This window comes from Lentzea jiangxiensis, from assembly GCF_900104175.1.
Lineage (GTDB): Bacteria > Actinomycetota > Actinomycetes > Mycobacteriales > Pseudonocardiaceae > Lentzea > Lentzea jiangxiensis.
Window position 1 is genome coordinate 278933 of sequence record NZ_FNIX01000001.1, and the last position, 57671, is coordinate 336603.

Genomic DNA, 57671 nt, shown 5'->3' on the forward strand with positions numbered 1-57671 from the left:
TACGCGCTGTACAGCCGGCTGGTGTTCCGGCCGGCGGCAGAGCCCGCAAAGGAACCCGTTCATGACTGACACCGCGATCCGCGAGCCGGAGGTCGTCGCCGGCGGGGCGTCCCGACCCGCTCCCCGGTGGAAGACCGCGCTGACGGGCGACTTCGCCAAGGTCTTCCTGCTGGTCTTCGCCTGGCAGGTCTTCATGACCGTGCTCGGGCGCGTGCTCGAACCACTGCTGCCGATCTTCGAGGGCACGCCGCCCTCGTCCCGCTCGGTCGACACGCTGCTGTCGCACACGCACCGCTGGGACGCGGAGAACTTCACCGGCATCGCCGAGGGCACCGCGTACCAGAACGTCCCGACCTCGCAGGCGTTCTACCCGGTCTTCCCGCTGTTCGTGTGGCTCGTGAAGATGGTGTTCCTCGGCAAGATCGGCACGCTGGTCGCGGGCATCATCGTCAACACGGTCGCCACGTGGCTGGGTGCCGTGGCCCTGCTCAAGATCGCCAGGAACTTCCTGACGGGCGAGCGCGCGCCGTGGCTCGTCGTGATGGCGATGCTGACGTGGCCGTCGGCGTACTTCCTGCACGCGTTCTACAGCGAGGCCGTGTTCATCGCGCTCGGCCTGTGGGCGTACCTCTTCGCGCTGCGCAGGCAGTGGGTCTTCATGGGCCTGTGCCTGATGCCGCTGACCGGCGTGCGCATCACCGCGGTGCTGTTCGTCGGCCTGTGCTTCCTCGAGTTCTGGCGCAGCAAGGACTGGAAGCTCCGCGGTCTGCTGTCGTGGCACCTGCTGTGGTTCCCCGCGAGCGCCGTCGGCTTCCTGGGCTTCGCGCTGTACCTGAAGGTCCTGGTCGGCGACCCGCTCGGCATGACGTCGGCGTACGAGAAGGCCCCGGCCTGGTCGTACCACCAGTTCACGCCGAACATCCCCGGGACGCTCTGGAACGAGCTCCTGATGAGCATCAACACCCTGACGAAGCCGGCCGACCTGAACACGTGGAACCTCACGAACCACGTGGTGCCGCTGGCCGGCATCGTCCTGCTGATCGCCGGATCGGCCTACCTGCTGGCGCAGCGCCGGGGTGACCTGGTGCCCGTGGGCCTCTTCGGCGTCGCGTCGCTGATCATGCTCACGCTGAACGGCAACCTGGTGTCGGTGCACCGCTACCTGCTGCCGTGCTTCGGCATCTACCTGGCGCTGGTGCTGCTCGGCCAGCGCGTCGCCGCGCTCAAGCCCGCGGTGTACGTGGTCATCTACGCGGGCCTGGTCACCCAGACCCTGATGTACATGATGTTCGTGTCCGGCAACTGGTCCGGCTGAGCCCTACAGCTCGTTGAGGCCCGGCCTCCCGTCCTCCACCACGAAAGACGCCTTGGTGGAGACCGGGGAGCCGGGCCTCGTCACGTGGTCGAGGCCGCGGAAGTCCGTGCGCAGCTCATCGGGCGTGAACCTCGTGAGCGTGTAGCCCCGCCGGTTGTTGAAGTACTTCACGTGGGGGTTCTCGCGCAGCCACAGCGGTGTCTCGGCGTACTCCTCCGACCCGTCGCCACCGGCTGTGATCGACGTGGTGACCAGTTCCGTCGCGAGGGTCCTCGACGACGGGTCGCTCCAGCGCTCCTTGACCTCCGCGCCCCACGCCGCGTGCACGTCGCCGGTCAGCACGACCGGGTTCCGCACGTTCGCGAACTCCGCCACCACCCGGTCCCGGTCGGCGACGTAGCCGTCCCACGCGTCGAGCAGGAACTTGTCGACCTCGCCGGGGATGTAGTCGTACTGCGAGAAGAACACCTGCTGTCCGAGCACGTCCCAGCGCGCCCGCGAGCCCCGCAGGCCCTCGAACAGCCACTCCTCCTGCGCGGCCCCGAGCATCGTGCGCTCCGGCTCCAGCCGTTCGGGGCAGAGCTGCAGCCCGTCACCGCAGGCCTGGTCGGTGCGGTACTGGCGGGTGTCGAGCATGTGGAACGTGGTCAGCGCGCCCCACCGGACCCGCCGGTACAGCCTTGATGACCTGCGCAGAGGCATGTTCTCGTAGTAGGCCTGGATCGCCGCGGCCCGGCGGGCGGGGAAGTCCGGCTGCGGCTTGTCGGGCAGCAGTCCTGCCCAGTTGTTGTCGATCTCGTGGTCGTCCCAGATGACCGTCCACGGCGCCACGGCGTGCGCGGCCTGCAGGTCGGGGTCGGTCTTGTACTGGGCCTGCCGCCGCCGGTAGCCGGCGAGCGTCACGGTGGTCGGACCCTCGACGTGCCGGACGTTGCCGCTCGGGGCGACGTGGATGCCGCTCTCGTACTCGTAGGTGTAGTCGCCGAGGTGCAGGACGAGGTCGGGTTCGTCCTCGGCCATGCGCTTGTAGGCCGTGAAGTAGCCGTGCTCGTACTGCGCGCACGACGCGAAGGCCATCGTCAGCGGTACCCGCAGGGCGTTCGGAGAGGGCGTTGTGCGCGTACGGCCCGTCCGCGAGAGATGGTTGAGGGCTCTGAAGCGGTAGAAGTACTCGCGACCGGGCTCCAGCCCGGTGAGCTCCACGTGGACGCTGTGCGCCTCCTCCGGTCGAGCCGTGGTGGAGCCGTGTCGCACGATCCGGGTGAATCGTTCGTCGTGGGCGACCTGCCACTCGACGTCGACCGGACGTGCCGGCATGCCTCCCAGGCCGTCGTCGGCGAGGGGCTGAGGGGCCAGTCGTGTCCACAGGACCACCCCGTCGGGTGTCGGGTCGCCCGAGGCCACACCGAGTGTGAAAGGGTCGCCGGGACGCGCCGAGTCGGCGGCCGAGAAAGCTGTGACTCCTGCCACGCCTGCGAGCAGCAGCGTTCGGCGCGTCAACGGGGACATGCCTTGAACACGCTCCCGGATGGTGATCGGTTCGGGGGGCGCGTTGAAGCCTTGGCACTCTCATGGGTAGAGTGCCAATTGCACGGCACCAGCACCGCCCCGACCCCCGCGACGGCGGGGTGGCAGGAGCCGTTAATTCGAACCTGCCAACGACCCGTGGAGGTCATCCCGGTGAGCGTGAACATCAAGCCGCTCGAGGACAAGATCGTCGTTCAGGCCTCCGAGGCCGAGACGACCACTGCCTCCGGCCTCGTGATCCCGGACACCGCGAAGGAGAAGCCCCAGGAGGGCAAGGTCCTCGCGGTGGGCCCCGGTCGCATCGACGACAAGGGCAACCGCGTCCCGCTGGACGTCGCCGTCGGCGACGTCGTCATCTACTCGAAGTACGGCGGCACCGAGGTCAAGTACAACGGCGAGGAGTACCTGATCCTCTCCGCCCGCGACGTGCTGGCCGTCGTCAACTAAGACGCTCGGCTGTCATGCCTGACGCCCCGGCGCCCCATCCGGGGCTTCCGGGGCGTTTCGCTACTTGGAGAGAGGCTTTAGGCAATGCCCAAGCAGATCAGCTTCGACGAGGACGCTCGTCGGGCGCTCGAGCGCGGCGTGAACAAGCTCGCGGACACGGTCAAGGTCACCCTTGGCCCGCGCGGGCGCCACGTCGTGCTCGACAAGAAGTTCGGTGGCCCCACGGTCACCAACGACGGTGTGACGATCGCGCGTGAGATCGAGCTGGACGACCCGTTCGAGAACCTCGGCGCGCAGCTCGCCAAGTCCGTCGCCACCAAGACCAACGACGTCGCGGGTGACGGCACCACCACCGCCACCGTGCTGGCGCAGGCGCTGGTCAAGGAAGGCCTGCGCAACATCGCCGCGGGCGCGAACCCGACCGCGCTCGGCCGTGGCATCCAGGCCGCCTCGGACGCCGTCGTGGACGCGCTCAAGGGCAAGGCCACCCCGGTCAAGGGCCGCGACAACGTCGCGCAGGTCGGCACGGTCTCGTCGCGTGACGAGTCCATCGGCGCCCTGCTCGGCGAGGCCATCGAGCGCGTCGGCGAGGACGGTGTCATCACCGTCGAGGAGTCGTCCACGCTCGCGACCGAGCTCGTGATCACCGAGGGCGTGCAGTTCGACAAGGGTTACGTGTCGACGCACTTCTCGACCGACCTCGAGGCGCAGGAGGCCGTCTACGAAGACGTCCGCATCCTGCTGCACCGCGAGAAGATCTCGGCCCTGGCCGACGTCCTCCCGATCCTCGAGAAGGTCGCGGAGTCCGGCAAGCCGCTGCTGATCATCGCCGAGGACGTCGAGGGCGAGGCCCTGTCCACGCTGGTGGTCAACGCCGTCCGCAAGACCCTGAAGGTCGTCGCCGTGAAGGCGCCGTTCTTCGGCGACCGCCGCAAGGCGTTCCTGGACGACCTCGCGGTCGTCACCGGTGGCGAGGTGATCTCCTCGGAGATCGGCCTCAAGCTGTCCGAGACCACGCTCGACCAGCTGGGCACCGCCCGCCGCGTCGTCGTGACCAAGGACGACACCACGATCGTCGACGGCGGCGGCACCAAGGCCGACATCGCCGGCCGCGCGGAGCAGCTGCGCCGCGAGATCGAGGCCACGGACTCCGACTGGGACCGCGAGAAGCTCCAGGAGCGCCTCGCGAAGCTCTCCGGCGGCATCGCCGTGATCAAGGTCGGCGCCGCCACCGAGACCGAGCTCAAGGAGCGCAAGCACCGCATCGAGGACGCGGTCGCCGCTACGAAGGCCGCGGTCGAGGAGGGCATCGTCCCCGGCGGTGGCTCCGCTCTCGTGCACGGCTCCAAGGTGCTCGACGGCGGCCTCGGCCTGACCGGTGACGAGGCCACGGGTGTCGCGCTCGTCGCGAAGGCCCTGTCCGCGCCGCTGTTCTGGATCGCCGCGAACGCGGGCCTCGAGGGCGCCGTCGTGGTGAACAAGGTCCGCGAGGGCGAGTGGGGCTTCGGCCTCAACGCCGCCACGCTGGAGTTCGGTGACCTGCTCGAGCAGGGCATCATCGACCCGGTGAAGGTCACGCGGTCCGCCGTGGCGAACGCCGCCTCCATCGCGCGCATGGTGCTCACGACCGAGAGCGCCATCGTCGAGAAGAAGGCGGAAGAGCCCACCTCCGCCGCGGCCGGTCACGGCCACGGCCACGGGCACGGCCACTGAGTTCTCGCGAAGCTCTGCCGCGTGCAGCTTCTGAGGACGAACGAAACGGGCGGCACCTCCGGGTGCCGCCCGTTTGTTTTTAAACGACCGCCAATTGGCGCTTTCTCGCCTTGATGATGTGGTCGCGCTCCGATTCCGAGAGCCCGCCCCAGATTCCGTACGGTTCCTGCACCGCCAGCGCGTGTTGGCGGCACGTCTCCAGAACGGGGCAGGCGAGGCAGACAGCCTTGGCGCGAGCTTCCCGCCGGGCTCTCGCCGGACCCCGTTCGCCGTCGGGGTGGAAGAAGAACGCACTGTCCATGCCCCGGCACGAACCGCGCATCTGCCAGTCCCAGAGATCTGCGTTGGGACCGGGGAGCCTTCGGGTGTCCGCCATGAGACCGCCTCCGTGACGACTGCTCCATTCGGCTTAATGATGATCCACCGTAGAACCGCTTCAAAACTTGTTCAAGAGGCAGAAGGCCCTTATCAACTGATGGGTGACAGCACGCGTGTTCGACCACGCACCGCCCGGAGTTGCCACCCGGATGAGGTGAACGGACGATGGCTCCCGTGACGACACCGCCGGAGCGCGCATCTGCCGGTGGTCAGACGAGCGAGCCCCTGCTGTCGGTGGCCGCCGTGGCCAGGCGGCTCGGCGTGGCTCCCGCCACCCTCCGCACGTGGGACCGCCGCTACGGGCTCGGCCCGAGCGGTCACACCGTCGGCCGCCATCGGAAATACGGGCCGCGCGACGTCGCCCGGCTCGAATTGATGCAGCGCGCACTTCTTCGTGGCGCGTCTTCCGCCGAGGCCGCGCGTTTCGCTCTCGACTCGAAATCGTCAATGACGCACGGCGAGGTTTTTATCGCTGGATCGGGTGGTGGCGGACGCGTCCTGAAAATGCCCGGAGCGTCTCCGATGGCGCGTGGACTGGGCAGGGCGGCGGTCGCCATGGATTCCATCGCCGTGCAGGGGATGCTCGCCGACTCGCTGGCGTCCGACGGCGTCATCGCGACCTGGAACGAGGTCGTCCGCCCGGTTCTGACGGCCGTCGCGGCGCGGTGGCAGCTCTCCGGCGCCGGCGTGGAGGTGGAGCACCTCCTGAACGAGTGCGTGCTCGCGGCGTTCGTGCGCGCGACGCCTCTCGTCACTCCCGGGCGCAACCATCGGCCCGTGCTGCTGGCGTGCATGCCGGAGGAGAGGCACAACCTCCCCCTCTACCCCTTGGCGGCTGAACTGGCGCAGCGCGGAATCGTGGTCAGGCAGCTGGGGGCGGCGCTGCCGCTGGACGCGCTGTCCGGCGCCGTGCGCCGCACCGCTCCCTCCGCGGTGGTGCTGTGGGCGCAGCTGCCCCGGTACGCCGATCCGGGGGTGGTCTCCGCGTTGCCGCGCACCCGGCAGCAGGTGCGCGTGTTCGTCGGCGGACCAGGCTGGCGTCGAGGGGTGGTCACGCCGCCGGCAGAACGGGTCGAGGACCTCGCCGCCGCCGCGGCCGCCGTCGAGGCCGCCGTCACCTGACAGACTCACTCCCCGTGGAAGAGGAGCTGCGCCGGGCCGCGTTCGGTGACTCGCCCGATCTCGCCGTCTGGTCCGCGCTCCGCGCCGGGAGCTCCCGGGCGAGGTGGCTCGCGGCCGTGGTGCTCGGCGGTCAGGGCCACTACGCGGCCGCCGCCACCGTGCTGGCCGCGCTCCGTCACGACCCCGACCCCGTGATCGCGTCCCTTTCCCTCTCGACTCGCGCGTCGCACCTGCGTCAGCTGGGGGCGCACCACCTCGCCCGGCCGCTCGACGGCGCGGCGCTCGCGCGGGTGCGGGGGGCGGACGCCGGGGACCCGGACGGGATCGACGCCGCGGGGGCCCGGACGGACGCGCTGCTCGGTCTCGCGGCCGATTCGCTCGGTGCTCAACGCCTCGGGGAGGCCCGCAGGTTGCTCGCACGAGTCGAGACGCGGTCGTGGCGGGCCGAGGTCCGGCGGGGCTGGGTGACCGCCGAGCTCGAGCTGGCGTCCGGGCGGGCGCAGGCCGCGGTGGCACCCGCCGAGGAGGCCTACGGCGTGGCGACTGGGCGAAAGGCGCTCCGCCACGAGCTCAAGTCGGCACTCGTCCTGGGCACCTCGCTGGTCGTGCGGGGGACACCCGACGGCCTGGTGCGAGGGCGTAGACTAGTCGAGTGTGAGCTAAATCACAGCTCCTTGAAAGGCCTTCCGCCGTTGATCTGGCCGAGCGCTCTCGTCCTGGTGGGTCATGCCCCCACGGTCGGTGCAGACGCCCTCGGCCGGGCGACGGACGCTCTGAGCTGCGTGTTGCGCAGAGCTGATGCCGTCAGCCGACAGGCGGCCCTCGACTCCCCCTGGATGCCGATCGGGCTGCTCCGTTCCGGGGAACCCCCGAACGCAGACCCTCAGGCGAACTTCTTGACGGATTAAGCACCGGATCGTGTCAAGGTCTGGCCTCCAGCGTCCGATAGGGGAGATGGAACGTCACTCGGCTGCAGGAAAGGAGTCCCCGTGACCACGGTCCTTATTTGCGACGACCGGCGCAGTGTGCGGGAGGGTCTCACCCGCGTGATGTCGGCTGTCCCCGGGGTTAGCCGCATCGACTGCGTAGCGCACGGTGACGAGTTGTTGGCTCGCTTTTCAAGGCAGCCGGTCGACGTCGTCCTGGTGGGAACCCAGCGCGCCGTCCCGACCGGGGTGGAAGCAACCCGTCGGCTCGTCTCCGCGAACCCGCAGGCAAACGTCATCGTCTTCGGAGCACCCGACGACGCCGGGAGCATCGCCGCGGCGATCGCCGGCGGTGCCCGCGGTTATCTGAGGTGGGACGCGTCGCGCCCCGAGCTTGTGGCAGCCCTCGCGCACACGCTCGCCAGCACCTCGGTCCCGGCGCCCCGTCAGCCCTCCGACCCCGGCGTGCAGCTCACGGAACGTGAGCTCCAGGTGCTGCGGGGCATGAGCCAGGGCAAGAGCAACGGCCAGATCGGCCGCGAGCTCTACCTGTCGGAGGACACGGTGAAGACGCACGCACGTCGTCTCTTCCGCAAGCTCGGTGTCCGTGACCGCGCCCAGGCGGTCGCGCACGGCTTCCGGCGAGGCCTCGTCCAGTAAGTCGCTCTTGCCGCACCGGCCCCGCGTCCTCATATGCCGCATGTGGGGGAGCGGGGCCGGTGGCGTGAGAGGGCTCACCCGTTCAACCGCGCGGTCCTCCGGTCGCGCAAATGCCCCCAGCCCGGTGACGATGTCGCCGGGCTGTGAGCTGTTCGGTGTGTCGGCTGGTCACCCGGGGTGTCCATAGCCCCCTGATGAACAGAGGGCCCGAAGACCGGTACGGTGAAACCGCCGCACCGAGTCGCTGTGAGTGACTCGTGATGCTTTCTGTCGGTGCGCCAACGAGTAACACCAGGGCTGTTGTCTGCGATGACCAACTTGGGGGACGGACTGGACGCCGAAGTGGGCGCGGCCGTCGACGGCGACCGCCAGGCGATCGAACGCCTGCTGGCCTCCATACGTCCCCTCGTGGTGCGGTACTGCCGCGCCAGAGTTGGCAGGCAGGAGCGGAGCTTCGCTTCGGCGGACGATGTGGCCCAGGAGGTGTGTCTCGCGGTGCTCACGGCATTGCCCAGCTACCGCGACCAGGGTCGGCCCTTCCTCGCGTTCGTCTACGGGATCGCGGCGCACAAGGTTGCCGACGCACATCGGTCTGCCGCCAGGAACCGCTCCGAGCCCGTTCCCGAAGTTCCCGACGCGCCGGAGACCGGAGCTGGTCCGGAGCAGCGGGCGATGCAGGGCGAACTCTCCGGCCGGATGGCCGTGCTGCTACGGGTCCTGCCGGAGAAGCAGCGGGAGATCCTGTTGTTGAGGGTGGTGGTCGGACTCTCCGCCGAGGAAACTGCCGAGGCGGTCGGTTCGACGCCGGGTGCGGTCCGGGTGGCGCAACACCGTGCGCTCGCTCGGCTGCGCAAGTCGCTGGCAGCGGAGGAGGTGGTCTGAGTGGCCGACGAACACGGGAAGGACGACGAAGAAGTGCGCGGACAGGACGATAGAGCCCCGCACGAACCCGTCGCAGATGATCTTTCGGCTGTACAGGCTGATGACAAGCTGCTGGACGCACTGGGGTCCGCGACACCAGGTGCGGCCGGCTCGTGGGGCGACGACGACCTGAACGCGTTGCTGCTCGCGTGGCGCAACGAGGTGGAGACCGAGCCGTTCGGCGAGCTCGTCGACACCGACACCGCCGTCGCGACGATCCAGGCCGCCCGCCCGCAGCCGGTCTCGAGGCACCGCTTCCTGATCCCGCTGGCGAGCGCCGCCGCGGTCCTGGCCATCGCCTTCACCGGCATGAGCCTCGTGGCCCGCGACGCACAGCCGGGCGACGCGCTCTGGGGCCTCACGCGAGTCCTGTACTCCGAACACGCGAAGTCGATCGAAGCCGCCGCCATCATCAGCGGCGACCTCGACGCGGCCCGTCTGGCACTGCGCGAGGGCAAGGTCAACGAGGCCCGCGAGAAGCTGAACAAGGTCGAGGCCAGCCTGGGCTCCGTGTCGACCGTGGACGGCAAGGCGCAGCTCGAGGAGAAGCACAAGGAGCTCGAAAAGGAGCTCGACACCAACACCTCGACCACGCCACCGACCACCACGAGCACCCCGGTGACGCAACCGACCCAGCCCACGCAGCCGTCGACGCGGTCCTCAACGCCGTCGAGCGAGCCACCGGTCACCACGCAGCCGACGCCTTCGACCTCGTCGGAGACCCCGCCGCCGCCGGTGTCCAACGTGGAGGACCCGCCACCGCCTCCGCCGCCTCCTGCCGATCCCGCTCCCGGGTCGAGCGAGACGGCTGGAACCGCGGGGACCGCCGTGGAGACCGCCGGGCAGTCGACAGGGACCAACTGAGGCGTTGCTCGCCATGTGGGACGTGATGTGAACGGCCCCTGATCTTTCGAGGTCAGGGGCCGTTCACATGCCCTGGGTGTCACACGTCAGGTGGAATGTGAACTGCTCGGCTGGTGCCTGTTTGTGGCCGGGATGGTCACCCCATGCGAGTGACGTCACCTTTTGTATCGCGGTGGGCCCGGGTGCTGTATCTCTGTGGGTTACGAGAGTGCTCAGATCGCTCTGAGAAGCCGAGCGTGAAAGGCTTGACTGATTCGGGCCTGGCTCGCGTCTGGCATCCGCATTCAAGCCCTGGTTGACATCGTTGTTGCGTCATCAACACTGGTCACGGGCTTCGCCATCGCGGTTGGTGCAAGGGTGTCTCGCCTTCGGCTTTGCCCTGGTTGTGAATGCGAAGTGCGGCTCGTCTTCGGCTTCGCGTCGGAATTGTCAGACCCGCTGAGTACATTCGGTCGCGGGGGACTCGAAATCAGAGGGGACCCTTGCGCGAGCCTGCTCAACCTGGCCGTTCCGCTCGTCGCCTGCTGTGTCCAGCTCCGCACCTGTTTGATGTCGCGGCGGGGGTGGCTTTGCGTCTGTCCGGATTCCTGCCCCCGCCTTGCCGGTCCTGCGTGAATTCGCCCGGTCTGACCAACCGCCTGCCAGCCTCGTCGGCTGAACCCTGCGTGGACCGTCGAGCCGCCTGCTGCCTGCCTCGACTGGCTTGTAGCAATGTTGACATTCCTGCAAGCGGCGACCGTGTGCGTCCCGGCACTGAGCTGAGCCTGCTACCTCAGCCCGCGCGAAAGGCCCACCCCGAACACCCCGGGCTGCGCCTTTCGCGCGGCCCAGGGATCCTGCCGGCCGCGCTGCAAGCGGCCGTCTCCGTTCAACGGCGAGTCTGCCCACCGCAGCCCGCCCCAGCCGGTGCACCGCGCCTGAGTGGGGGAGTCAGCGAGCCGACTCCGTGGCCGTCACGCCGTCCGCGTACCCCCGGCAGTACTCCCAGCTGACGTAGGCGCCGGGATCCGGGTCGAACGCGGGCTCGTGCGGGCGCATGTGGCCGTCGGCGAGGAGCTGTTCGAGTGAGGCTCGCAACAGCTCCCAGTCGTGGTAGTGCGGTTCCTGGCACTCGCCGCAGTCCACGACGATGCCCCGGACGCCGCGGTGTTCCAGCAGCGCCTGGTAGACGGCGAGGTCGCTCAGGTCGCTGACCAGCTCTGTTCGCTCGTCCTCGTCCATCGGCGGGTGGTCGTGGTCGGGTTCGCCCAGGGACAGCGCGGGGTCCTCTGGGTCGCCCGCGAAGGGGTCCGGTGGCAACGCGTCGTGCGGCACGACCCCGCACGGTACCCCCCGTGGTGTTGTGGGCGTCCAGATACCATGGGGCGCACCGCCTCCGCCTGCGGAAACTGGACACGCAGGTCCCCAAAAGGGCAGGCAGAGCGCAGACCGCACCACGGAAGGCATGTCACCCGCTATGACCAGCGAGCTCAACGCTGACGGAGTCCCGGCCAAGTTCGCGATGCTGGGACTGACCTTCGACGACGTGCTCCTGCTGCCTGCCGAGTCGGACGTCGTGCCCAGCGGCGTCGACACGAGCACCAGGATCTCGCGCAACATCACCCTCAAGATCCCGCTGGCCAGCGCCGCGATGGACACGGTCACCGAGGGCCGGATGGCGATCTCGATGGCGCGCCAGGGCGGCATCGGCGTGCTGCACCGCAACCTGAGCATCGAGGACCAGGCCCGCCAGGCCGAGACCGTCAAGCGGTCCGAGGCCGGCATGGTCACCGACCCGGTCACGTGCTCGCCGGACGCCACGCTCGCCGAGGTCGACGCGCTGTGTGCGCGGTACCGCATCTCCGGTGTGCCGGTGACCGACGCGAACAACAAGCTCGTCGGCATCATCACGAACCGCGACATGCGCTTCGAGCTCGACCACAGCAAGCGCGTGAGCGAGGTCATGACCAACGGGCCGCTGGTCACCGCCCAGGTGGGCGTGTCGGCCGAAGCCGCGCTCGGGCTGCTGCGCCGCCACAAGGTCGAGAAGCTGCCGATCGTCGACGGTGACGGCAAGCTCAAGGGCCTGATCACGGTCAAGGACTTCGTGAAGACCGAGCAGTACCCGAACGCCACCAAGGACCCGGACGGCCGCCTGCTGTGCGCCGCCGCCGTCGGTGTGGGCGAGGACTCGTTCGTGCGCGCGATGACGCTCGCCGAGGCGGGCGTCGACGTGCTGATGGTCGACACGGCCCACGGCCACTCGCGCGGTGTGCTGGAGATGGTCGCCCGCATCAAGAAGGAGCTCGGCGACTCGACGGACGTCGTCGGCGGCAACGTCGCCACGCGCGCCGGTGCCCAGGCGCTGATCGACGCGGGCGCGGACGGCGTCAAGGTCGGTGTCGGCCCCGGCTCCATCTGCACCACGCGCGTCGTCGCCGGTGTGGGTGTGCCGCAGATCACCGCGATCTACGAGGCCTCACTCGCCTGCCGTGCGGCCGGTGTGCCGGTGATCGGTGACGGCGGCATCCAGTACTCCGGCGACATCGCCAAGGCCATCGCGGCCGGCGCGTCCGCCGTGATGCTCGGTTCGCTGCTCGCGGGCACCCAGGAGGCGCCCGGCGACCTGATCCTGGTCAACGGCAAGCAGTTCAAGACCTACCGGGGCATGGGCTCGCTGGCCGCGATGCAGTCGCGCGGCGAGAACAAGTCGTTCTCGAAGGACCGCTACTTCCAGGACGACGTGCTCAACGAGGACAAGCTCGTCCCCGAGGGCATCGAGGGCCGCACGCCGTTCCGCGGCCCGTTGTCGCAGGTCGTGCACCAGCTCAACGGCGGCCTTCGCGCGGCGATGGGCTACACGGGCTCCCGCACGATCGCCGAGCTGCAGAACCAGCAGCTCGTGCGCATCACGGCGGCGGGTCTGAAGGAGAGCCACCCGCACGACATCACGATGACCGTCGAGGCTCCGAACTACACCACCCGTTAGGGTGTTCTGGCTGCTTGAAGCCTTGTTCTAATGCTTTGGAGAGGAACAACAGGTGCGCGATCTGGTCGAGATCGGCATGGGCCGGACCGCGAGGCGGGCCTACGAGCTGGACGACATCGAGATCATCCCGTCGCGTCGGACGAGGTCGTCGAAGGACGTCTCCACGACGTGGCAGATCGATGCCTACCGCTTCGACATCCCGCTGATCACCCATCCCACCGACGCCATCGTGTCGCCGGGCACGGCGGTCGCGGTCGGCGAGCTCGGCGGCCTCGGCGTGCTGAACGCCGAGGGTCTCTGGGCGCGGCACGGTGACGTGGACGAGGCGTTGTTCCGCCTCGTGCAGGCCACCGAGGACAACGACGACCCGGCCGCCGCGGTGAAGGTGCTGCAGGAGCTGCACGCCGCCCCGCTGCGGATGGACCTGATCGCCGCCGCGGTCAAGCAGATCCGCGAGTCGGGCGTCACCGTCGCGGTCCGCGTCAGCCCGCAGCGCGCCGCCGAGCTCACGCCGGACCTGCTGGCAGCGGGCGTGGAGATCCTGGTCGTGCAGGGCACGATCATCTCGGCCGAGCACGTGAGCCGCGGTGGCGAGCCGCTGAACCTGAAGTCGTTCATCGCGGACCTCGACATCCCGGTGATCGCCGGCGGCGTCGGCGACTACCGCACCGCGATGCACCTGATGCGCACCGGCGCGGCGGGCGTGATCGTCGGCTACGGCTACACGCCCGGCGTCACGACCACCGACTCGGTCCTCGGCATCGGCGTGCCGATGGCCACCGCGATCGCCGACGCCGCGGCCGCGCGCCGCGACTACCTCGACGAGACCGGTGGCCGCTACGTGCACGTCATCGCGGACGGCGGCGTCACGACCTCGGGCGACGTGGCGAAGTCCATCGCCTGCGGTGCCGACGCCGTGATGCTCGGCGAGCCCCTCGCGGCCGCGACCGAGGCACCGGGCCAGGGCCTGTACTGGACGGCCTCGTCCGCGCACCCGTCGGTGCCGCGCAGCCTCGTCGCCGAGGCGGTGGACCAGGAGCTCGATCTGCGCCAGCTGCTGTTCGGCCCGTCCGCCGACCCGCGCGGCGTGACGAACCTGTTCGGCGCGCTCAAGCGGGCCATGGCCAAGACCGGTTACTCCGACCTCAAGGAGTTCCAGAAGGTCGGCCTGACGATCCGCGGCTGAACCTGATCACCGCGAAGGGCGCGTACCGGCTGGTACGCGCCCTTCTGCTCGCCGCACGACGCGTGGCCGGCCGCCACGACCGCGCCGACGTCCTCTGCGCCGACGTCCTCTGCGGCTGATCGCCCCAGGCCATGAACCTCGCTGACGTGGGCGTGTGCCTCGGCCTGCCGATCGCCGCTTGGACCCAAACCTGATCTCGCAACCGAACCACCACCCCGTGCGTCCATTGTTCGTGGAATTGGATGCCTTGTTCGGCGACGGCAAGAACAGCGACGTGGACACGATCGAACCGGACGCCGAGATCCAGGAGCTCGACGTCGAGGAAGCGCCCGAGGAGGACGAGGGCGTCGGGGGCATCGGCTGGAAGGCCCTCGCGTTGTTCCTCTGCGGTGGACTGGTGATCACCGCCCTGTGCGTGGCCTTCATGGTCTGGGTGATCGAAGGCCTGGTGCTCTGAGACGAACTCACGGCCTTCATGACCGCGCGGCGACCGTCTGAACCGATCGGGGACTAGGCGTTACCGGAAGTAACGCCTACTCTCCGGTTCATGGGTGAACTCGCCGGTAACTTCGATGTCGTCATCGTCGGCTCCGGGTTCGGCGGAAGCGTGGCCGCGCTCCGCCTGACCGAGAAGGGCTACCGCGTCGCCGTCCTGGAGGCGGGGCGCCGGTTCGCCGACGACGAGTTCGCGAAGACCAGCTGGGACCTGCGCCGCTACCTGTGGGCGCCGCGGCTGAGGTGCTTCGGCATCCAGCGCATCCACACCCTGCGCAACGTCATGGTGCTCGCCGGCGCCGGCGTCGGCGGTGGCAGCCTCGTGTACGCGAACACGCTGTACCGGCCGCTCAAGCCGTTCTACGAGGACCGGCAGTGGGCGCACATCACCGACTGGCAGGGCGAGCTGGACCCGTTCTACGACCAGGCGAGCCGGATGCTGGGGGTCGTCACGAACCCCACGACGACCCCGAGCGACGTCGTCATGCAGAAGGTCGCGAAGGACATGGGGGTCGAGGACAGCTACCACCCGACGCCCGTCGGCGTGTTCTTCGGCGAGCCCGGCAAGAAGGCCGCGGACCCGTACTTCGGGGGCGCCGGGCCGGAGCGGACCGGCTGCACCGAATGCGGCAGTTGCATGTCGGGCTGCCGGGTCGGGGCCAAGAACACGCTGGTCAAGAACTACCTCTACCTCGCGGAGAAGCTCGGCGCGCAGGTCTTCCCGCTGACCACGGTCACGAAGCTCCGCGAGGGCGGCGGCAGGTGGACCATCGACACCAGGACGACGGGCGGACGCGCCACCAGGACGTTCACCGCCGACCAGGTCGTCCTCGCCGCCGGCACGTGGGGCACCCAGCAGCTGCTGCACAAGGCCAAGGCGACGACGCTGCCCAGGATCTCGGCCAGGCTGGGTGAGCTGACCCGCACCAACTCCGAGTCGATCATCGGGGCCGCGCGCTACGCGGTCGACCCGGACAACGACTTCACGCAGGGCGTCGCGATCACGAGCTCCATCCACCCCGACGAGATCACGCACATCGAGCCCGTCCGGTACGGCAGGGGCAGCAACGCCATGGGCATGCTGCAGACCCTCGCCACGGACGGTGCGCTGAGCACACCGCGGTGGGTGCAGTTCCTCAAGCAGGCCGCCCGGCACCCGCTGCGGCTGCTGCGGCTGCTCAGCGTGCACCGGTGGAGCGAGCGGACCGTGATCCTGCTGGTCATGCAGAGCCTCGACAACTCCATCACCACGTTCCTCAAGCGCGGCAAGCTCACCAGCAGGCAGGGCCACGGCGAGCCGAACCCGGCGTTCATCCCGGCGGGGCACGAGGCGAACCTGCTGGCCGCCAAGCACATCGACGGCATGGCGGGCGGCACGTGGGGCGAGCTGTTCAACATCCCGCTGACGGCGCACTTCATCGGTGGCTGCGCCATCGCGTCCGACGAGCAGCAGGGCGTGATCGACCCGTACCACCGGGTCTTCAGCTACCCGAGTCTGTCCGTTGTGGACGGATCGGCGATCAGCGCGAACCTCGGCGTGAACCCGAGTCTCACGATCACCGCGCAGGCCGAGCGGGCGTTCTCGCTGTGGCCGAACAAGGGCGAGGAGGACCGGCGGCCCGCCCAGGACCAGCCCTACCGCAGGATCAACCCGACGAAGCCCAGGAACCCGGCAGTGCCCGACCAGGCTCCGGCCGCCCTGCGGTTGCCGATCGTGAAGGCCTCCTGAGCTGGATCATGTGGCTACGGTGGAGGCATGGCCAAGAAGCCGTTCGCCTCCAGCGCCGACCTCGCCCCCAAGGACGAGGTGTTCGTCGAGCTCGCCGAGGGCGTCTACACCCTGACCGCCGAGGGCGACCCCAACGTCGCGGCCATCGAGGCCGAGGACTTCCTGATCTGCTTCGAGGCGCGGGCGACCCCCGCGGCGGCACGCAGGTGGCTCGCCCAGCTGCGCGAGCACACCCGCAAGCCGGTGCGGTACCTCGTGCTGAGCCACTACCACGCCGTGCGCACGCTCGGGGCCAGCGCGTTCGAGGCGCAGGAGATCGTCGCGCACGAGATGACGCGGGTGCTGATCGCCGAACGCGGGCAGCAGGACTGGGAGAGCGAGTTCGGCCGCATGCCGCGGCTGTTCGAGCAGCCGGGGGAGATCCCCGGCCTGACGTGGCCGACGCTCACGTTCTCCGACCGCATGACGATCCCGCTGGGGGACGAGCGCGGCGACCTGGTGCTGCAGTTCCTCGGGCGCGGGCACACCGCGGGTGACATCGTGGCGTGGCTGCCGCAGCAGCGGATCCTGTTCGCGGGCGACCTGGTCGAGTCGCAGGCCGCGCTCTACACCGGTGACGCGTTCCACGACGAGTGGGCCACGTCCACTTTGGACGAGATCGAGGACCTGGGCGCCGAGGTCCTGGTCGGCGGGCGGGGCAAGGTCGCCCGCGACCGCATCGAGGTCGAGGCCGCGATCAACCAGAGCAGGCACTTCCTGAACGAGCTGCGCCGCACGGTCGGCGGGGTGCACGCCGAGGGCGGCACGCTCAAGCAGGCCTTCGAGCTCGCGCACAGCACCCTGGTGGGCCGCTACGGGCGCTGGCCGATCTTCGAGCACTGCCTGCCGTTCGACGTGAAGCGCTACTGGGACGAGTGCGACGGCAAGGACTGGCCGGAGATCTGGACCGCCGAACGCGACCGCGCGGTGTGGGACGCCCTGCAATGACGGTCCTGGTGGTCGGTGCCGGGCCGGTGGGGCTCGCGTCCGCGCTGTTCCTCGCGCGGGCGGGCGTGCCGAGCACCGTGCTGGAGGCCGCCGCGGAACGCGCGAGGACCGGCAGCCGCTCGATCTGCGTGCAGCGCGACGTCCTGGAGGTCCTCGAACGGGTCGGCGTCGGGCAGGCCGTCGCCGACGCGGGCGTCACCTGGTACACCGGCCGCACCTTCCACCGCGACCGCGAGGTGCTGACCCTGACCTTCCCGGAGGCCGAGGGCTTCCCGCCGTTCGTGAACACCCCGCAGACCGTCGTGGAACGGCTGCTGGAGGAACGGGTCCGCGCCGAGCCGCTGATCGAGCTGCGCTACGGCCACGCCCTGGAAGGCCTCAGCCAGGACGACGAGGGAGTGTCCACATCGGACGGAATAAGGGCGACGCACTGCATCGCCGCCGACGGCGCGCACTCGACGGTCCGGCAGCTGCTGGACATCCCGTTCGAGGGCTTCTCGTTCGACGACAGGTTCATCATCGCCGACGTCCGCGTCGACCTCGGCTTCGAGACGCCCGAACGCCGCTTCTACTTCGACCCGCCCTGGAACCCGGGCCGCCAGGTCCTGCTGCACCCGCAACCGGGTGGCGTGTGGCGCATCGACTGGCAGGTCGCCGGAGACGTCCAGCTCACCGACGACCGCGTCCGCGCGATCGTGGGCGACAAGCCCTACGAGGTCGTCTGGCAGTCCACCTACCGCTTCCACCAGCGGCGCGCGAGGACGCTGCGCCGCGGCAGGGTCCTGCTCGCGGGCGACGCGGCGCACGTGATGAGCCCGTTCGGTGCGCGAGGCCTGAACTCCGGCATCTGCGACGCCGACAACGCGGCGTGGAAGATCGCCGCCGACCGCGCCGGTGAGGCGGGCCCGCACCTCCTCGAGTCCTACGACGTCGAACGGGGCGCCGCCGCCGACGAGAACCTGCGCATCACCGGCGAGACCATGCGCTTCCTGGTTCCCGGCACGCCGGAGGAACGGGCGCACCGCGAGCACGCCCTCGAAACGGGCGAGGGCATCGACTCCGGCACGCTCTTCACCCCGTTCTCCTACGAGAACTCCCCGCTCACCACGGACGGCGGCGAGCTCGTCCCGGGCTCCCGCACCGCGGGCCCCGGCTTCACGACGAGGGACGGCCTGCTGATCAGGCCGGACGGGCACGTCGCCGCCCACCGCTGCGACGAACAGGTGAAAAGACGCGCCCTCGGCTGGTGAGGGGCAACCCGGGAGCGCGGCCGGACGTGGTCACGCCATGGGGGTAACCAGACGAACTCTGTTGCAGGGGACCGCATTTGCTGCCGCGTGCTGGGGAACGGGCACCGCGACGGCCACGGCGGCCGACACGAACTGGGCGAAGCTGCGCAGGAGGCTGGGTGACCGGCTCGTGCTGCCGCAGGACCCGCGCTACGACGAGCTGCGCGTGCCGTGGAACACGCTCTACGCCGACCGCAGGCCGGCCGCGATCGCCCGGTGCGTCCGGGCCGAGGACGTGCAGGCGTGCCTGGAGTTCGCCGCGCACGAACGCATCCCGGTGGCCGCGCGCAGCGGCAAGCACAGCTACGCGGCCTACTCGCTGCCCGAGAACGGCCTGGTCGTCGACCTGGCCGCGCTGTCGCGGGTGGCGGTGGCCGGCAGCCGTGCGCGGGTCGGCGCCGGAGCCCAGCTGCTGCCCGTCTACGAGGCGATCGGCGCCGCGGGCCAGGCGTTGCCCGCGGGCACGTGCCGGTCGGTCGGCATCGGCGGGCTCACGCTCGGCGGCGGGATCAGCGTGCTCGGCCGCAAGTACGGGCTCACGAGCGACCACCTGGTCAGCGCGCGGGTAGTCACACCGGACGGCTGCCTGCGCACCGCGTCCGAGCACTCCGAACCCGACCTCTACTGGGCGTTGCGCGGCGGAGGCGGCGGCAACTTCGGCATCGTCACGGAGTTCACCTTCCGCACCGACCCCGCGCCCGGCCTGACGGTGTTCCGGCTCGCCTACCCGGCAGGCGCGGCGGCGGACGCGTTCGACGCCTGGCAGGAGTGGATGGACGGGGCGCCGGACGAGCTCTGGTCGGGCTGCACGGTCGAGGCGAACCCGGACGCCGTCACGGGTGTCGGCGGTGTGTACGTGGGCCCGAAGAAGAACCTGGCGCCGTTGTTGGACAAGATGCCGCCCGCGACGCGCACCGTCGAGGAGATGAGCTACCTGGAGGCGATGCGCTACTACGCGGGCGGTCCTGGGCCCGGCTTCCGGTTCGCGGCGTCCTCGCGCATGCTGCGCCACCACCTGTCCGGTCAGCACGTCGCGGACCTCGTGCAGGAGCAGACCGACGGCGCGGTCCTCTTCGACTCCTTCGGCGGCGCGCTGGGCCGCGTCGCACCGGACGCCACGGCGTTCCCGCACCGCGACGCGAAGGCCAGCGCCCAGATCTTCTTCGGCGCCGAGGGCAGGACGGAGGCGGCGGCTCGAAAGGCGGTCGCGGAGGTGCGGGACGGGCTCGGCGCGGGCACCACCGGGTACGTGAACTACATCGACCCGGAGATGCCCGACTGGCCGACCGCCTACTACGGCCGCAACCTCGCGCGGCTCAGGCGAGTCGCGCGACGCTACGACCCGGACCGCGTGCTGGCGTTCCCGCAGGGGCTCTGATCAGAGCTGGATGCCCGTCAGCACGGTGACGCGCTCCTCGGTGAAGTCCTCCATCGCCGACCGGACGCCCTCACGCCCGGTGCCCGAGCCCTTCACACCGCCGTAGGGCATCTGGTCGGCGCGGTAGGACGGCACGTCACCGATGATCACGCCGCCGACCTCCAGCTCGGCCGCGGCCTCGAACGCCACCTGCACGTCACGGGTGAACACCCCGGCCTGCAGCCCGTACTTCGAGTCGTTGGCCTGCGCGAACGCGTCCTCGACGCCGTCCGCGACCGACACCACGAGCACCGGCCCGAAGATCTCCTCGGTCCACACCTTGGCGGTCTTCGGCACGTCGGTGAGCACCGTCGGCTCGACCGTGGCCCCGGTCCGCTTGCCGCCGAGGAGCACCTTCGCGCCGACGTCGGTGGCCATGTTGACCCACTCCTCGACGCGGCGGGCGTTGTCCTCGTCGATCAGCGGCCCGACCTCGACCTCGGGGTCGTGCGGGTCGCCGGTCTTCAACGCGCCCACGGCCTGCACGAGCTTCGGCACGAACTCGTCGGCCCGGGAGCGGTCCACGATCACCCGCTGCACGGCGATGCACGACTGCCCGGCCTGGTAGTTGCCGAACGTCGCGATGCGCCGCGCCGCGTGGTCCAGGTCCGTCCAGTCGGGACAGATGATCGCGGCCGCGTTGGAGCCCAGCTCCATCACGACGTGCTTGCGCGGCGCGGCGTCCATCAACGACCAGCCGACCTTCGTGGACCCGGTGAAGGAGATGACCGGCAGCCGTTCGTCCCTCACCAGCGCGTCCATGTCCTTGCCGCGCACGGGGAGGACCGAGAACGCGCCCTCGGGCAGGCCGGTCCCGGCCAGGACCTCGCCGAGCAGCAACGCCGACAGCGGCGTGGCGGAGGCGGGCTTCACGATCACCGGAGCGCCCACCGCGAGCGCCGGCGCGACCTTGTGCGCCACCAGGTTCAGCGGGAAGTTGAACGGCGCCACCGCGAGCACCGGCCCGCGCGGCACGTGCCGGACGATCGCCATCCGCCCCACGCCCCCGGCGTCGGTGTCGAGCCGCTGCAGCCCACCGGTGAACCGGCGCGCCTCCTCGGCGGCGAAGCGGAAGGTGTTGACGGCGCGCTGCACCTCGATCTCGGCCCACTTGAGCGGTTTGCCGTTCTCGGCGGTGATCGTCTCGGCGATCTCCTCGGCGCGTTCGGCCAGCGTCCGCGAGACCTGCAGCAGCGCCTCCGCCCGCACGTGGGCGGGGGTCCGCCGGAACTCCCCGGCGACGGCCGCGGCCGCCGCCACCGCACGTTCCACCTGGTCTCTGCCCGGTACGGCGACCGAGGCGACCTCGGTGCCGTCGAAGGGGTGGAGGACCTCCAGGGCCTGCTCGCCCTGCTCGGGGCGGCCGGCGACCCAGCACGGCCGTGGTTGTGGTGTGAACGCGTCCATGTGGTCACGTTAGGCCCTATTGGCCTGCACGTACCTGATGAGACCCAAGTAGTGGTCGACATGCCCTTCCCGGCGCTGGAGCACGAACGCGGGGTGCTCCCGGATCGTCCGGACCATGTCGTCGAGCCGGACCAGGACGTGTTCCGGCTCGTACTCGATGCCGTAGGTCTCGCAGAACAGCCGCGTACGCCGTTCGCGGTCGTGGGGCAGCCCCAGCACGAACTGGACCACCGCCCAGCTCACGTCCCACCAGCGCGGCCCCGGATGCGCCGAGTCGAAGTCGAAGACGCCGACCGGCAGGCCGTCCCGGTAGACGGTGTTGTACGGCGCGAAGTCACCGTGCAGCACCACCTCGACCGGCTCCCGCGCGGGGTGCTGCCACCCGTCGAGCACGTCCACCAGCCCGGCCGTCGCGTCGTGCAGCCGCCGCAGCATCCGCGCCGACTCGACCAGCGAGGCGTCGTCGGACGGGAACACGTGGCCAACGTCACCGGGCAGGTAGCTGAGCAGCTCGTGCTCGCCGTCGAGCCCGAGCGGGACCGGCGCGATCCCCAAGGGTGCCAAGCGCCGTAACAGCTCGTGCACCCGAGGAGCCCACGGGCCCGCCGGTCTGCGCACCGCGTCACCCACCCTGAACACCTGGTTCAGCCCGCCACCGGTCAGCAGCTCCTCGTCCACGCATGACATCCTTGGCGGTGTGTCCGACACCAGCAACCGCCCTGTTCTCGTCGTCGACTTCGGCGCCCAGTACGCGCAGCTGATCGCCCGCCGCGTGCGCGAGGCCCAGGTCTACTCCGAGGTGGTCCCGCACACCGCAGGCGTCAGCGAGATCCTCGACAAGAACCCCCTCGCCATCGTGCTGTCCGGTGGCCCGTCGAGCGTCTACGAGGAGGGCGCGCCGCAGATCGACCCGAAGCTGTTCGAGACCGGCGTCCCGGTCTTCGGCATCTGCTACGGCTTCCAGGCGATGGCGCGCGCACTCGGTGGCGAGGTCTCCCACACCGGCACCCGCGAGTACGGCCGCACCGACCTGAGCGTGCCCACCGAGGGCGGCGCGCTGCACCAGGAGCTCCCGGCGAGCCACCCGGTGTGGATGAGCCACGGCGACGCCGTCACCAAGGCGCCCGAGGGCTTCACCGTCACCGCGACCAGCGAGGGCGCGCCGGTCGCCGCGTTCGAGGACACCGAGCGCCGCTTCGCCGGTGTGCAGTACCACCCGGAGGTGCACCACTCGCCGCACGGCCAGGAGGTGCTGCGCCGGTTCCTGCACGACGTCGCGGGCATCCGTCCGCAGTGGACCACGTCGTCCATCGTGGACGAGCAGGTCGCGCGGATCCGCGAGCAGATCGGCGACGGCAAGGCGATCTGCGGCCTGTCCGGCGGCGTCGACTCCGCCGTGGCCGCGGCCCTGGTCCAGCGCGCCATCGGCGACCGCCTGACCTGCGTCTTCGTCGACCACGGCCTGCTGCGCGCCGGCGAGCGCGCCCAGGTCGAGCGCGACTACGTGGCCGCCACGGGCATCAACCTCGTGACCGTCGACGCCCGCGAGCGCTTCCTCGGCGCCCTCGCCGGCGTCACGGACCCCGAGGAGAAGCGCAAGATCATCGGCCGCGAGTTCATCCGCGTCTTCGAGCAGGCCGAGCGCGACCTCAAGGCCGAGGGCGACTACCGCTTCCTCGTCCAGGGCACGCTCTACCCGGACGTCGTCGAGTCCGGCGGCGGCGCGGGCACCGCGAACATCAAGTCGCACCACAACGTCGGCGGCCTGCCGGACGACCTGCAGTTCGAACTGGTCGAGCCGCTCCGCGCGCTGTTCAAGGACGAGGTCCGCCGCGTCGGCACCGAGCTCGGCCTGCCCGAGACGATCGTGCAGCGCCAGCCGTTCCCCGGCCCGGGCCTCGGCATCCGCATCATCGGCGAGGTCACCCAGGACCGCCTCGACACCCTGCGCCAGGCCGACGCCATCGCGCGCGAGGAGCTGACGGCCGCAGGGCTCGACCGCTCCATCTGGCAGTGCCCGGTCGTGCTGCTCGCGGACGTCCGCAGCGTCGGCGTCCAGGGCGACGGCCGCACCTACGGTCACCCGATCGTGCTGCGCCCCGTCTCGTCCGAGGACGCGATGACCGCGGACTGGACCCGCCTGCCGTACGAGGTGCTGGAGCGGATCTCGACCCGCATCACCAACGAGGTGGCCGAGGTCAACCGCGTGGTGCTGGACGTGACGTCCAAGCCGCCGGGCACCATCGAGTGGGAGTAGGGACGTGAGAAGGCCCCCGGGACACCGGGGGCCTTCTCAGTTCAGTTCTTGCGCCTCAACGAGTTCGTCAGCAGGACCACACCGACCACGATGGCCGTTCCCCCCAACGCCCACCTGAGGTCGAACCAGAAACTCCCGTTGGTCAGCACGTAGGCCGCCATCAGCCCACCGCCGAGTCCGAACACGAGGCCCAGCGGGTCGATCCGCCTGCGCATCACCGGTTGCTGGTCAGTCACGGAGCACCCGCACCTCTCCGACGTTCGCCCGAACGTCCAGGTCGATCTTCAGTCCACCCTCGCCGTCGCCACCCAGGTCGACGCCCTCGACCTGCACGTTGCCGCCGTCGGCCGTCCTGCCGAGGCAGTCGAGGTCGCCGATGGAGGACGCCTCGCAGTGGAACGTCACGTCGGCGTTCTTCGCCACGTGCACGGTCATGTCGCCGAGCTCGGACTCGACGGCGGTCTTCACCGAACCGGAGTCCGGCAGCTGCCGCAGGTCGATCATCACGCTGCCGACGCCGAGCTCGTACTTCTCCTTGACCTCGCTGAGGTTCTGCGGGGTCACCTTGAGGTCGCCGACGCTGGGCCGGCCGTCGAAGTCGACCGCCGTCATGCCGAAGCCGACGACCGACAGCGGGACTAGCAGCCAGATCAGGCTGCGACCGCCGCCGGTGAACGAGCCGACCAGCAGGCCCGCGGCCAGCACCGCGATCACCAGGCCGATCACGTGCGCCACGGTGAACCACGGCACCCACGCCCCGGCGATCGCGGACGCGGCCACCACCAGCGTCGCCACGCCCAGCGTCACACCGGCCACGCGCGGCTTGCGCGGACGGGGTGCCGGCGGCTGCGGCTTCGGTGCCGGTTCCGGCAGGTCCCACGCGAACGGCGCGGCGCCCAGCGGGTCCCAGGCCGGTGCGCCCGGCACCGGGGGTGTCAGCGGCGGTTCGGCGAGCGTCGCGGCCGGCTGCAGGTGGCCGCGGTTCTTCTGCAGCAGGTAGATGCAGGCCACCGAGGCCGCGATCGTCACGAAGACCTGGAACCCGCCGCTGCCGAACGTGAACGCGAGCGCGGGGAACAGGAGGACGCCCAGCAGCACGGTCTGGCCCTGCGACACCGAGCTGTGGCCCTTGTTGACCAACGCCTCGAGCGGCGACACCTGGTCGCCCTCCTCCGGCAGCAGCAGCCAGCCGGCGAGGTACATCGGCAGACCGACACCACCGGACAACGCGAGCGCGACGAACGCGATCCGCACGATCACCGGGTCGATCTGGTAGCGCAGGGCGATGCCGGTGGCCACGCCGCCGAGCTTGCGTCCTGCGCGGGGCCGCACCGGACGGTGGGCCCAGAACTCCCTGAGCGTGTCCGCCACGCCCTGCATTGCCTTCTCAGTCCCGCTCACGAGTCCAAGGTTGCGCTTTCCGCCCCGCCACCACATCAGGGACCAGCCCTGAATCAGGGAACCGGGGTCATCCCTGATGAACCGCGGACCGGGACGTGTGACGATCAGGTGGTGAGTGCACTGATCGAGCCGATGCGGCGTCGACGCACCGGCCGGGTGGTCGCGGGCGTGGCCGGTGGACTGGCGGACCACCTCGGTGCCCCCGTCTTCTGGGTGCGCGCGGTGTTCGCCGTCTTCGCCGCGTTCAGCGGGGTCGGGATCATCGCCTACGGGTTGCTCTGGATGTTCGTCCCGCAGTCGGCGGTGGCGGAACCGGAGACCGACACCGACCGCAAGGAGTGGCAGCAGGCCGTCGGCCTCGCGGCTCTCGGCGTCGGCGTCGCGGTGTTCACCGGCCTGCTCGGGGGAGCGTGGAGCGGGTGGATCACCGGGCCGATCGCCGTGGCGCTCATCGGCGCCGCGGTCGTGTGGCGCGAGGCCGACGAGGCGCAGCGCCGCCGCTGGCGCGACGGTGCGTTCTCGCAGGGGAAGACGGGGATCGTGCGGACGGTGGCGGGAGGCGCGCTGGTCGTGGCGGGGGTCGCCGCGTTCCTCGTGGTGAACGACTCCGTCGCGAACCTCTCGACCGTGGTGCTCTCCGTGGTCGCCACGCTGGTCGGTGTCGCTGTGCTGACCGTGCCGCTGTGGATGCGCCTGGTGCGCGACCTCGACTCGGAGCGCCGGGCGCGCATCCGCACCGAGGAACGCGCCGAGATCGCCGCCCACCTGCACGACTCCGTGCTGCAGACCCTGGCCCTGATCCAGAAGCAGTCCGAGTCGTCGCGGGAGGTCAAGCGCCTGGCCCGCAGCCAGGAACGGGAGTTGCGCAGCTGGCTCTACGGCCGTGAGGTCGGCGAGCAGCCGCACTCCATCAGCGTCGCGATCGCCCAGGTGTGCGCGGAGGTGGAGGACGGCTTCGCCATCGCCGTCTCGCAGGTCGTGGTCGGGGACTGCGAGCTGGAGGACGGCATGTTCGCGCTCGTGCAGGCGTCGAAGGAGGCGATGGTCAACGCCGCCAAGCACGCGGGGGTGGGCGAGGTGAGCCTGTACGCCGAGGTCGAGCCGGAGAAGGTCACGGTGTTCGTGCGCGACCGGGGCAAGGGGTTCGACCCCGACACCGTCCCGGAGGACCGGCATGGCCTCGCGGGCAGCATCCGGGGGAGAATGACGAGGCACGGCGGGGAGGTGCGACTGCGCACGGCTCCGGGAGAGGGGACCGAGGTGCAGCTCGAAATGCCGAGGAAGCAGGAGGCCAGGACATGAGCGTGAGGGTGTTCCTGGTGGACGACCACGCGTTGTTCCGCGCGGGGGTGCGGGCGGAGCTCGACACGATCACCTCGGAGGTCGAGGTCGTCGGCGAGGCGGGCAGCGTCGGTGAGGCCGTGGCCGGCATCGCGCACCACAAGCCGGACGTCGTCCTGCTCGACGTGCACATGCCCGACGGCGGCGGTGCCGAGGTGCTGCGCCAGATCCGCACCAAGATCCCCGAGGTCACGTTCCTCGCGCTGTCGGTCTCCGACGCCGCCGAGGACGTCATCAACGTCATCCGCGCCGGTGCCCGGGGCTACGTGACGAAGACGATCTCCAGCCAGGAGCTGGTCAGGGCCGTCGTGCGGGTCTCGGAGGGCGACGCGGTGTTCTCGCCGCGACTGGCCGGGTTCGTGCTGGACGCGTTCGCCGACCGGCCGGGAGCCGCGCCGATCAGCGATCCCGAGCTCGACCTGCTGACGCCGCGCGAGCGGGACGTCCTGCGGCTGCTCGCCCGCGGCTACGCCTACAAGGAGATCGCGTCCGAGCTGTTCATCAGCGTGAAGACGGTCGAGACGCACGTGTCGAGCGTCCTGCGCAAGACGCAGCTCTCCAACCGCTACGAGCTCTCCCGCTGGGCCACCGACCGCAGACTGGTCTGAGGGACTTGATCGGGAAGGTCGCCCGCGGCGCCACCGAGGTGCTGGCGCCGTGGGTCTGGGTGGTCCTGCTGCCGTTCGTGGTGGCGGCCGCGACCGAGAGCTTCTGGAAGACGCTGCTGTGGGGGTTCGTGGTCGCCATGACGGCGTCCATCATCCCGATGGCCGTCATCGTGCGTGGCGCCCGCAGGGGGAGGTGGGACGGCCACCACGTCACGAACCGCGAGGGCAGGGTGGTTCCGCTGGTCACGGCCGGCGCGTCGCTGACGGCCGGCACGGTGGTCATGGTCCTGGGCGGTGCGCCCCGGTCGGTGCTGGCGCTCGCGGGCAGCATGTTCGCGTCGCTGGTCGTCACCATCGCGATCACGTTCGGCCTGCGGTGGAAGATCTCGCTGCACGCCGCCGTGGCGTGGGCGGCGGTGGTGACGCTGACGGTCGTCCACGGACCGTGGTGGCTGCTGATCGCGCTGCCCGCCGCGCTGGTGGCGTGGTCGCGGGTCGAGCTGGGTGACCACACGACGGCGCAGGTGCTGGCGGGGTCGGTGATGGGCGTGGTCGTGGGTGGCGGCAGCTTCTGGCTGCTCAGCTGACCCGCCGCGAGCTGACGATCTTCATCTCGTTGTTCACGTTGCCGACCTCGATGTCGTACGTGCCGTTCTCGGTGACGTTGTTCTTCGTGGTGATCAGGCCGATGCTGACCATCCAGTTCGCGCCCTCCGACCGGACGGTGCCGGGGCCCGCGAGGTCGACCTTCGAGTAGGCGCTCCACCGCTTCAGGTAGTCGCCCCTCGGCTCGGCCGCGTTGCCCCTCAGGTTCTCCCACGCCTTCTCGGCGTTCGCGGGCAGCAACCGGTAGTGGGCCTGCACGAAGTCGTTCGCCTGGTCGGCGGAGAAGACGACGTACCTGGTCTGCACGCCGTCCGGGAAGTCCGCGGTGACCGGGCTGACGTCTTCGCCCGTGCCGCCCCAGTACGCGGCGGCCGCGCCACCGCCGACCGCGAGCACCCCGATGATCGCGAGGATGACCAGGATGCGCCGGTTCGGCGGCTTGAGCGCGCGTTCCCGCTGCGGGATCACCAGCGGCTGCGACGGCTGCGGCTCGGCGGCCAGCAGGTCGGCCGCCTCCTGCGCGGTGGGCCGGTCCTGCGGGTCCTGGGAGAGCAGCCGCATCAGCAACGGCGTCAGCTCGCCCGTGTTCTCGGGGTCGCGGAGCCGGCCGCTGGCGGCGCGGTAGAGGAGGCCGAAGCTGTTGTCGCTGGGCCCGAAGACGGACTCGCCCTCGATGGTCGTGTAGATCGTGGCGCCGAGCGAGAACACGTCGGAGGCCTCACCGGGCTGCTCACCGCGGGCCACCTCGGGGGCGAGGTACGCGGGCGTACCCGAGATCACGCCGGTGTCGGTCATCGTGCCGTCGCCGGTCGCCTTGGAGATGCCGAAGTCGGTGATCTTGACCGTGCCGTCGTGGCCGATCAGGACGTTGCCAGGCTTGATGTCGCGGTGGACCAGACCGGCGGCGTGCGCCGCGGCCAGCGCGGAGGCGACCTTCGCACCGATGCTCGCGGCCTGGGCCGGCTTGAGCGGCCCCCGCTCGGCGATCAGCGCCGAGAGGCTCTGCGAGGCCAGGTACTCCATGACGATCCACGGCTCCTCGCCGTCGCTCGCCACGACGTCGAACACCGCGATCGCGTGCTGGTGGTGCAGCCGGGCGGCGTTGCGGGCCTCCCGCATCGCGCGCTGCTGGTCACCCGTGACGAGCTGCTTGACCGCGACCTCGCGGGCCAGCACCTCGTCGCGTGCTCGCCAGACCACCCCCATCGCCCCGCTGCCGATGCGCTCGAGCAGCGTGTAGCGGCCCCCGATGGTTGTCACACCCTGAGACTAATCAATCGCACAGACGAGCTTCCGCGGTTCCCCGCTCACGGGGTGGTGCGGATCGCACGGAGCCGATCCACCGGTGGGGACCCGCTTCCGGGACTTCCCCGGTGTTGCCGCCGTTCGCCGGTGGTCTCCCGCGACGAGCTGGTCGGCCACGCTGCCCCGCGTGCCGGCACCTCGTCCCGCGCCCTGGTGACCACCACGAGCCCGCCGGTCCTAGTCAATCGTCGAGACCAGCTTCTGCAGCTCCCGGTCGAAGTCGATCCACAGGTCCTCCTCGCCCGGCTGGACGACGTCGTAGGAGGCGTCCAGGAACTCCGCCACGTCCTCGGCGACGGCGCTGAGGATGGCGAACCCCGTCGGCGCGTTCAGCTCGACCAGGACGCGCTCCGGGTCGTCGGAGGCGGGCCGGACGAGGATGTCGCCCTCACCGGACGGCGTCAGCAGGCCGTCGGCCAGCAGGTCGCGGGCGAACATCCACTCCACGCGGCCGGAGCCGGTGAAGAAGAGGACGGCGACCGCGTAGGGGTCCTCCGCGTCGTAGACGAGCTCGGCCTCGACCGGGGCGGGAGCCGCTCCGGGGGCTAGGAGCTGAAAAGTCGTCCGCGTGGTGACCTTCAGGTTTCCGTTGTTCATGTCGATGTCCTTCTCGGGCTGTTCTCCAAGTCCGCTTACAAAGAGGAGACGGCCGAGCGGCCCGATAAGGACGCAATTCGTCTCGGATCCATCCTATTGGGGGAGACGTACGTCTCACCGGTCAGCGTTTGACCAGGTCGCGCGTCTCGTTTGGTGAGATGGTCCGGCCGGTCGAGACGGGCTTGCGGCGGGTCAGCGCGACGCCCACGAGCACCACCAGCATGCCGATGACGACCCTCGCGTTGAGCTGCTCGCCGAGGAAGACCGCTCCGAGGAGCACCGAGACGACAGGCAAGAGGTAACCGACGGTGGTCGCCGTCGTGGCGCCCTCGTCGGCGATGACGCGGTAGTTGAGGATGAACGCGACGCCGGTGCCCAGGACGCCCAGGACCGTGACGGCGACGATGCCCACCCAGTGCAGGTGCAGCGGCTGCAGGCCGCCGAACGGCAGGGCGAGCAGCAGCATCCCCATCGCTGTCGTCAGCTGCATGGCGGCGAGCTGGGTCGAGGTGGCACCGGTGCCGACCAGGAAGCGGCCGGCGTAGGAGTAGCCGACGGCGTAGCTCGCGGCGCCGATGAGGCAGAGCACCGCGCCCCAGCTCGCGATGCTGTCGGCCGACTGCCACGGCGCGAAGATCAGCAGCACGCCGCCGAAACCGAGCGCGAGACCGAGGACGCGAACCAGGTTGCTGATTCTTTCGCTGCCGAGCACGAGGCCGATGGCCAGCGCGAAGAGCGGCGTCGTGGAGTTGAGCACCCCGGAGACGCCCGAGTCGACGGTCTGGCCGCCGAACGCGAAGAGCGTGAACGGCACGGCGCTGCCGAAGAAGGCCACGAACAGCATGTGCGCCCAGATCCCGCGCTCACGGGGCAGCGTCATCCTCGCCGTGGCGAGCACGACGAACAGCACGACCGCTCCGAAGAACGTCCGCACGAGCGAGATCTGCAAGGGGGCCAGGCTGCCGAGCGCGAGCTTCATCCACAGGAAGCTGGATCCCCACAGCAGGGCGAGCACGCCCATCCTGATCAACGTTCCGCGTTGGTTCACGGGTCCACCATGCGCCTGGACACGCGTGAAAACAATTTAATTGTGGTGGGAAACCTTTAAGCAGCGCTGTACGGTCGAGGCATGCTGGACGTGCGTCGCATGCAGGTTCTCCGAGCGGTCGTGACCACGGGCTCCATCACCGCGGCCGCGACCAACCTCGGCTACACGCCCTCCGCCATCTCGCAGCAGGTCGCGGGCCTGGAGAAGCAGGCGGGCCTGCCGCTGCTCGAACGGGTCGGCAGGGGTGTGCGGCCCACCGCCGCCGGTCGTCTGCTCACCGAGCACGCCGGGCGGCTCGCCGAGCAGCTGGCCGAGGCCGAGAGCGCCCTCGCGGCGTTGCGCAACGGCTGCGCCGGCACGCTGCGCGTCCGTTACTTCGCGACGGCGGGAGCGGCGCTCGTGCCGCCCGCGGTGGCGACGTTCCGGGCGGAGCGGTCGGGCGTCGAACTCGACCTGAAGCTCACCGAGCCCTACGACCCGTTCGAGGAGCTCGCCGCGGGCCGCGCCGACGTGGCGATCACCGTCCTCGAACCCGGTGACCCGGCGCCGGAGGGCGTGATCGCCCGCCACCTGCTCGCGGACCCGTTCTACGCCGTGCTGCCGCGAGGCCACGCGCTGGCCCGCAAGCGCGTGCTCGACCTCGGCGAACTGGCCGACGAGCCGTGGATCGACGCGGACTGCGGTGCCACCGGCCCATGCGCGAACCTCGTCACGAACGCGTGCGCGGGAGCCGGGTTCGCGCCCAAGGTCGCCGTGGAGAGCGACGACTACGCGACCGCCCAGGGCTTCGTGGCGGCCGGGCTCGGCGTCACGATCATCCCGAGGCTCGGCCTCGGCTACGCGCATCCGGGCGTCGTGCTGCGCAAGGTGCGCAATCCCGAGCCGGTGCGGCACATCCACGTCGTCTACCGCGAGGACGCCGCGTGGAACCCCGCCGTGGTGAGCCTGGCGGAAGCGCTCGAGAAGGCCGCGCGGGCCAGCTGACCCGCGCCTCCTAGGCGCTGCCGAACGGCTTGTCGTAGCTCAGCAGGAAGTTCGGCGAGCGCCACTCCAGCGAGACCTGACGTTGGATGGACGACTTCGAGCCGTCCTTCTTCTCGACTTCCAGCGTCACCACGAAGTAGTAGGGCTGCCGTTCCTCGACGCTGGTGACCTTGCTCTTCTTGATGGCGCCCCAGAAGGTCCGGAAACCGTCCATGCCGCCGGGGTACTGGCCGTGGAAGTTGCCGTTGCCCATCGCCCAGGCCTCGTCCGGCTTCTTCGGGGCGAGCTCGAAGTAGTCCTCGACCAGGGTCTTCTTGTCACCGTCGGTCGGGGTCTCGGTCCACTGGCCGGCCTTGCCCGACGACTTGGGCGGCGTCGACTGCTCCGTCGGGTCGTTGCCCTGCGTCTGCTGGGTCGAGGTGCTCGCGCCCGCGTTGTTGTTCTGGCCGTTGCCGCCGCTGCCGTTCGAGATCATGCTCGCGAACATGATGCCGATGACCGCCGCCGCCACGATGGCGAGCGCGGTGTAGACGGTCGACTTCTTGCTCTTCGTCGCCGACGACAGCGCCGCGGGTCGTGCGGGCTTCGGGCGCTGCGAGTACTGGGGTGCGGCGGCCGGGCGGTGGTTCGACGGCTGCTGCTGCGTGGACACGGCCCGCGGCGGCGTGTGCATGTCCACCCGCGTCGCGTTGAGCGGCGGCGGTGGGGTCGGCTGGGCGTGCTGCGGCGGGAGGGCCCGCGTGGCGGCCTGCTGCTGCGGCTGCTGCACCGGGGCGCCGCGCCACGACGGCGGGTGGCTCGGTGCGACCACGGCGGGCGTGAAAGCGGGGATGGCCTGGCCGTTCGCGACGGCGGCGAGCGCGTCGCGGGCCTCGGCCATGGTCGGCCGGTCCTCCGGCTCCGCTCTCAGCAGGCGCATCAGCAACGCGGTCAGCGGGCCGGCGTTGCGCGGCGGGTTGACCTTGCCGGAAGCGACCTTGTGCAGCAGCGCGATGGTGTTCTCGCTCAGGCCGAACGGCGGCTCGCCCTCGATCGCCGCGTACAGCGTGGAGCCGAGTGAGAACACGTCGGACGGCGAGCCGGGGTCGTAGCCCTTGGCCACCTCGGGGGCGAGGTAGGCCGGGGTGCCCGCGAGCATGCCCGTCGCGGTGACGGTGACGTCACCGGTCGCGCGGGAGATGCCGAAGTCGGTGATCTTGACGGTGCCGTCGTCACCGAGGAGCACGTTGCCGGGCTTGATGTCCCGGTGCACGATGCCCGCGTTGTGCGCGGCGGCGAGCGCGGAGGCCACCTGCATGCCGATCGAGGCCACGTCGCGCGGCGGGAGCGTGCCGCGTTCGGACAGCACCGCCGAGAGGCTCTTGGACGGCAGGTACTCCATCACGAGCCACGGCTGGCTGTCGTCCTCGGCCACGTCGTACACGGCGACCGCGTGCGGGTGCTGGAGACGCGCGGCGATCCGCCCCTCGCGCATGGCCCGTCGCTTCGCCTCGTCCGTGTCGGCTTCGGCGAGTCCGGGCTGCAGGAGGAGTTGCTTGACCGCGACGGTGCGGTGCAGGCGTTCGTCGTGTGCCGTCCAGACGACGCCCATGGCGCCGCTGCCGATCCGCTGGCTCAATCGGTAGCGACCAGCGACCAATCGGCCATCGTCGGTCACAGTTGCTCCCCGCTGTGCGGTCACTTGCTCTCTGTTTAACGGCTGGTCACACCTTCGGGTTCAGATCACCCATCGGTGCGGGTACCCACCTTACGAGATTTCTACGGCGCAACGACGCTCAGCCCGCCGGAGGCGGCGGGACGCTCGAACTCACCGGCGGCCTTGTCGTGGTCGTCGTGGTGGTGGTCGTCGTAGTTGTCGTTGTCGTAGTAGTCGTCGTCGTAGTGGTGGTTGTAGTAGTAGTCGTTCTCTGAGCAGACGTCGTTTCCTGCGTCGTGGTTGCCTGAGCCGTGGTGGTGGTCACCTCGGGCGGCGGGCCCTCCGTGGTCGTGGGCACCACCGAGGACGAGCTGACCGGCGGCGCGGACGGCGTCTTGCCCTGCTCCTTGTTGAACACGCCCAGCACGACCATCAGGCCACCGATCACCAGCAGCAGTGCCAGCACCACCGCGGCGATCATCAGCGGCCTGTTGTCCGGACCCGGCCGGTCGACGGGAACCACCGGAGGGGCCGTGCGGGGCGGCGAGGTGCGCACCGCCGCGGCCACCGGGCGGACCACCCGGGTCCGGTCGGGCTCCACGACCGTCGTCGGATCGGGACCGTCGACCGGCACCGGCAGGCCGCTGAACGACGGCGCCATCCCGTGGGCGACGGCGTTGAGCAGCTCGCGCGCCTGCGACATCGTCGGCCGGTCGTCCGGCTCGAAGTTCAACAGGTACAGCAGCGTGTCGGCCAGCGGGTGGTCCACCGTCGGCGGGTTGATCCGCCCGGCCGCGACGGCGTGCAGAACACCGAGGGTGTTCTCGCTCACTCCGTAGGGCGGTTCGCCCTCCATCGCGGCGAACAGCGTCGAACCGAGCGAGTAGACGTCCGAGGCCGGCGTCGGGTCCTGGCCCCGCGCGATCTCCGGCGCGAGGTACGCGGGCGTGCCGGCGATCAGGCCGGTCTTGGTGACCGTGATGTCGTCGGACGCGCGCGAGATGCCGAAGTCGGTGATCTTGACGACGCCGTTCTCGGCGATCAGCACGTTGCCCGGCTTCACGTCGCGGTGGACGATCCCGGCCGCGTGCGCCGCGGCCAGCGCCGCCGCGCACTGGGTGCCGACGCTCGCGACCTCGACCGGGTCCATCGGCCCGCCCTCGGCCAGCGCGTCGGCGAGGCTGTAGGACGGCAGGTACTCCATGACCAGGCACGGGACGCCGTCTTCCTCGACGACGTCGTACACGGCGATGGCGTTCGGGTGGTGCAGCTTCGCGGCGATGCGGCCCTCGCGCATGGCGCGCTGGATGGCCTCGTCCTGCTCGGTCTCGTCGAGACCGGGCGCCAGCAGCAGCTGCTTGATCGCCACCTCGCGGCCGAGGCGTTCGTCGTGGGCGCGCCAGACGATGCCCATCGCACCGGAGCCGATGCGGTCGAGGAAGCGGTAGCGGTCGGCGATCAGGCGGCCGTCCGAGGTGTCGGACGTGGTCACGAGACCGCCAAGCCGGTGCTCGACAGCGTGAAGGCGGCTGCGGCAGCAGATCCCACGCTCGTGCTCCTCGTGCGGTAGTCAGCGGGTCGTCGCGAATGCCCGCACAGGGTACCTGCCGAGGGCCAGCGCCGAGCTACCTGTCGTACGTCAGTTCGCCGGGGCGAAGAAGTCGAATCCGCCAACGGTGTCGCCCACGGTGTTGAGGACCGGGTCGAGCAGGCCGAGGTCGATGCTCACGTCGACCGGGTTGGACGGGGTGGGCAGCGCGTCGGAGCTGGGCGGCGGCGCGGGCGTGCTGCTGCTCGGCGGGGTGGTGGAGGACGAGCTGGGCGGCGGCGCGGGCGTCTCGCTCGACGGCGGCGTGCTCGGCTGGCTGGTCTCCGTGGACGTCGAGGGCGTCGTCGTGGCGGGCGGCGTCTGCGAGGTGGGCTGCTGCGTCGGCTGCGTCGGCTGCTGGGCCTGCGTCGGTGCCTGCTGCTGCGCCGGGCGCTGCGGCTGGGCCTGGACGTACGGCGCGACGCGCGTCGTCGGTGCGGCCGAGGTCGGGGCGGCCTGCTCGGTCTCGGTGGTGTCGGCCTGCTGGGTCTTGTTCGACGGCAGCTTCACGACACCTCCGGTGCCGGAGCTCGCGCCGCGCGCCTGGGCGCGCTCGTCGAACCGCACCTCGGCGAGCGGGCGCTCGTCGGGGGAGGACAGCCACGAGGACGCGGCGAACGCGACGGAACCGCAGAGGACCACGCCACCGCTGGCCGCGGCGGCCAGCTTGCCGACGGTGAACCCGCCGCGCTGCGTGTCGTCGGCACGGCCCTCACGACGCAGCAGCTCGGTGATGTGCAGCTCCTTCAGGGGCTGCTTCTTCGGCTTGCCGCCGGACGCCTTGACGGGCTTGAACTTGACCGTCGGCTCGAAGGCCTCGGGGGTGATGTCGTCGGTGATCACCGGGATCTCCACGGTTTCCGCCTCGCGGCGGGCGATCAGCTCGGCGACGGACAGCTGGCCGGTCGACTCCGCCGACCCGTTCAGCCGCCGACGATGGTCCTCAATCGACACCGCTCGTTCACCCTTCCAAGTTCGCGTTTGCGCACTGGCGGAAACATGGATACCGAATCGTGACCCAAGATGTAACCCCTATGGGGGAATTTTCACGGTTGGAACCCAGTTTCCGCGACAAGCGGTCACCGTTCGACTGCGAACGGCGTTCCCACTTGGGTGCGGCCTAACTCCGTTGCGCCGAAAGGACCTCGGTGCCGATGATCCGGGGCTGCGTCGTGTCGGTGAGCCAGAAGAGCTGTTCGATGCGCAACCAGCCGCCGTCGAGCTCCTGCATCGACACGACCGCGAGCACCGACCCGTCCGGCCGCACCGACGTCTGGTCGACGTTCACCAGCTTGATCATGCTCCAGGAGTCGACGAACTCCTCCGGGTCCGCGCCGACCAGGTCCGGGGACAGCAGCTTGGCCGCCGCGCTCGGCTTCGTCGTGAGCAGCTCGTAGAACCGCTTCACCACGTCGACCTGCGGCTGGGGGCCGACCGCGACCTCCGGCGTGGCCGGTTCGGACGTCTCCAGCAGCAGTGCGGACGGCTCCGGCATCGGCGCCGCGGCGGCCGCGTCGGGCTGCCTCGGCGCACGCTCGTCCGGCAGCTGCGCGGACAGGACGTCGGGGCGCAGCGCGCTCGAGCCGGACAGCGCGACCGGACGTTCGGAGACCGGGATGCCGTTGTTCGCCGGGCCCCTGCTCGCGAGGACCGCGGCGCCGGTGATGGACGAGACCAGGACGACCGCGCCGGTGAGCAGGCCCACGGCCCTGGCGGTGTGGCTGGACCTGGTGCGGCGGCGGCGACCGGGCACGGGCGGGATCACGGCTGTGGCCGCCGTCGTGTTCTCGGTCGGACCGAGCAGTGATGCGACGAGAGCATCGGTGGCGGCCTCCTCGTTGGCGAGGATGCGCATCGGGCCAGGCTGCTGCTTTATCAGCTCAGCCACGCTGATCGAGCCGGCGCGGGTGTGTCTCCGCCCGGTCGTCGCGGGACGCTGCACTGCTCAGGTCCTCCGTACTTTCCGTGGTCGCCCGAATACGTATCGTGGCTTCGCGTGAACATGCCAGCGTCCGGCTGAACTTCATCCGTTCGTGGCGGTCAGCGGCGCTCGGGATTCGCTCGAGGCGCTACTCACTACATTCGGTCGCACCGGGCATGACCTTGAGCGACTTCAGTCGCCGGTCTTCAACCGTTCACCGTTGATCAGCGGCAGGTCGCCGGGGGTGAAGGTGAGCTCGCGCTTCTCGGTGCTGACCGTGCCGTCCTTCTTGGTCATCCGCAGCAGGCTGACGGTGAGGCCCTTGCTCGGGTCGACCAGGATCTCCTTCACCTCGATCAGCGAGATGTCGGCGAGCCTGCCCTCCAGCAACACGTCCCCGTTCGACCGCACGGGGTCCGTCGTCAGGGCGAGCGCCGTGTCGGCGTTCGTCGCCATCGCGCTGTAGAAGCTCTCGGTCTGCTCGGCGATCTTGCCGCCGTCGACGACGGGGGCCTGGGTGACCGGCACGGTCGTGATCACGGGCGGGAGCGTCCCGGACGGCGGGGCGACCGGGGCGGACGCGCGGCCGCTGGTGCCCGGTGCGCTGGACCCGCGCCCCGTCCCCGGCGCTGGCGCGACCCTGCCGGTGTCCGCGGGCGACGGCCTGGTGCCGGTGGCCGAGGGGGTCGTGGTCTCGCCCGTGGACAGTTGCGAGATCAGCGGCACGTCCGACGGGTAGCCGGGCAGGCCCACCGTCTCGACCTCGCCGCCACCGCCGACGAGCTTGGCCGCCGCGACGCTCAGCCCGACGAGGACCAGCACCGAGGAGACGACGGCGAACCAGGCCGCGCGCTTCCACGTCCGCGGCGGCGTGACCGAGGCCGGCACCAGGCCGATGTTGAACTTCCCCAGCCCGTCGGTGTCCAGCAGCAGGTCGGTCCGGTGGCGGCGCGGCAGCGGGATGCGGTCGCCTCCGGCGACGGGTCGCGGTGGTGCGAGCCCGTCGACGAGGCGATGTTTGCCCGGCAGTTCGTCCATCCCGACACCCCTCTGCGACGCGACCAGGGTAGGGCCGTCCGGAGGTGCCGAACCAACCGAAAGGAGGTGTTCAGGACGAGTGGCACTCTTTTGTGTGAAGCCGCTAGCGGGGCGGGAGCTGCGCTTGGCCGCTGTTCAGCTGCTTGTGCGTCTTCTGCACGCCGTTGAGCGCGATCAGGCCGCTGCCGCCCGCGACGGCCGCGCCGATCACGTCCGCGGCGAGCGGGTCGCCGTTGGTGATCAGCAGGCCGATCGCCGCGCCCGCGGTCGTGGCGATCGCGGTCTTCCAGCGGCTGCGGACGAACTGCGAGACAGGTGCTCCGGCGAGGCCCTTCTTCGTGGCGGCCGAGCCGAGCAAGCCCAGGTAAGCGTCGTGCGCCAAGGCGGCGAGCAGGCCGGCGATGGCGATCAGTGCGGCGATGAGGCCCATGACTCCAGTGTGCCCCCGGATTTTTTCGGTGGACCATCCGTGATCGCCCTGATATCCGAATCGCGTGGACATGTTCTGGCACGACGACTGCCTCGAGCACGACGCCGGCGAGGGCCTGTGGGAGCTGCCGGGCTCCTGGCCGTGGCTCGACGTGGCCGAGCCGCACCCGGAGAACGCGGCGCGGCTGCGGACGTTCCGACACGCGCTGACGCACGGTCCTGTGGCGCCGCACCTGAAGTGGCACGAGGGCAGGCATGCGTCCGTGGACGAGCTTCTGCGCGTGCACACGGCGGGCTACTTGGACTCGTTGCGGGTGTCCGAGCGCGTGGCACTGGACGTGAACACGGTCGTGGGGCCGGAGACGTGGCGCGCGGCGTCAGCGGCGGCGGGCACGGCGTTGGCCGCACTGGAATCCGGCGCACCGCTGGCGTACGCGCTCGTGCGGCCGCCGGGACACCACGCGCAGCCGGACACGGCGGACGGCTACTGCTTCGTGAACAACGCGGCGCTGGTCGCGGAAACCGCGCGACGCCAGGGGATGCGGGTCGCCGTGCTGGACTGGGACGTCCACCACGGCAACGGCACGCAGGAGGTCTTCTACGACCGCGCCGACGTGCTGACCGTCTCCGTGCACATGCGGCACGGTTCGTGGGGCACGAACCATCCGCAGACGGGCGCGCCGTCGGAGGTGGGCGCCGACGGCAGGAACGTGAACATCGAGCTGTCACTCGGTGCGGGCGACACAGCCTACCTGCGCGCGCTCGACGAGATCGCTTTCCCTCTGCTGCGCGACTTCGAGCCGGACCTGCTGGTGTGCGCGTCCGGGTTCGACGGGTCGGCGTTCGACCCCAACGGCCGCCACAACCTCACGGCGGCCGGGTACCGCGAGATCGGCCGCAGGGTGGCGTCGTCCGGCCCGCGCGCGGTGCTCACCCAAGAGGGCGGCTACCTGCGCGGGTACTCGGCGCTGTGCCTGCACGCCCTGGTGGAGGGCCTGCTGCGCCTGCCGGAGCCGTTGCTCGAGGACCCGCTCGCCTACGTGCCCGACGACACCCGGCTCGTGGACGCGGACCTCGCGCACGTCAGGAAGGCGCTGGAGCCTTTTTGGCCCGGCGTCCTGTGACGCCGGGCCGGGCTCTGCCTACCTGCCGAGCGGGCCGCGGCCCATCTTGAGCAGGGTCAGCGCGAGGTCCTTGCCCTCGGGGCCGAGCGGCTTGTAGCGGTTGAGCACGTCGATCTCGCGGTTGTGCACGATCTTCGTGCCGCCGGCGGCCATCCGCGCGGCGCCGATGATCTTGGAGATCTCGACGCGCCGCTGCACGAGGCGCAGTATCTCCGCGTCCAGGTGGTCGATCTCCTCGCGCAGTTCGTTGATGTCCGGCTCGGTGGTGGTGTCCGTCATCGGTCGACCTCTCGACTCTGCGAGCCCTGGCCCGGAAGCAGCGAAGCCCCGGTGTCCGAGGACTCCGGGGCTTCGTGGTGGCTTTGTCGGCGCTAGACGACCACGGGAGCCGGAGTCCGGATCCCGTAGAAAAACTCGAAGAACGTCACGCGCACGGACCCAGTGTCGCACAGAACCTCGGGCGCCTGCCAAGTCCGCGCGGTGAGTGCGCTCACCAGGTGGGAAGCGCTACCGGTCGTCGTCACGTCCACGCCGAGGCGAACGGTCGTGAAGCAGTCCACGCCGGTCATCAGTTCGTGATCGACACCGGCACCTGATCGAACACGTGGTCGGGTGGTACCGGATTCGTCGGTGCCGCCCGGTACCGTGGATGGACGATGAGCGCCTTGTTCGACTTGCCCTCAAGTCCCCCCGTTTCCCGCGCGGGCCACCTGCTCGACGACCTGAACCCCGCGCAGCGTCGTGCCGTGGAGCACGCCGGCTCACCCCTGCTCGTGGTGGCGGGCGCCGGCTCCGGCAAGACGCGCGTCCTGACCAGGCGGATCGCGTACCTGCTCGCGGCTCGGGACGTGCACCCCGGCGAGATCATGGCCATCACGTTCACGAACAAGGCCGCCGCCGAGATGAAGGAGCGCGTCGCCGACATGGTGGGCGCCCGCGCCCGCTCGATGTGGGTGTCGACGTTCCACTCGATGTGCGTCCGCGTCATGCGCCGCGAGGCGAAGACCCTGGGCATGTCGTCGAACTTCTCGATCTACGACAGCGACGACACGCGGCGCCTCATCACGCTCGTGGCGCGCGATCTCGACCTGGACCCGAAGAAGTACGCGGCCCGCACCCTCGCCGTGCACGTCTCGAACCTCAAGAACGAGCTCGTCGACCCGGAGACCGCCGCCGCCCAGGCCGCGAACGACCTGGAACGCCGCGTGGCCGAGGTCTACGCGGTCTACCAGCGCCGCCTGAACGAGTCGAACTCGCTCGACTTCGACGACCTCATCATGAGGACCGTCGAGCTCCTGCAGACGTTCCCGGACGTGGCCGAGCACTACCGCCGCCGCTTCCGCCACGTCCTGGTGGACGAGTACCAGGACACGAACCACGCGCAGTACACGCTGGTGCGCGAACTGGTCGGCAAGGCGGGCGGCGAGATCCCCCCGGCCGAGCTCTGCGTGGTCGGCGACGCGGACCAGTCCATCTACGCCTTCCGCGGCGCCACGATCCGCAACATCGTCGAGTTCGAGCGCGACTACCCGGAAGCCACCACGATCCTGCTGGAGCAGAACTACCGCTCCACGCAGAACATCCTGACGGCGGCGAACGCGGTCATCTCCCGCAACCCGAACCGCCGCGACAAGTCGCTGTGGTCCGACCTCGGCGAGGGCGAGAAGATCGTCGGCTACGTCGCCGACAACGAGCACGACGAGGCGGCGTTCGTCGCGAACGAGATCGACCGCCTGGTCGACGGCGGCGAGGTCAACAACTCCGAGATCGCCGTCTTCTACCGCACGAACAACCAGTCGCGGGTCTTCGAGGAGATCTTCATCCGCCTGGGCCTGCCGTACCGGGTCGTCGGCGGCGTCCGCTTCTACGAGCGCCGCGAGGTCCGCGACGCCCTCGCCTACCTGCGCACCCTGGCGAACCCGGACGACACGGTCTCCCTCCGGCGGATCCTGAACGTCCCGAAGCGGGGCATCGGCGAACGGGCGGAAGCCTGCGTCTCCGCCTACGCCGAACGCGAGCGCATCAGCTTCGCCGCGGCCCTGCGCGACCTCGACCGCGTCCCGATGCTGAACCCGCGCTCCCGCAACGCCATCGCGGGCTTCGTGGAGATGATGGACGAGCTCGGCGAGATGGTCGCCCGTGAGGACGACGTCGCCGACATCCTCGAAGCCGTCCTGGAGAAGTCCGGCTACCGCACCGAGCTGGAAGCCAGCGAGGACCCCCAGGACCACACGAGGGTCGAGAACCTCAACGAACTGGTCACCGTCGCCCGGGAGTTCACCGAGCTGGAGCTCCCGGAAGGCGCGGAACCGGTCCCGTCGCTCCCGGCGTTCCTGGAACGCGTCTCCCTGGTGGCCGACGCCGACTCGATCCCGGACGCCGAGTCCGACGGCGTCGTCACCCTGATGACCATCCACACGGCCAAGGGCCTCGAGTACCCGGTCGTCTTCAGCACGGGCTGGGAAGACGGCGTCTTCCCGCACATGCGAGCCCTCGGCGACCCGGCAGAACTGGCGGAAGAGCGTCGCCTGGCCTACGTGGGCATCACCCGTGCCCAACGCCGCCTCTACCTCTCCAGGGCACTGGTCCGCTCGGCGTGGGGCCAGCCCTCGGCCAACCCGGCCTCCCGCTTCCTCGGCGAGATCCCCCAGGACCTCATCGACTGGCGCCGGGTGGAACCCTCCCGCTCGGCCCCGGCAGCCGCCACCACCTGGGGCCGCTCGGCCTCCGGCGGCATCGCCTCCCGAGGCCTCTCCCGCCCGGCCCCGGGCAAGGCGGGCTGGAAGGACGCCCCGGCGATGAAGCTGGAGGTGGGCGACCGGGTGACCCACGACAAGTACGGCCTCGGCCGGGTGGTGGCGGTGGACGGCGCGGGCCTGAGGGCCACGGCCACGATCGACTTCGGCGGCTCGGGCACGGTCCGCCTGATGCTGATCGGCAGCGTCCCCATGACCAAGCTTTAACCCCCCACCTCACACCACACGGCAGCCCGCCCGCCGTCGCGCCCAGGCCCGAACGCCGCCGCGACACCGCAGGCGGGCTGCTCGCCGTGTCGCGAGCCTCGGTGGGCGGGGCCGTGCTCGGCACGTTGTGCGTCAGGCGCAGCTCACCTCTGGACTCGCGTCAGCACGGAGGGCCCGCCGAGGACGACTTGCGGAACCGCCACGCCCCGAAAACCCATCCTGACCAGCCAAGACCCCCGATCGGATGAACCGAGAAAAATCCGGGAAAACCGGCGCAACGATCGCCGGCCTCGTACGTCTATGTGGGTGTCGCAAGCAGCACAGCCGACGGAACGTTCGGGGCGGTCCGGGGCGCAGAAGGGCAGCGTGCGACCAAGGGGAGCGAAGGGACGGCGGGGGCCCAACTTCGCGGCGAGGTGTGGCCGGACCGAACGGGAGAGCGGTCCGGCCACGCTGTCCTTCCAGACTTTCGAAGCTTTCCCCACCTCACGCCGAAGCAAGCCGCACAACCCCATAAGCGCAGCTGGGACCCGGCAGGAGAGCGACGCGGAAGGCGCTGCGGACCGAGCGAACCGAGCCGCTGGCCCTCGAGGGTCCGGAAATTGTCAGACCCCCGGAGCATCATCAACCGCATGAGGCCACGACCCCGGCGGGAGAGCTCACGATGGACCACGTACTGGCCGGCGCCCTGCACGAACGTGTGTTCGCAATTCTCGGCGAGCTGGAATGCCGCCAGGACTCCCCGGCGGCCAGGATCCTGGCCGAAGCGTGGCGGGCCGTCCTCACCCACCACAGGCAGACCGGGAGCGGGTCCTGCGAGGCCTGCGGCCCGCGCTGGCGCAGGCACATGTGCTCGGTCTGGCGGGTGGCCGCGGCTTACTTCGTCCGCTCGGCGCTGTAACGAACCGGCATCGCCGCGACGAAATGGTGGCATCGGCGAAATAGGGCGCGACGGCGTGAAGTTGACCCGGAAGTGAGCCCCGACCGCAACCGCGCCACTGGCGCGCAACCCGAGCCGACACCGCCAGAACGGAACCGCAGCACCACCTGAACCCGGCCAGAACGCCACTGGAGCCGAACCGGAGCGGCACCACAGCGGTGCTGGAGTGGCTCCTGAGCCACGAGAGCCGCCTGAGGCCGTCGAACCACCCCGACCCCACCCCGTGAGGTGGCCGGGCAGCCGAAGACGCCTCACAACGCGGCTGAAGCCGTGTTTCAGGGAGCCGGTACCGGGAACAACTGGATCAGACGGTCACGCCGCGCGCGTTCAGCCAGGGCAGCGGGTTGATCTTCTGGCCGTCCGGGTTCCACACCTCGAAGTGCAGGTGGGGGCCGGTGGAGAAGCCGCGGTTGCCCATGCGGGCGATCTGCTGACCCGCCTTGACCTGCTGGCCTTCGCGGACGCCGATGGTGTCCATGTGGCCGTAGACGGTGATGGTGCCGTCGGGGTGCTGCACGCGGACCCAGAGGCCGAAGCCGGAAGCGGGCCCCGCCTCGATCACGACGCCGTCCGCGGCGGAGACGATCGGGGTGCCGATCGGGCCGGCGATGTCGATGCCGAGGTGCATGGTGCCCCAGCGGCCGCCGTAGCCGGAGGTGAACTCGCCGGCGGCGGGACGGAAGAACTTCGGGCGCTTCTTCTCGGCCTCGACGGCCTCGCGCTCGGTGGTGAGCTGCTGGCTGCGCAGGAGCTTGGCGGCCTCGGCGGAGCCCTCGGACGTGGTCTTGGAGACCGCGAGGATCTGCGGAGCGGCGGCGGTGTCGCCGCCCATGCCGTCGAACGTGGCGGCGCCGTCGGAGTGGTTCGCGAGCTGCACGTCCGTGCTGTCGCCGGCGGCAGCCTGGCCGATCTGGCCGGCGCCTGCCGCGGCGAAGGCACCTACTGCGACAGCGGCGACGACGATGCGTCCGCGCAGCGCCGACGGTGGTGGGGGGAGCCGGTGGGAGCCGACGGTGCGCGTCGAGGCGCGGTCGACTGCCTCTTCAAGCGCAGCACTGCGTTCATGGCCGCCGGGGGAGCGGTGGTGACTCAAAGCTTGCCCTTCCGCCTTCGGGGAGCCTGATCGGGGTGGACGCCGGGCGGGGGATCCCGGTGAGTCAGGATTCGGGGTTCTGACTCGGTGTCCTTCTGTGATCAGACCGTGACAACGGACCGGGGGACAGTAACGGCGGCGAGCCTCGAAGGGCAAACCCGAGTTCGTTATGTCCCCCCAATGGGCGGCAAGCAGCAAGTTTCAACTGTCAACTGTGACGGTCGGTCTTGGCGGGAGCGCGAAACGCCTCACCGCCAGCGGCGATGGGGTGAGGTGACAAGTCATCCGATTGGGTGATCGCCGTCACAACTACGTGAAGAGTCCTCGTGTCAACCGGCAAAGAAAGGTGACCTGAATCACGTATCTGGTGCTCCTCGACGATCAACGAGGAGTGCTCCAGGCGGGCGTTGCGCTGAGGCACGATGATCTGATCCATCTCGGACCAGACGACGACGAACCGCGTACGGCACGGCCGGCACGGCTCGGCGAGTTCCGTCAGCAGTTCCGAACCCGGCCGGAGCTGCCGGGTCAGCGGAGTCGGCACCAGATAGGCGGAGAGGGTGCCGTTGTGCGGCGTTCCCAGTGTTACGAGTGTGCGAACGCGTGAGTCGCCATGCAGCCGTTGCACGTAATACCTGGCGATGAGCCCGCCGAGTGAATGGCCGACGACGTGGACCTGGTCGGAACCGGTTTGTTCGCAGATCCGCTCGATCTGCTCGCCGAGCAGGGCGGCCGAACGGCGGACGTCACCGGTCAACGCCGTCAGCACGCTGTAGTTGACAGCGTGCACCACCCCGAAGCCCCGCCTTCGCAGCGCCCCCGACAGCACCGCGAAGGCGGAGCGGTTGTCCCCGATGCCGTGCACCAGCACGATCGGGGTGCCCGCCGCGTCCATCGCCGAAACCACCAGCCCGCGCTGGCGGGGCGGCAGGCCGTCGGTGCGGTAGTGCCGGTACGGGCCGTCCGGGCGCAGCTGTTCGGCGACGGCACCCCACGGGTAGAGCACCGCGCGGGCCGTCAACCAGGCCGCTTCCATCGCGACCCCGCGCACGCCTCCGGGCGAGGCCATCGCCCGGAGGGCGACCTTCACCTCTTCGGCGACGTCCCGCGCGGTGTCGACGCCCCAGCCGGCCCGGTCGAGGGCAGCGTCAGCCAGACGTGTGATCCACGACCGGCCGGTGTCGCCCATGTGAGCGACGGTAGGTGATGAAGTCACGACCGAGGGGTACCCGGCACGTCTTTTCCACATGCGAACGAAATTCATCTCAGTGGGACCGCACGGCGACGGAGACCCCACTCCTCCTGTTGCTAGGTTCGCCCGCGATGACTCGCACCGAGCTCGAGAACCAGACCCCGGCGGCCGGCAGGCTGCGCACCTCGTGGGCCCTCGCCGCGGCAGGCTCCCTGCTGCTGGCCCTCGGCCCGCTGCTCGGCGTGGTCGACGGCGCGGAACCCGCCTTCACGTCGTGGCCGCTGCTCGCCCTGCTGGCGCTGTCGCCCCCGGTCGTCGCGGGGGTGCTGCTGATGCGCGGCCGCCCGTTCGTGGCGGCGGGGCTGATCGCCGCGGCCGGCGTGTTCGCGGTCGGCCGGCTGCTCAGCGACCTGCTGATCGCCTTCGAGCCGATGGACGTGGCGCGCCCCGAGCTCTTCCGGCCGACGACGCTGCTCGCGGTCACGCCCGCCGCCGGCGTCTGGGTGCTGGTGGCCGGGCACGTGCTGGTGATCGCCGGTGGAGCGCTCGCGGCCGGGCGCGCCGGTCTGCCCGCGGACGAGACGGAGCCCCCGACCCTGGTGGGCCTGCCGGTGCTGATCGCCTCGGTGGCCGCCATCGGGCTGCTGGGCAAGCCCTTCACCTCGACCGACGCCTTCCAGCTCGACCGCGGCCCGTGGGAGCTGCCCGTCCTGGGACTGGTCGGCGGCCTGCTGGTCGCGATCGCCGTCCCGCTGGCCACCGCTCTCTCGGCCACCTCGCCCGACCCGGACGCCCGCCAGGGCGGCTGCATCGGCGTGACGCTGGCCGTGCTCGCCGTCGTGGTGCCGGGACTCGTGGCCGGCACGCTGGCTCCGGGGCTCGGCGTCAGCCCGGGACCGGTGACCGCGCTGGTCGCCGCGGTCGTCCTGCTCGGCGCCCCTCTGCACGTCCGCGCCCTGCGGCTGGCCCGCGGCGAGCGCGACGAGGTGCGCGACCCCGCCCTGCCGTCCCTGCGGCGCATGCACGTCATCGCGGGGGCCTTCGCCGTCGCCGCCGCGGTGGCGGTGCTGGCGGGCGCCCTCCTCCCGCAGCTCACGCTCACCACGGGCGGCCCGGCACCCGGCCTGGCGGCCGCGAACCTGCTGTGGGTGGCCGGCCTGGCCCTCGGCGTGGTCGGTCTCCTCCTGTTCGTGCCCTCCGCCGCTCCTGCGGTGCGTCCGGCGCTCGTCGGTGTGTTCTTCGCCGTGCAGCTCGCGGCGGCGGGCAGCACGGAGTCCGTGCTGGCGGCGAGTCAGGCGGGCGTCGCGCAGCCCGGCGCGGGCTTCTGGCTGATGGTCGTCGAACTGCCGCTCGGCCTGCTGGCCCTGGTCTGCACGGGGATCGCGGCCGCGATCGAGCGGGAGAACACCGGGGAGACCGGGCGGGAGCAGATGCCGGTGGCCGAGCTGGGCGCCGTGCTGCTCGCCGGGCTGTTCGCGGTGGGCGCCTTCGCGCTGCCGACCACGCGCGGCGACGGGTTCGAGTCGCCGGGCCTGCTGCCCGGCACCGACCCCGCGGTCTCCTGGACGCTGCTGATCTCCCTCACCGCACTGATCATCAACCTCGTGCTGGTGAACAGGTCGAGGCCCGCTCGCGGTGCCGCGGTCCTCGCGGGGTTCGCGGTCCTGGCCGGCGTGCGGGCGCTCGAACACCCGCTGACGGGGGACAGGGTCGAGAACGCCGTCGCGGCGCCCGGGACGTGGCTCGCGCTGGCTTCGGTCGCGGCTCTGGTGCTCGCGGCGGGCTTGATGGGCGCTCGCGGGAGCCGCTGAAAACGGCCGCCAGACGTGAGCCGCCTTCTGACGCGCGCACGCGTGATCGACCTCACCGCCGTTGAGACCGACCTCACCGGTGGTGGCGTGCGGGCGGTACCTGCAGCTCGATAGTGTCTGGCCCCAGCCGCGTCAAGTGGGTTCGCACGGCCCCTTGAGGACCACCCAGGCGCGGTGTTCCGACACCGACGTCGCAGGAGACCCGAGTGGACCTGTACGAGTACCAGGCGAAGGATCTCTTCGCCGCCCACGGCGTCCCGGTACTGCCGGGCGATGTGGCTACCAACCCCGCCGACGCCAAGGCCATCGCCGCGAAGTTCGGCCAAGCCGTCGTCGTCAAGGCCCAGGTGAAGACCGGTGGCCGCGGCAAGGCCGGTGGTGTGAAGCTCGCTTCCACCGCCGAGGAGACCGAGGAGAAGGCCAAGGCCATCCTCGGCCTCGACATCAAGGGGCACATCGTTCACCGCGTGCTGGTGACGCCCGCCTCCGACATCGCGGAGGAGTACTACTTCTCCTTCCTCCTCGACCGCGCCAACCGCACCTTCCTCGCGATGGCGAGCGTCGAGGGCGGCATGGACATCGAGGAGGTCGCGGCCACCAAGCCCGAGGCCCTCGCGAAGATCCACATCGACGCCATCAAGGGTGTCGACCAGGCCAAGGCCACCGAGATCGCCGACGCGGCGAACTTCCCGGCCGAGGTCAAGGACCAGGTCGTCGACGTCATCGTCAAGCTGTGGGAGACCTTCGTCGCGGAGGACGCCACGCTCGTCGAGGTCAACCCGCTGGTCCGCGACCCCGAGGGCAAGGTCGTCGCCCTCGACGGCAAGGTCACGCTGGACGAGAACGCCGACTTCCGCCACCCGGCCCACGCCGAGCTGGTCGACAAGCAGGCTGAGAACCCCCTCGAGGCGAAGGCCAAGGAGAAGGGCCTCAACTACGTCAAGCTCGACGGCGAGGTGGGCATCATCGGCAACGGTGCCGGTCTCGTGATGTCCACTCTGGACGTCGTGGCGTACGCCGGTGAGCAGTACGGCGTGAAGCCCGCGAACTTCCTCGACATCGGTGGCGGCGCGTCGGCCGAGGTCATGGCCAACGGCCTGGACGTCATCCTCGGTGACGAGGCCGTCCGCTCGGTCTTCGTCAACGTCTTCGGCGGCATCACCGCGTGCGACGCCGTGGCCAACGGCATCGTGAAGGCGCTGGAGATCCTCGGCGACTCGGCCACCAAGCCGCTCGTCGTCCGCCTCGACGGCAACAACGTGGAGGAGGGCCGCGCGATCCTCGCCGAGGCCAACCACCCGCTGGTGACCGTTGTCGACACGATGGACAACGCGGCCGCCAAGGCCGCCGAGCTCGCGGCTGCGGGGGTCTGAGAACGATGGCTATCTTCCTCAACGAGAACAGCAAGGTCATCGTCCAGGGCATGACCGGTGCCGAGGGCACCAAGCACACCAAGCGCATGCTCGCGTCCGGCACGAACATCGTCGGTGGCGTGAACCCGCGCAAGGCGGGCGAGAAGGTCGACTTCGACGGCACCGTCCTCCCGGTCTTCGGCACCGTCAAGGAGGCCATGGAGGCCACCGGCGCGAACGTGACCGTGATCTTCGTCCCGCCGGCCTTCTCCAAGGCCGCCGTGGTCGAGGCCATCGACGCCGAGATCGAGCTGGCCGTCGTCATCACCGAGGGCATCCCGGTGCACGACACCGCCTACTTCTGGGCGCACGCCGTCGCGACGGGCAACAAGACCCGCATCATCGGCCCGAACTGCCCCGGCATCATCAGCCCCGGCAAGTCGAACGCCGGCATCATCCCCGCGAACATCGCGGGCTCCGGCAAGATCGGTCTGGTGTCGAAGTCCGGCACGCTGACCTACCAGATGATGCACGAGCTGCGGGACTTCGGCTTCTCCACCGCGATCGGCATCGGTGGCGACCCGATCATCGGCACCACGCACATCGACGCCCTGGAGGCCTTCGAGGCCGACGAGGACACCGTCGCGATCGTGATGATCGGTGAGATCGGTGGCGACGCCGAGGAGCGCGCGGCCGCGTACATCAAGGAGAACGTGACCAAGCCGGTCGTCGGCTACGTCGCGGGCTTCACCGCCCCCGAGGGCAAGACCATGGGCCACGCCGGTGCCATCGTCTCCGGCTCGGCGGGCACCGCGCAGGCGAAGAAGGAGGCCCTCGAGGCCGCCGGCGTCAAGGTCGGCAAGACGCCGTCCGAGACCGCCGCTCTGATGCGCGAGATCATGAACGCTCTCTGATCCGCACAGTTCGGGCACCCCGGGGCCGGATTCCGAGTACTTTCGGAGTCCGGCCCTCGCTCATGTGGCGGAACCGAGCCGATCGGTCCACCGTCTGAGCAGCTGGCACGAATCCGCAACCGCCTCCGCAGGAGCGGCGACGATCACTGCTAGCGTCTTGAGAATCACTCGGTTGGAGGAGGAGACCTCGACATGTCCGTGCCTTACGGCGCACCCCAGCAGCAGCCGCCGGGTCCGGCACAGCACCAGGCACCTCATCAGGCCCCTGGCGTCCCCGGCGCCAACAACATCAACCTGGGTCTGATCCTCCCGCTGGTCGCGGCCGGCCTCGGCCTGGTCGCGTACCTCGTCGCGTTCGCGGATGACGTCAGCGGCAACGTGACGTACCTGATCGCCGCCGGTCTGCTCGCGGGGCTCTCGGTCCTGCCGAACGTCCCGAAGGGCTTCATCCCGGTCGCCGCGGTCCTCGCGGCCGTCCAGACGATGCTGCAGTTGCAGGGCATCATCAAGTCGCCGTCCGTGCAGGGCCTCGACATCGTGCTGCTCATCGTGGCGTTGCTGGAGACGGCGGCCATCGTGCTCGCCTTCCTGCTCGCCGAGGGCATCGTGAAGTTCGAGCCGAAGCCCGCGAACCCGTACGCCGGTCACCCGCAGCAGCCGCAGGGCCAGCCCGGTGGCTGGAACCCGCAGTCCGGCGCGTTCCCGCAGCAGCACCAGCAGCAGCAGCAGCAGCACGCCGCGCCCCAGCAGGCGCCGCAGCAGTTCGGCCAGCAGCAGTTCGGTCAGCAGCCGCAGCAGCCCGCGCAGCAGCCGGGCCAGCCGCCGCAGCAGACCAGCTTCATGCCGCAGCCGGGCCAGTTCGGTTCGCCGGGCACGCCGCCCGGTGGCTTCGGCGGACCGCAGCAGTAAGGGTCCGCACACCGTTCGTCCGCTGTAGTGATCTCCTTCAGGGGTGGTGCCGGATCTCCGGTGCCACCCCTGTCGCATACCCCGGCGTGCCTGCCCCGAACGGCTCAGCCCGCCTGACACAGTGGGGAAATGCCCGTGCTGCAACGCGACGTGACCCGCGAGGTCAACACCGTGCGCCCACCGGAGTTCTCGCGGTCCGAACGCGTGCGCGTGCTCGTCGCCGCCGCGGTCGGGTCGGTGGTCGTCGGGTACGCCGCGGTGGCCGCGGTCCTCGCGCTGGTCTCCGCGACGGCCGCGTACGCCGAGTTCTCGACCTCCGGCGTGCTCAGCGCCGCCGCTCCCGCGTGGCTGGCGGCGCACCACGTGCCGCTGCGCTTCGACTCGGGCCAGTTCGGAGTCCTGCCGCTGCTGCCCACCGCGCTGCTGATGCTGCTGGTCGGCCGCACCGCCGCGGGCACCGCCGACCGCCTCGGGCTCTACGAGCCGCTGCAGGCGCGCGCTGTCGTGCTCAGCATCGCCGGCTCGCACGCCGTGGTGGGCGGCGCGATCGCGCTGGTCATGGGTGACGGCGTCGTGCGCGCCACCCCGGCCGTCGCGTTCTTCGGCTGCGCCGCCGTCTCGGGTCTCGCCGCCACGATCGGCGTGGCCCGCCGCTGCGGCCTGGTCGAGATGGTGTTCGACAAGCTCGACCCGGTGGCGCTGCACGGCTTGCGCGCCGGGTTCATGGCGTTGTTCGCACTGGTCGGCGTCGGGTCGCTGGCGGTGGCGGCCGGGCTCGCCGTCTCCTGGCCGACGACCAGCGGGCTCTTCGCCGAGGCCGGTCAGTCGGTCGGCGTCGGTCTCGGCGTGTGGCTGCTGTGCCTCGGCTACCTGCCGAACGCGATCATCGCCGGGTTCTCCTACGTCGCGGGTGCCGGGTTCTCGCTGGGCGGGGTCGAGGTGTCGCCGACGCGGTTCGTCGGCGGCCCGGTCCCGCCGGTGCCGCTGCTGGCGGCGATGCCGGAGAACGCGCACGTGTGGACTCCCGTCGTGCTCCTGGGCGCCGCCGTGATCGGCGTGCTCGTCGGCTGGACCTGCCGCAAGGTGTCCGACCGGCCGGCCTCGCGGTTGCGCGCGGTGCTGGTCGCCGCGGTCACGGCCGGAGTCGGCAGCCTCGTGCTCGCCGCCACGGCCGGCGGACGGCTCGCGGGTGGCGCGTTCGACCCCGTGACGGTGCCGGCCGGTCTGCTCGGACTGCTGGTGGCGCTGTGGGTGCTCGTGCCGGGCGCGCTGGTCGCGTGGCTCGCCGGCACCCGCGCGAAGGCCGCGGTGGCGGTGAGCGGCGCCGAGTTCGTCGAGCCGGACCACGACGAGGACGCCGAAGCCGCCGACCAGGACGTCGTGTTCGAGGACGACGAGCTCACCGACCAGTTCGAGCAGCTCGAGGTCGTGGACGCCGACGAGTTCGAGGTCGAGGAGGACCTCGACGCCGACGACTACTACGACGAGGACGAGTACGACGACTACGACGGCGAAGTGGACGCGGCCGGGGACTTCACCGACGAGGAGCTCGAAAACGGTGCCGGCGAAGAGGAAGAGCCCCTCGACGACGAGGCCGGACAAGACGACGGGGAACCCGCGGGTGACGAGGAGGACCTCGACGCGGAGTTCGACGAGGTGCTGGGCATGGAGCCGGAGGAGGACCTGGACGGCAAGGCCGGACGGTGACGTCCTAGGCTGCTCCTGAGCTGCTGCAACGACCAGGAGTAGACGCTGAGCACCGAACTTCGGCTTCCCACACCGGCGCGCGTCGTCGTACTCGTCTCCGGTTCCGGAACCCTCATGCAGGCCCTGCTGGACGCCGACCTCCCGATCGAGGTGGTGGCCGTCGGCGCCGACCGCGAGAACATCGAGGGCCTCGAGCGCGCCGAACGCGCCGGGGTGCCGCACTTCGTCGTGAAGCTGCGCGACCACGCCGACCGCACGGCCTGGGACGCCGCCCTCACCGAGGCCGTCGCGTCGCACGAGCCCGACCTGGTCGTGTCCGCCGGCTTCATGAAGATCATCGGCGAGCAGTTCCTCGCCCGCTTCGGCGGCCGGATGATCAACACCCACCCCGCGCTGCTGCCGGCCTTCCCCGGCGCGCACGGCGTGCGGGACGCCCTGGCCTACGGCGTGCACGTCACCGGCTCGACGGTGCACCTGGTCGACGCGGGCGTCGACACCGGGCCGATCCTCGCGCAGGAGGCAGTCGCCGTCGAACCCGGCGACACCGAGGAGACCCTGCACGAACGCATCAAGGTCGTCGAACGCCGGCTGCTCGTCGAGACAGTCGGCCGACTCGCCCGCGAGGGCTGCACCGTGAACGGACGAAAGGTGAGCATTCCGTGAGCACTCCTGCCGAGAGGCGACCGGTCCGCCGGGCCCTGATCGGGGTCTCCGACAAGGCCGGCCTGCTGGAACTGGCCACCGGCCTGCACGCGGCCGGAGTCGAGGTCGTCTCCACCGGCGGCACCGCGAAGGTGCTGGCCGACGCGGGCGTCCCCGTGACGCCGGTCGAGCAGGTCACCGGGTTCCCCGAGTGCCTCGACGGCCGCGTCAAGACGCTGCACCCGCGCGTGCACGCCGGTCTGCTCGCGGACCTGCGCAAGGACTCGCACGTCGAGCAGTTGCGTGAGATGGACATCGCGCCGTTCGACCTGCTGGTCGTGAACCTGTACCCGTTCACGCAGACCGTCGCGTCCGGCGCGAGCCCCGACGAGTGCGTCGAGCAGATCGACATCGGCGGCCCCGCGATGGTCCGCGCCTCGGCGAAGAACCACGCCAACGTCGCCGTCGTCGTCGACCCCTCCCGCTACGGGTGGGTGCTGGAGAACGTCCGCGAGGGTGGCTTCACCCTGGCCGACCGGCAGAAGCTGGCCGCGGACGCGTTCCGGCACACCGCGACCTACGACGTGGCCGTGGCGTCCTGGATCGGCACCGAGCTGGCGCCGGACGACGAGGGCAGCGGCTTCCCCGGCTGGGTCGGCGCGACCTGGAACCGCTCGAACGTGCTGCGCTACGGCGAGAACCCGCACCAGAGCGCCGCGATCTACACGCAGGGCGACGGCCGCGTGGGCCTGGCGTCGGCGAAGCAGTTGCACGGCAAGGAGATGTCGTACAACAACTACCTCGACGGCGACGCCGCGTGGCGTGCCGCGTGGGACCACGAGCTGCCGTGCGTCGCGATCATCAAGCACGCCAACCCGTGCGGCATCGCGGTGTCCGAGCTGAGCATCGCGGACGCGCACCGCAAGGCGCACGAGTGCGACCCGCTCAGCGCGTTCGGCGGCGTCATCGCGGCGAACCGCGAGGTCACCGTCGAGATGGCCGAGTTCGTCTCGGAGATCTTCACCGAGGTCGTCATCGCTCCGTCCTACGAGGACGGTGCGGTCGAGGTGTTGCAGCGCAAGAAGAACGTGCGCCTCCTCGTGGCCGAGCCCCCGGCGCGCGGTGGCGCCGAGATGCGCCCGGTGTCCGGCGGCCTGCTGCTGCAGCAGCGCGACGCCGTCGACGCCTCCGGTGACTCGCCGGAGAACTGGACGCTGGCGGCCGGCAAGCCCGCGGACGAGAAGACGCTGGCGGACCTCGAGTTCGCCTGGCGCGCCATCCGCGCGGTGAAGTCGAACGCGATCCTGCTGGCGAACGACGGTGCCACCGTCGGCGTCGGCATGGGCCAGGTCAACCGGGTCGACTCGTCGCACCTCGCGGTGAAGCGCGCCGGTAAGCGGGCCGAGGGCGCGGTCGGCGCGTCCGACGCGTTCTTCCCGTTCCCGGACGGCCTCGAAGTGCTGCTGGAGGCCGGCGTGCGCGCGGTCGTGCAGCCCGGTGGTTCGGTGCGCGACCCCGAGGTGATCGCGAAGGCCGAGGAGGCGGGCGTCACGCTGTACCTGACGGGTACGCGGCACTTCGCCCACTGATCTTCTCGACGCGAAGGGGCCGCCTCCTGGTGGAGGCGGCCCCTTCGCGTCGCTACAGCTTCGCGACCAGCTCTTCGGCGATGCCCTTCGCGGCAGCCTCGAGCTCCGCCGGGTCGGGTTTGCTGTTGGTGAACAGACCCGCGTCCCAGCCGGAGATGTCGACCTCCGCGACGGTGTCGCCCTTGCGCACGACGACCGAGAGCTCGGTGAACGCCGAGTTCGTCTCCGCCAGCACCGCCGCGGCCTCGTCCCCGAGTCCTTCCAGCGGCTTCTGCCGCGGGCTGCTCTGGGTGTTGGCCATGTTCTGCCCGACGATCCGGTCGAACTCGCTCTCCGCGTCCTCCTGCCCCCGGGAGACGAAGACCGTGGTGCTGCGCTGGCCCGAGCCGTCGACGCCCTTGGTCTGGTTCCACCCGCAGGTCGTGTGCGTGCCCCTCGCCAGCTTCGACTCGCGCGAGGCGAGGCCGTTCGGGTTCGTCGTGCGCGCCTTGGCCAGCGCGGCCTCGGAGACGGTGCCGCACGCCGCAGGCAGCTTGTCTGCGCGTTTGGGGCTGCCGCTGCTCCCGTTGACGTTGAGGTGGACCACCAGCGCGGTGACGGCGCCGCCGAGCACCAGCACGCCGAAGAGAATTCCGACGACCAGCGGTGCTTTGCTCTTCACGGGTGGTCGCGGTGGACCCCAGCCGGGCTGGTGCGGGTGGCCCGGCTGCGGCTGCCAGCCCTGCTGCTGCTGTGGCTGCCAGCCCTGCGCTGGAGGCGGCGGTGGCTGCCGGTGCCAGCCGTGCGGAGGTGGTTGGTTCACGGTTTCCCCAGTTCCAGGTCCTGTTCGGGCCACGGTAGAGGACAGCCCGGACGTGTGTGGCCGTGTCCACCAAAAGGGTGAGGCTCCGGCATTGACACCAGGGTGCGTCCACGCGCTACGATCATGGCATCGTTCGAACAAGAGTTCGAATAAGCAAGTCGCCGAACTTCCCGCGGCGGCCGTGCACAGGGGTGCGCACGGCCGGAGACGGGAGGTGGGTGGAAGTGTCCAGGTCGGCAACGGCGTCGTTGGCCGCGCTCGGGGTGAACCCGGCCAGCGAGCTGACCAGCACCACCACCGACCAAGCCACGGGGCGGGTGCTGCCGGTTCGCGGGGAACTGGCGGGCCTGCTGCCGTGGGGCGGCTTGCGGCGGGGCAGCACGGTGTCGGTGGGCGGATCGACATCGTTGCTGCTCGCCCTGCTCGCGGACGCGACCGCGGACGGCCGCTGGGCCGCCGTGGTCGGTCTGCCCGGGGTGGGGGTGCTGGCCGCGGCCGAACTGGGTGTCTCGGTGCAACGGCTGGCACTGGTCCCGCAGCCCGGCTCCGACCCCGGTCCGGTGATCGCGGCCCTGCTGGACGGCATCGACCTGGTGGCCGTCGCCTGCCCACTGCCTCCCTCCCTCGCCCGGCGCCTCACGGCCCGCGCGAGACAACGCCGGGCCGTGCTCATCGCCTTCGGGCCCTGGCCCTCGGCGGACGTGGAGCTGACAGCGGAGTCCGTGCGCTGGAACTCTCTCGACGACGGCGCGGAGACGTTGCGGCGTCAGGAGATCAGCGTGCGCAGCGGTGGCCGCGGCTCGGCGGGCGAGCCACGGCGCGTACTGCTGTCCTTCGGTGCGGAGGAAATCGAGCTCCCGCTGGTGGCCGGTGGACCGGCCGGATCCGACGAGCCGGCTGATGCCGGTCCGGACCGGGCCGACGAACTGGCCACCAGGCGGGCTACAACCTGGGGCCGTCCCGCGTGAAGGACACCCGTCTGATCGCGGTCTGGAGTCCCGACTGGCCCGTCGTCGCCGCCTGCACCGCCACCGGCACCGCTGCGCACGTGCCGGTGGCGGTCGTCGACGGCAACGAGGTCGTGTCCGCCTCGGCCGTGGCGCGCAGGGAGGGCATCCGCCGGGCCATGCGCAAACGCGCGGCCCAGGCGGTGTGCCCGGAGCTCGTCACGTTCGAGCACGACCCGCAGCGCGACGCGCGGTACTTCGAGCCGGTCGCGGAGGCCGTCGAGGAGCTCGCCCCCGGCGTCGAGGTGGTGCAGCCGGGGCTGGTCGCGGTGCCGGCGCAGGGCCCGGTCACCTACTTCGGGTCCGCGGAGCAGGTGGCCGAATGCATCGTCGACCACGTCGCGGCGCGGACCGGCACCGAGGTCCAGGTGGGGCTGGCCGACAGCCTGTTCGCGGCGACGAAAGCCGCGCACCGCGGCGTGGTCGTGCCGCAGGGCCGGACCGCGGAGTTCCTGGGACCGCTCGGTGTGCACGAGCTCGACGCGCCCGAACTGGTCGACCTGCTCAGGAGGCTCGGCCTGAAGACGCTCGGCGCGTTCGCCGAGATCCCGGAGAAGTCCGTGACGACGCGGTTCGGCGGTCCGGCGACGAGACAGCACCGCCTCGCCAGGGGACTGCCGGAACGGCCGCTCGACAAGCGCAGGCCCGCGCCCGAGCTCGCCGTCGCGGAAACCTTCGACGAGCCGGTCGGGCGCATCGACTCGGCCGCGTTCGCCGCGAAGGTGCTGTCGGAACGGCTGCACGAGAACCTCTCCGCCCGCGGTCTCGCCTGCACGCGGCTCGGCATCCACGCCCGCACCGAGAACGGCGAGGAGCTGCACCGGGTGTGGCGGGCCGCGGAACCGTTGACGCCCAGGGGGATCGCGGACCGGGTGCGCTGGCAGCTCGACGGCTGGCTGACCCGCGAACGCCTCACGTCGGGCATCAGGACGCTCACCCTCGAACCGGCCGAGGTCGTCGACGGCACCGCGTTGCAGCTCGGGTTGTGGGGCCACGACGACGAACGCGCGGTGCGGGCGTTGCTGCACGTCCAGGGCCTGCTCGGACCGGACGGCGTGCTCACCCCGGTGCTCGACGGCGGCCGCGGGCCGAAGGAGCGGGTGAGGCTCGTGCCGTGGGGCGACGAACGCACCCCGGTCAGGAACCCGGACCACCCGTGGCCAGGCCGGCTCACCAGGTCGCCCGCGACGCTCGCCGACGACCCGGCCGAGCTGGAGGACGAGAACGGCGTCGACGTCGGTGTGACCGGCCGGCTCGAGCTCACCGCGCGGCCGAAGAAGCTGGTCGTCAGGGGCCGGGCGCGGGAGATCACGGCGTGGGCGGGGCCGTGGCCGGTCGACGAGCGGTGGTGGGCGCCGGACCCGCACCGGGCCGCGCGCGTGCAGGTGCAGACGAACGAGCAGGCGTTCCTGCTGGTCCGCAGGGACCAGAGGTGGTTCCTGGAAGGGGTGTACGACTGATGCAGGACGAGTACTGGGACCTGGTGGAGAGCCTGGTCCCGTTGCCGCGCAGGGCA

At 70.6% G+C, this 57671-nt stretch carries 53 protein-coding genes (1 of these 53 cut by a window edge); 33 read left to right on the forward strand and 20 right to left on the reverse strand.

What is annotated here, in order from left to right; translation table 11 throughout:
- Window positions 1-69: the end of a GtrA family protein gene (locus tag BLQ91_RS01525; RefSeq protein ID WP_090094749.1), read on the forward strand. 366 nt of this gene lie to the left of the window's left edge; only the last 69 of its 435 coding nucleotides appear in the window; the start codon falls outside the window, past its left edge; its stop codon occupies window positions 67-69.
- Entirely contained in the window at window positions 62-1315 is a 1254-nt protein-coding gene (locus BLQ91_RS01530) for a hypothetical protein (protein WP_090094750.1), read from the forward strand. Before BLQ91_RS01525 ends, BLQ91_RS01530 begins: the two co-directional genes overlap by 8 nt.
- Window positions 1316-1318: 3 nt before the next feature.
- On the opposite strand, the gene BLQ91_RS01535 is transcribed toward BLQ91_RS01530, so the two are convergent.
- Entirely contained in the window at window positions 1319-2824 is a 1506-nt protein-coding gene (locus tag BLQ91_RS01535; RefSeq protein ID WP_090094751.1) for an alkaline phosphatase D family protein, read from the reverse strand.
- A gap of 171 nt (window positions 2825-2995) precedes the next feature.
- Here BLQ91_RS01535 and groES point away from each other — a divergent pair, with 171 nt between their 5' ends.
- Both groES and groL read left to right on the forward strand, forming a co-directional pair.
- A complete protein-coding gene (groES, locus tag BLQ91_RS01540; protein WP_030478362.1) occupies window positions 2996-3289 on the forward strand; it encodes a co-chaperone GroES in 294 nt (97 codons plus the stop codon).
- An 84-nt stretch (window positions 3290-3373) separates the two neighbouring features.
- Entirely contained in the window at window positions 3374-5002 is a 1629-nt protein-coding gene (groL, locus tag BLQ91_RS01545; protein WP_090094752.1) for a chaperonin GroEL, read from the forward strand.
- A 79-nt stretch (window positions 5003-5081) separates the two neighbouring features.
- Here the strand turns inward: groL and BLQ91_RS01550 are convergent, their stop codons facing one another.
- Complete coding sequence (locus BLQ91_RS01550) at window positions 5082-5378, reverse strand: WhiB family transcriptional regulator (RefSeq protein ID WP_090094753.1); 297 nt, start codon at window positions 5376-5378, stop codon at window positions 5082-5084.
- A 167-nt stretch (window positions 5379-5545) separates the two neighbouring features.
- On the opposite strand from BLQ91_RS01550, the gene BLQ91_RS01555 reads away from it, so the two are divergent.
- The 5 genes from BLQ91_RS01555 (at window position 5546) to BLQ91_RS01575 (ending at window position 9873) form a co-directional block, all read left to right on the forward strand.
- Window positions 5546-6502 (forward strand): MerR family transcriptional regulator, encoded by a 957-nt coding sequence (locus BLQ91_RS01555; protein WP_090094754.1) that lies wholly within the window; start codon window positions 5546-5548, stop codon window positions 6500-6502.
- Window positions 6503-6516: 14 nt separating this feature from the next.
- Window positions 6517-7410, forward strand: coding sequence for a hypothetical protein (locus BLQ91_RS01560; RefSeq protein WP_176959521.1), 894 nt, complete (start codon window positions 6517-6519; stop codon window positions 7408-7410).
- Window positions 7411-7491: 81 nt separating this feature from the next.
- Entirely contained in the window at window positions 7492-8088 is a 597-nt protein-coding gene (locus tag BLQ91_RS01565) for a response regulator transcription factor (RefSeq protein WP_030471988.1), read from the forward strand.
- A gap of 309 nt (window positions 8089-8397) precedes the next feature.
- The gene (locus BLQ91_RS01570) at window positions 8398-8970 is read left to right on the forward strand and encodes a sigma-70 family RNA polymerase sigma factor (RefSeq protein WP_090094755.1); all 573 of its coding nucleotides are present in this window, start codon (window positions 8398-8400) and stop codon (window positions 8968-8970) included.
- Window positions 8971-9873 (forward strand): anti-sigma-D factor RsdA, encoded by a 903-nt coding sequence (locus BLQ91_RS01575; protein WP_090094756.1) that lies wholly within the window; start codon window positions 8971-8973, stop codon window positions 9871-9873.
- Window positions 9874-10803: 930 nt separating this feature from the next.
- Here BLQ91_RS01575 and BLQ91_RS01580 read toward each other — a convergent pair.
- Entirely contained in the window at window positions 10804-11187 is a 384-nt protein-coding gene (locus BLQ91_RS01580) for a DUF5319 domain-containing protein (RefSeq protein ID WP_245732959.1), read from the reverse strand.
- A 142-nt stretch (window positions 11188-11329) separates the two neighbouring features.
- Between BLQ91_RS01580 and guaB the strand changes: the two genes are divergently transcribed.
- From guaB to BLQ91_RS01615, 7 genes are all read left to right on the forward strand, one after another.
- The gene (gene guaB / locus BLQ91_RS01585) at window positions 11330-12841 is read left to right on the forward strand and encodes an IMP dehydrogenase (protein ID WP_090094757.1); all 1512 of its coding nucleotides are present in this window, start codon (window positions 11330-11332) and stop codon (window positions 12839-12841) included.
- Between the two features lie 52 nt (window positions 12842-12893).
- Window positions 12894-14027, forward strand: a complete 1134-nt coding sequence (locus BLQ91_RS01590) for a GuaB3 family IMP dehydrogenase-related protein (RefSeq protein ID WP_090094758.1) — start codon at window positions 12894-12896, stop codon at window positions 14025-14027.
- Between the two features lie 238 nt (window positions 14028-14265).
- Window positions 14266-14484, forward strand: a complete 219-nt coding sequence (locus BLQ91_RS01595) for a hypothetical protein (protein ID WP_143022479.1) — start codon at window positions 14266-14268, stop codon at window positions 14482-14484.
- 90 nt (window positions 14485-14574) lie between these two features.
- Window positions 14575-16251 (forward strand): GMC family oxidoreductase, encoded by a 1677-nt coding sequence (locus tag BLQ91_RS01600; protein WP_090094760.1) that lies wholly within the window; start codon window positions 14575-14577, stop codon window positions 16249-16251.
- Window positions 16252-16278: 27 nt separating this feature from the next.
- Complete coding sequence (locus BLQ91_RS01605; RefSeq protein ID WP_090094761.1) at window positions 16279-17238, forward strand: MBL fold metallo-hydrolase; 960 nt, start codon at window positions 16279-16281, stop codon at window positions 17236-17238.
- The gene (locus BLQ91_RS01610; RefSeq protein ID WP_090094762.1) at window positions 17235-18488 is read left to right on the forward strand and encodes an FAD-dependent monooxygenase; all 1254 of its coding nucleotides are present in this window, start codon (window positions 17235-17237) and stop codon (window positions 18486-18488) included. Before BLQ91_RS01605 ends, BLQ91_RS01610 begins: the two co-directional genes overlap by 4 nt.
- Window positions 18489-18525: 37 nt before the next feature.
- Window positions 18526-19905 carry an FAD-binding oxidoreductase gene (locus BLQ91_RS01615; protein ID WP_090094763.1) on the forward strand — a complete coding sequence of 460 codons (1380 nt, stop codon included), beginning with the start codon at window positions 18526-18528 and terminating at the stop codon, window positions 19903-19905.
- Here the strand turns inward: BLQ91_RS01615 and BLQ91_RS01620 are convergent, their stop codons facing one another.
- Window positions 19906-21351, reverse strand: coding sequence for an aldehyde dehydrogenase family protein (locus tag BLQ91_RS01620; protein WP_090094764.1), 1446 nt, complete (start codon window positions 21349-21351; stop codon window positions 19906-19908). It lies immediately after the preceding gene.
- Window positions 21352-21360: 9 nt separating this feature from the next.
- Window positions 21361-22029 (reverse strand): aminoglycoside phosphotransferase family protein, encoded by a 669-nt coding sequence (locus BLQ91_RS01625; protein WP_176959523.1) that lies wholly within the window; start codon window positions 22027-22029, stop codon window positions 21361-21363.
- A gap of 19 nt (window positions 22030-22048) precedes the next feature.
- On the opposite strand from BLQ91_RS01625, the gene guaA reads away from it, so the two are divergent.
- Window positions 22049-23608, forward strand: coding sequence for a glutamine-hydrolyzing GMP synthase (guaA, locus tag BLQ91_RS01630; RefSeq protein ID WP_090094766.1), 1560 nt, complete (start codon window positions 22049-22051; stop codon window positions 23606-23608).
- 41 nt (window positions 23609-23649) lie between these two features.
- Here guaA and BLQ91_RS40015 read toward each other — a convergent pair whose 3' ends face one another.
- Both BLQ91_RS40015 and BLQ91_RS01635 read right to left on the reverse strand, forming a co-directional pair.
- Window positions 23650-23844 (reverse strand): hypothetical protein, encoded by a 195-nt coding sequence (locus BLQ91_RS40015; RefSeq protein WP_143022480.1) that lies wholly within the window; start codon window positions 23842-23844, stop codon window positions 23650-23652.
- Entirely contained in the window at window positions 23837-25009 is a 1173-nt protein-coding gene (locus tag BLQ91_RS01635) for a PspC domain-containing protein (protein ID WP_245732960.1), read from the reverse strand. Before BLQ91_RS01635 ends, BLQ91_RS40015 begins: the two co-directional genes overlap by 8 nt.
- A gap of 132 nt (window positions 25010-25141) precedes the next feature.
- Between BLQ91_RS01635 and BLQ91_RS01640 the strand changes: the two genes are divergently transcribed.
- Genes BLQ91_RS01640 through BLQ91_RS01650 form a run of 3 tightly spaced genes read left to right on the forward strand, consistent with a single transcriptional unit; the run spans window position 25142 to window position 27545 of the window.
- Window positions 25142-26311: an ATP-binding protein gene (locus BLQ91_RS01640; protein ID WP_090094767.1), complete on the forward strand. Its 1170-nt coding sequence runs from the start codon at window positions 25142-25144 to the stop codon at window positions 26309-26311.
- Window positions 26308-26958 carry a response regulator gene (locus BLQ91_RS01645; protein WP_090094768.1) on the forward strand — a complete coding sequence of 217 codons (651 nt, stop codon included), beginning with the start codon at window positions 26308-26310 and terminating at the stop codon, window positions 26956-26958. Before BLQ91_RS01640 ends, BLQ91_RS01645 begins: the two co-directional genes overlap by 4 nt.
- A gap of 5 nt (window positions 26959-26963) precedes the next feature.
- Window positions 26964-27545, forward strand: coding sequence for a hypothetical protein (locus BLQ91_RS01650; protein WP_342670601.1), 582 nt, complete (start codon window positions 26964-26966; stop codon window positions 27543-27545).
- Here the strand turns inward: BLQ91_RS01650 and BLQ91_RS01655 are convergent.
- From BLQ91_RS01655 to BLQ91_RS01665, 3 genes are all read right to left on the reverse strand, one after another.
- Complete coding sequence (locus tag BLQ91_RS01655) at window positions 27538-28824, reverse strand: serine/threonine-protein kinase (protein ID WP_245732961.1); 1287 nt, start codon at window positions 28822-28824, stop codon at window positions 27538-27540. The two genes, BLQ91_RS01650 and BLQ91_RS01655, sit on opposite strands and share 8 nt — an antisense overlap.
- A gap of 222 nt (window positions 28825-29046) precedes the next feature.
- Complete coding sequence (locus BLQ91_RS01660; protein WP_090094769.1) at window positions 29047-29466, reverse strand: SsgA family sporulation/cell division regulator; 420 nt, start codon at window positions 29464-29466, stop codon at window positions 29047-29049.
- 121 nt (window positions 29467-29587) lie between these two features.
- Window positions 29588-30514, reverse strand: coding sequence for a DMT family transporter (locus tag BLQ91_RS01665; protein ID WP_245732962.1), 927 nt, complete (start codon window positions 30512-30514; stop codon window positions 29588-29590).
- Between the two features lie 81 nt (window positions 30515-30595).
- On the opposite strand from BLQ91_RS01665, the gene BLQ91_RS01670 reads away from it, so the two are divergent.
- The gene (locus BLQ91_RS01670; protein ID WP_090094771.1) at window positions 30596-31498 is read left to right on the forward strand and encodes a LysR family transcriptional regulator; all 903 of its coding nucleotides are present in this window, start codon (window positions 30596-30598) and stop codon (window positions 31496-31498) included.
- A gap of 10 nt (window positions 31499-31508) precedes the next feature.
- On the opposite strand, the gene BLQ91_RS01675 is transcribed toward BLQ91_RS01670, so the two are convergent.
- From BLQ91_RS01675 to BLQ91_RS01700, 6 genes are all read right to left on the reverse strand, one after another.
- Window positions 31509-33089, reverse strand: a complete 1581-nt coding sequence (locus tag BLQ91_RS01675) for a serine/threonine-protein kinase (RefSeq protein WP_425412433.1) — start codon at window positions 33087-33089, stop codon at window positions 31509-31511.
- Window positions 33090-33273: 184 nt separating this feature from the next.
- Window positions 33274-34626 (reverse strand): serine/threonine-protein kinase, encoded by a 1353-nt coding sequence (locus BLQ91_RS01680; RefSeq protein WP_245732963.1) that lies wholly within the window; start codon window positions 34624-34626, stop codon window positions 33274-33276.
- Between the two features lie 147 nt (window positions 34627-34773).
- A complete protein-coding gene (locus BLQ91_RS01685; RefSeq protein WP_090094773.1) occupies window positions 34774-35676 on the reverse strand; it encodes a hypothetical protein in 903 nt (300 codons plus the stop codon).
- Between the two features lie 166 nt (window positions 35677-35842).
- A complete protein-coding gene (locus BLQ91_RS01690; protein ID WP_090094774.1) occupies window positions 35843-36577 on the reverse strand; it encodes a hypothetical protein in 735 nt (244 codons plus the stop codon).
- A gap of 258 nt (window positions 36578-36835) precedes the next feature.
- Complete coding sequence (locus tag BLQ91_RS01695; RefSeq protein ID WP_090094775.1) at window positions 36836-37681, reverse strand: hypothetical protein; 846 nt, start codon at window positions 37679-37681, stop codon at window positions 36836-36838.
- Window positions 37682-37784: 103 nt separating this feature from the next.
- A complete protein-coding gene (locus BLQ91_RS01700) occupies window positions 37785-38111 on the reverse strand; it encodes a hypothetical protein (protein WP_090094776.1) in 327 nt (108 codons plus the stop codon).
- Window positions 38112-38181: 70 nt separating this feature from the next.
- On the opposite strand from BLQ91_RS01700, the gene BLQ91_RS01705 reads away from it, so the two are divergent.
- Window positions 38182-39234 carry an arginase family protein gene (locus BLQ91_RS01705; RefSeq protein WP_090095912.1) on the forward strand — a complete coding sequence of 351 codons (1053 nt, stop codon included), beginning with the start codon at window positions 38182-38184 and terminating at the stop codon, window positions 39232-39234.
- An 18-nt stretch (window positions 39235-39252) separates the two neighbouring features.
- On the opposite strand, the gene BLQ91_RS01710 is transcribed toward BLQ91_RS01705, so the two are convergent.
- Window positions 39253-39513 (reverse strand): chorismate mutase, encoded by a 261-nt coding sequence (locus tag BLQ91_RS01710; protein ID WP_090094777.1) that lies wholly within the window; start codon window positions 39511-39513, stop codon window positions 39253-39255.
- Window positions 39514-39890: 377 nt separating this feature from the next.
- On the opposite strand from BLQ91_RS01710, the gene pcrA reads away from it, so the two are divergent.
- Window positions 39891-42197 carry a DNA helicase PcrA gene (gene pcrA, locus BLQ91_RS01720; protein WP_090094779.1) on the forward strand — a complete coding sequence of 769 codons (2307 nt, stop codon included), beginning with the start codon at window positions 39891-39893 and terminating at the stop codon, window positions 42195-42197.
- A 664-nt stretch (window positions 42198-42861) separates the two neighbouring features.
- Window positions 42862-43098 (forward strand): hypothetical protein, encoded by a 237-nt coding sequence (locus BLQ91_RS01725; protein ID WP_090094780.1) that lies wholly within the window; start codon window positions 42862-42864, stop codon window positions 43096-43098.
- A gap of 343 nt (window positions 43099-43441) precedes the next feature.
- Here BLQ91_RS01725 and BLQ91_RS01730 read toward each other — a convergent pair whose 3' ends face one another.
- Window positions 43442-44230, reverse strand: a complete 789-nt coding sequence (locus BLQ91_RS01730) for a M23 family metallopeptidase (RefSeq protein ID WP_090094781.1) — start codon at window positions 44228-44230, stop codon at window positions 43442-43444.
- A gap of 208 nt (window positions 44231-44438) precedes the next feature.
- The gene (locus tag BLQ91_RS01735; RefSeq protein ID WP_245732970.1) at window positions 44439-45419 is read right to left on the reverse strand and encodes an esterase/lipase family protein; all 981 of its coding nucleotides are present in this window, start codon (window positions 45417-45419) and stop codon (window positions 44439-44441) included.
- A 134-nt stretch (window positions 45420-45553) separates the two neighbouring features.
- Here BLQ91_RS01735 and BLQ91_RS40975 point away from each other — a divergent pair, with 134 nt between their 5' ends.
- From BLQ91_RS40975 to purH, 7 genes are all read left to right on the forward strand, one after another.
- Window positions 45554-47233: a hypothetical protein gene (locus BLQ91_RS40975; RefSeq protein WP_090094782.1), complete on the forward strand. Its 1680-nt coding sequence runs from the start codon at window positions 45554-45556 to the stop codon at window positions 47231-47233.
- A 206-nt stretch (window positions 47234-47439) separates the two neighbouring features.
- A complete protein-coding gene (gene sucC, locus BLQ91_RS01745; protein ID WP_090094783.1) occupies window positions 47440-48606 on the forward strand; it encodes an ADP-forming succinate--CoA ligase subunit beta in 1167 nt (388 codons plus the stop codon).
- 5 nt (window positions 48607-48611) lie between these two features.
- A complete protein-coding gene (sucD, locus tag BLQ91_RS01750) occupies window positions 48612-49499 on the forward strand; it encodes a succinate--CoA ligase subunit alpha (protein ID WP_090094784.1) in 888 nt (295 codons plus the stop codon).
- Between the two features lie 192 nt (window positions 49500-49691).
- On the forward strand, window positions 49692-50408 hold the full coding sequence (locus BLQ91_RS01755; protein WP_090094785.1) for a DUF5336 domain-containing protein: 717 nt from the start codon (window positions 49692-49694) through the stop codon (window positions 50406-50408).
- Between the two features lie 129 nt (window positions 50409-50537).
- Complete coding sequence (locus tag BLQ91_RS01760; protein ID WP_090094786.1) at window positions 50538-52115, forward strand: cell division protein PerM; 1578 nt, start codon at window positions 50538-50540, stop codon at window positions 52113-52115.
- A 45-nt stretch (window positions 52116-52160) separates the two neighbouring features.
- A complete protein-coding gene (gene purN / locus BLQ91_RS01765) occupies window positions 52161-52778 on the forward strand; it encodes a phosphoribosylglycinamide formyltransferase (protein WP_090094787.1) in 618 nt (205 codons plus the stop codon).
- Entirely contained in the window at window positions 52775-54346 is a 1572-nt protein-coding gene (purH, locus tag BLQ91_RS01770; protein WP_090094788.1) for a bifunctional phosphoribosylaminoimidazolecarboxamide formyltransferase/IMP cyclohydrolase, read from the forward strand. Before purN ends, purH begins: the two co-directional genes overlap by 4 nt.
- 52 nt (window positions 54347-54398) lie before the next feature.
- Here the strand turns inward: purH and BLQ91_RS01775 are convergent, their stop codons facing one another.
- On the reverse strand, window positions 54399-55007 hold the full coding sequence (locus BLQ91_RS01775) for a hypothetical protein (RefSeq protein WP_090094789.1): 609 nt from the start codon (window positions 55005-55007) through the stop codon (window positions 54399-54401).
- A gap of 365 nt (window positions 55008-55372) precedes the next feature.
- Here BLQ91_RS01775 and BLQ91_RS01780 point away from each other — a divergent pair, with 365 nt between their 5' ends.
- Together BLQ91_RS01780 and BLQ91_RS01785 are read left to right on the forward strand one after the other, a co-directional pair.
- Window positions 55373-56116 (forward strand): hypothetical protein, encoded by a 744-nt coding sequence (locus BLQ91_RS01780; protein ID WP_176959525.1) that lies wholly within the window; start codon window positions 55373-55375, stop codon window positions 56114-56116.
- Window positions 56113-57615 carry a DNA polymerase Y family protein gene (locus BLQ91_RS01785; protein ID WP_245732972.1) on the forward strand — a complete coding sequence of 501 codons (1503 nt, stop codon included), beginning with the start codon at window positions 56113-56115 and terminating at the stop codon, window positions 57613-57615. Before BLQ91_RS01780 ends, BLQ91_RS01785 begins: the two co-directional genes overlap by 4 nt.
- Window positions 57616-57671: the final 56 nt, after the last annotated feature.

Excerpts from the sequence above, each read along its gene's own strand:
- BLQ91_RS01530 (WP_090094750.1), top strand. The coding sequence starts at position 62 with ATGACTGACACCGCGATCCGCGAGCCGGAGGTCGTCGCCGGCGGGGCG.
- BLQ91_RS01535 (WP_090094751.1), bottom strand. The coding sequence starts at position 2,824 with ATGTCCCCGTTGACGCGCCGAACGCTGCTGCTCGCAGGCGTGGCAGGA.
- groL (WP_090094752.1), top strand. The coding sequence starts at position 3,374 with ATGCCCAAGCAGATCAGCTTCGACGAGGACGCTCGTCGGGCGCTCGAG.
- BLQ91_RS01550 (WP_090094753.1), bottom strand. The coding sequence starts at position 5,378 with ATGGCGGACACCCGAAGGCTCCCCGGTCCCAACGCAGATCTCTGGGAC.
- BLQ91_RS01555 (WP_090094754.1), top strand. The coding sequence starts at position 5,546 with ATGGCTCCCGTGACGACACCGCCGGAGCGCGCATCTGCCGGTGGTCAG.
- BLQ91_RS01570 (WP_090094755.1), top strand. The coding sequence starts at position 8,398 with ATGACCAACTTGGGGGACGGACTGGACGCCGAAGTGGGCGCGGCCGTC.
- guaB (WP_090094757.1), top strand. The coding sequence starts at position 11,330 with ATGACCAGCGAGCTCAACGCTGACGGAGTCCCGGCCAAGTTCGCGATG.
- BLQ91_RS01600 (WP_090094760.1), top strand. The coding sequence starts at position 14,575 with ATGGGTGAACTCGCCGGTAACTTCGATGTCGTCATCGTCGGCTCCGGG.
- BLQ91_RS01605 (WP_090094761.1), top strand. The coding sequence starts at position 16,279 with ATGGCCAAGAAGCCGTTCGCCTCCAGCGCCGACCTCGCCCCCAAGGAC.
- BLQ91_RS01610 (WP_090094762.1), top strand. The coding sequence starts at position 17,235 with ATGACGGTCCTGGTGGTCGGTGCCGGGCCGGTGGGGCTCGCGTCCGCG.
- BLQ91_RS01615 (WP_090094763.1), top strand. The coding sequence starts at position 18,526 with ATGGGGGTAACCAGACGAACTCTGTTGCAGGGGACCGCATTTGCTGCC.
- BLQ91_RS01620 (WP_090094764.1), bottom strand. The coding sequence starts at position 21,351 with ATGGACGCGTTCACACCACAACCACGGCCGTGCTGGGTCGCCGGCCGC.
- BLQ91_RS01640 (WP_090094767.1), top strand. The coding sequence starts at position 25,142 with ATGCGGCGTCGACGCACCGGCCGGGTGGTCGCGGGCGTGGCCGGTGGA.
- BLQ91_RS01645 (WP_090094768.1), top strand. The coding sequence starts at position 26,308 with ATGAGCGTGAGGGTGTTCCTGGTGGACGACCACGCGTTGTTCCGCGCG.
- BLQ91_RS01660 (WP_090094769.1), bottom strand. The coding sequence starts at position 29,466 with ATGAACAACGGAAACCTGAAGGTCACCACGCGGACGACTTTTCAGCTC.
- BLQ91_RS01670 (WP_090094771.1), top strand. The coding sequence starts at position 30,596 with ATGCTGGACGTGCGTCGCATGCAGGTTCTCCGAGCGGTCGTGACCACG.
- BLQ91_RS01675 (WP_425412433.1), bottom strand. The coding sequence starts at position 33,089 with ATGGGCGTCGTCTGGACGGCACACGACGAACGCCTGCACCGCACCGTC.
- BLQ91_RS01690 (WP_090094774.1), bottom strand. The coding sequence starts at position 36,577 with ATGCGCATCCTCGCCAACGAGGAGGCCGCCACCGATGCTCTCGTCGCA.
- BLQ91_RS01695 (WP_090094775.1), bottom strand. The coding sequence starts at position 37,681 with ATGGACGAACTGCCGGGCAAACATCGCCTCGTCGACGGGCTCGCACCA.
- BLQ91_RS01700 (WP_090094776.1), bottom strand. The coding sequence starts at position 38,111 with ATGGGCCTCATCGCCGCACTGATCGCCATCGCCGGCCTGCTCGCCGCC.
- BLQ91_RS01705 (WP_090095912.1), top strand. The coding sequence starts at position 38,182 with ATGTTCTGGCACGACGACTGCCTCGAGCACGACGCCGGCGAGGGCCTG.
- BLQ91_RS01710 (WP_090094777.1), bottom strand. The coding sequence starts at position 39,513 with ATGACGGACACCACCACCGAGCCGGACATCAACGAACTGCGCGAGGAG.
- pcrA (WP_090094779.1), top strand. The coding sequence starts at position 39,891 with ATGAGCGCCTTGTTCGACTTGCCCTCAAGTCCCCCCGTTTCCCGCGCG.
- BLQ91_RS01725 (WP_090094780.1), top strand. The coding sequence starts at position 42,862 with ATGGACCACGTACTGGCCGGCGCCCTGCACGAACGTGTGTTCGCAATT.
- BLQ91_RS01735 (WP_245732970.1), bottom strand. The coding sequence starts at position 45,419 with ATGGGCGACACCGGCCGGTCGTGGATCACACGTCTGGCTGACGCTGCC.
- BLQ91_RS40975 (WP_090094782.1), top strand. The coding sequence starts at position 45,554 with ATGACTCGCACCGAGCTCGAGAACCAGACCCCGGCGGCCGGCAGGCTG.
- sucD (WP_090094784.1), top strand. The coding sequence starts at position 48,612 with ATGGCTATCTTCCTCAACGAGAACAGCAAGGTCATCGTCCAGGGCATG.
- BLQ91_RS01755 (WP_090094785.1), top strand. The coding sequence starts at position 49,692 with ATGTCCGTGCCTTACGGCGCACCCCAGCAGCAGCCGCCGGGTCCGGCA.
- BLQ91_RS01760 (WP_090094786.1), top strand. The coding sequence starts at position 50,538 with ATGCCCGTGCTGCAACGCGACGTGACCCGCGAGGTCAACACCGTGCGC.